The 57,671-nt window shown below is 63.1% G+C and carries 47 protein-coding genes and 1 tRNA gene; 16 read left to right on the top strand and 32 right to left on the bottom strand.

The window, feature by feature from the left end:
• Positions 1 to 53 precede the first annotated feature (53 nt).
• Positions 54 to 731, bottom strand: coding sequence for a DUF1345 domain-containing protein (locus FHW92_RS08965; protein WP_168602944.1), 678 nt, complete (start codon positions 729 to 731; stop codon positions 54 to 56).
• Positions 732 to 2,702: a M61 family metallopeptidase gene (locus FHW92_RS08960; protein ID WP_168602943.1), complete on the bottom strand. Its 1,971-nt coding sequence runs from the start codon at positions 2,700 to 2,702 to the stop codon at positions 732 to 734.
• Positions 2,703 to 2,841: 139 nt separating this feature from the next.
• Here FHW92_RS08960 and hisS point away from each other — a divergent pair, with 139 nt between their 5' ends.
• The 7 genes from hisS (at position 2,842) to FHW92_RS08925 (ending at position 11,193) form a co-directional block, all read left to right on the top strand.
• Complete coding sequence (gene hisS / locus FHW92_RS08955) at positions 2,842 to 4,080, top strand: histidine--tRNA ligase (protein ID WP_168602942.1); 1,239 nt, start codon at positions 2,842 to 2,844, stop codon at positions 4,078 to 4,080.
• Entirely contained in the window at positions 4,081 to 5,145 is a 1,065-nt protein-coding gene (prfA, locus tag FHW92_RS08950; protein ID WP_168602941.1) for a peptide chain release factor 1, read from the top strand.
• A gap of 10 nt (positions 5,146 to 5,155) precedes the next feature.
• Positions 5,156 to 5,998, top strand: a complete 843-nt coding sequence (gene prmC / locus FHW92_RS08945; protein ID WP_168602940.1) for a peptide chain release factor N(5)-glutamine methyltransferase — start codon at positions 5,156 to 5,158, stop codon at positions 5,996 to 5,998.
• A gap of 234 nt (positions 5,999 to 6,232) precedes the next feature.
• The gene (locus tag FHW92_RS08940; RefSeq protein WP_168602939.1) at positions 6,233 to 7,267 is read left to right on the top strand and encodes a DUF4167 domain-containing protein; all 1,035 of its coding nucleotides are present in this window, start codon (positions 6,233 to 6,235) and stop codon (positions 7,265 to 7,267) included.
• Between the two features lie 62 nt (positions 7,268 to 7,329).
• On the top strand, positions 7,330 to 8,970 hold the full coding sequence (gene lnt / locus FHW92_RS08935) for an apolipoprotein N-acyltransferase (RefSeq protein ID WP_168602938.1): 1,641 nt from the start codon (positions 7,330 to 7,332) through the stop codon (positions 8,968 to 8,970).
• A gap of 53 nt (positions 8,971 to 9,023) precedes the next feature.
• A complete protein-coding gene (gene metK, locus FHW92_RS08930; protein WP_168603534.1) occupies positions 9,024 to 10,238 on the top strand; it encodes a methionine adenosyltransferase in 1,215 nt (404 codons plus the stop codon).
• Positions 10,239 to 10,410: 172 nt separating this feature from the next.
• Positions 10,411 to 11,193, top strand: coding sequence for a universal stress protein (locus FHW92_RS08925; protein ID WP_168602937.1), 783 nt, complete (start codon positions 10,411 to 10,413; stop codon positions 11,191 to 11,193).
• Between the two features lie 570 nt (positions 11,194 to 11,763).
• Here FHW92_RS08925 and FHW92_RS08920 read toward each other — a convergent pair.
• Positions 11,764 to 12,867: a mechanosensitive ion channel domain-containing protein gene (locus tag FHW92_RS08920; RefSeq protein ID WP_168602936.1), complete on the bottom strand. Its 1,104-nt coding sequence runs from the start codon at positions 12,865 to 12,867 to the stop codon at positions 11,764 to 11,766.
• Positions 12,867 to 15,716, bottom strand: coding sequence for a DNA polymerase I (gene polA / locus FHW92_RS08915; protein WP_168602935.1), 2,850 nt, complete (start codon positions 15,714 to 15,716; stop codon positions 12,867 to 12,869). Before polA ends, FHW92_RS08920 begins: the two co-directional genes overlap by 1 nt.
• A gap of 259 nt (positions 15,717 to 15,975) precedes the next feature.
• On the opposite strand from polA, the gene FHW92_RS08910 reads away from it, so the two are divergent.
• On the top strand, positions 15,976 to 16,164 hold the full coding sequence (locus FHW92_RS08910; RefSeq protein ID WP_168602934.1) for a hypothetical protein: 189 nt from the start codon (positions 15,976 to 15,978) through the stop codon (positions 16,162 to 16,164).
• 176 nt (positions 16,165 to 16,340) lie between these two features.
• On the opposite strand, the gene FHW92_RS08905 is transcribed toward FHW92_RS08910, so the two are convergent.
• The 7 genes from FHW92_RS08905 to FHW92_RS08875 form a co-directional block, all read right to left on the bottom strand.
• Positions 16,341 to 17,378, bottom strand: coding sequence for a serine hydrolase (locus tag FHW92_RS08905; protein ID WP_168602933.1), 1,038 nt, complete (start codon positions 17,376 to 17,378; stop codon positions 16,341 to 16,343).
• A gap of 185 nt (positions 17,379 to 17,563) precedes the next feature.
• A complete protein-coding gene (gene groL / locus FHW92_RS08900; protein WP_168602932.1) occupies positions 17,564 to 19,201 on the bottom strand; it encodes a chaperonin GroEL in 1,638 nt (545 codons plus the stop codon).
• A gap of 44 nt (positions 19,202 to 19,245) precedes the next feature.
• Entirely contained in the window at positions 19,246 to 19,533 is a 288-nt protein-coding gene (locus FHW92_RS08895) for a co-chaperone GroES (protein ID WP_168602931.1), read from the bottom strand.
• A gap of 135 nt (positions 19,534 to 19,668) precedes the next feature.
• Positions 19,669 to 21,054, bottom strand: coding sequence for an MATE family efflux transporter (locus FHW92_RS08890; RefSeq protein ID WP_168602930.1), 1,386 nt, complete (start codon positions 21,052 to 21,054; stop codon positions 19,669 to 19,671).
• A gap of 92 nt (positions 21,055 to 21,146) precedes the next feature.
• Positions 21,147 to 22,559, bottom strand: coding sequence for an efflux transporter outer membrane subunit (locus FHW92_RS08885; protein WP_168602929.1), 1,413 nt, complete (start codon positions 22,557 to 22,559; stop codon positions 21,147 to 21,149).
• Positions 22,556 to 25,735 (bottom strand): CusA/CzcA family heavy metal efflux RND transporter, encoded by a 3,180-nt coding sequence (locus FHW92_RS08880; protein WP_168602928.1) that lies wholly within the window; start codon positions 25,733 to 25,735, stop codon positions 22,556 to 22,558. Before FHW92_RS08880 ends, FHW92_RS08885 begins: the two co-directional genes overlap by 4 nt.
• Positions 25,732 to 26,991: an efflux RND transporter periplasmic adaptor subunit gene (locus FHW92_RS08875; RefSeq protein ID WP_168602927.1), complete on the bottom strand. Its 1,260-nt coding sequence runs from the start codon at positions 26,989 to 26,991 to the stop codon at positions 25,732 to 25,734. The genes FHW92_RS08880 and FHW92_RS08875 overlap by 4 nt, the downstream gene beginning before the upstream one ends.
• A gap of 253 nt (positions 26,992 to 27,244) precedes the next feature.
• Between FHW92_RS08875 and FHW92_RS08870 the strand changes: the two genes are divergently transcribed.
• A complete protein-coding gene (locus tag FHW92_RS08870; protein WP_168602926.1) occupies positions 27,245 to 28,132 on the top strand; it encodes a TIGR00730 family Rossman fold protein in 888 nt (295 codons plus the stop codon).
• Here the strand turns inward: FHW92_RS08870 and thiD are convergent, their stop codons facing one another.
• The 3 genes from thiD to glmM form a co-directional block, all read right to left on the bottom strand.
• On the bottom strand, positions 28,133 to 28,879 hold the full coding sequence (gene thiD / locus FHW92_RS08865; RefSeq protein ID WP_168602925.1) for a bifunctional hydroxymethylpyrimidine kinase/phosphomethylpyrimidine kinase: 747 nt from the start codon (positions 28,877 to 28,879) through the stop codon (positions 28,133 to 28,135).
• Positions 28,876 to 29,100 carry a DUF1272 domain-containing protein gene (locus FHW92_RS08860; protein ID WP_168602924.1) on the bottom strand — a complete coding sequence of 75 codons (225 nt, stop codon included), beginning with the start codon at positions 29,098 to 29,100 and terminating at the stop codon, positions 28,876 to 28,878. Before FHW92_RS08860 ends, thiD begins: the two co-directional genes overlap by 4 nt.
• A gap of 217 nt (positions 29,101 to 29,317) precedes the next feature.
• A complete protein-coding gene (glmM, locus tag FHW92_RS08855; RefSeq protein WP_168602923.1) occupies positions 29,318 to 30,655 on the bottom strand; it encodes a phosphoglucosamine mutase in 1,338 nt (445 codons plus the stop codon).
• Positions 30,656 to 30,805: 150 nt separating this feature from the next.
• Between glmM and FHW92_RS08850 the strand changes: the two genes are divergently transcribed.
• The gene (locus tag FHW92_RS08850) at positions 30,806 to 32,077 is read left to right on the top strand and encodes a cation:dicarboxylase symporter family transporter (RefSeq protein WP_246870037.1); all 1,272 of its coding nucleotides are present in this window, start codon (positions 30,806 to 30,808) and stop codon (positions 32,075 to 32,077) included.
• On the opposite strand, the gene FHW92_RS08845 is transcribed toward FHW92_RS08850, so the two are convergent.
• On the bottom strand, positions 32,074 to 32,652 hold the full coding sequence (locus FHW92_RS08845) for a sigma-70 family RNA polymerase sigma factor (protein ID WP_168602922.1): 579 nt from the start codon (positions 32,650 to 32,652) through the stop codon (positions 32,074 to 32,076). The two genes, FHW92_RS08850 and FHW92_RS08845, sit on opposite strands and share 4 nt — an antisense overlap.
• The gene (locus FHW92_RS26205) at positions 32,649 to 32,903 is read right to left on the bottom strand and encodes a NepR family anti-sigma factor (protein WP_349237660.1); all 255 of its coding nucleotides are present in this window, start codon (positions 32,901 to 32,903) and stop codon (positions 32,649 to 32,651) included. Before FHW92_RS26205 ends, FHW92_RS08845 begins: the two co-directional genes overlap by 4 nt.
• A 158-nt stretch (positions 32,904 to 33,061) precedes the next feature.
• On the opposite strand from FHW92_RS26205, the gene FHW92_RS26045 reads away from it, so the two are divergent.
• Positions 33,062 to 34,741: a CHASE domain-containing protein gene (locus tag FHW92_RS26045; RefSeq protein WP_168602921.1), complete on the top strand. Its 1,680-nt coding sequence runs from the start codon at positions 33,062 to 33,064 to the stop codon at positions 34,739 to 34,741.
• Here FHW92_RS26045 and FHW92_RS08830 read toward each other — a convergent pair.
• The 8 genes from FHW92_RS08830 to FHW92_RS08795 all read right to left on the bottom strand — a co-directional run bounded on the left by FHW92_RS08830 (position 34,732) and on the right by FHW92_RS08795 (position 44,416).
• Complete coding sequence (locus FHW92_RS08830) at positions 34,732 to 35,496, bottom strand: response regulator (RefSeq protein ID WP_168602920.1); 765 nt, start codon at positions 35,494 to 35,496, stop codon at positions 34,732 to 34,734. The genes FHW92_RS26045 and FHW92_RS08830 overlap by 10 nt on opposite strands.
• A gap of 294 nt (positions 35,497 to 35,790) precedes the next feature.
• The gene (locus FHW92_RS08825) at positions 35,791 to 36,942 is read right to left on the bottom strand and encodes an N-acetyltransferase (protein WP_168602919.1); all 1,152 of its coding nucleotides are present in this window, start codon (positions 36,940 to 36,942) and stop codon (positions 35,791 to 35,793) included.
• 129 nt (positions 36,943 to 37,071) lie between these two features.
• Positions 37,072 to 37,956 (bottom strand): sterol desaturase family protein, encoded by an 885-nt coding sequence (locus FHW92_RS08820; RefSeq protein ID WP_292693104.1) that lies wholly within the window; start codon positions 37,954 to 37,956, stop codon positions 37,072 to 37,074.
• Positions 37,957 to 38,136: 180 nt separating this feature from the next.
• On the bottom strand, positions 38,137 to 39,231 hold the full coding sequence (gene lptG / locus FHW92_RS08815) for an LPS export ABC transporter permease LptG (RefSeq protein WP_168602917.1): 1,095 nt from the start codon (positions 39,229 to 39,231) through the stop codon (positions 38,137 to 38,139).
• Positions 39,228 to 40,457, bottom strand: coding sequence for an LPS export ABC transporter permease LptF (lptF, locus tag FHW92_RS08810; RefSeq protein ID WP_168602916.1), 1,230 nt, complete (start codon positions 40,455 to 40,457; stop codon positions 39,228 to 39,230). Before lptF ends, lptG begins: the two co-directional genes overlap by 4 nt.
• A gap of 197 nt (positions 40,458 to 40,654) precedes the next feature.
• On the bottom strand, positions 40,655 to 41,023 hold the full coding sequence (clpS, locus tag FHW92_RS08805) for an ATP-dependent Clp protease adapter ClpS (RefSeq protein ID WP_210428431.1): 369 nt from the start codon (positions 41,021 to 41,023) through the stop codon (positions 40,655 to 40,657).
• Positions 41,024 to 41,303: 280 nt separating this feature from the next.
• Complete coding sequence (gene phaP, locus FHW92_RS08800; RefSeq protein WP_246870036.1) at positions 41,304 to 42,260, bottom strand: phasin family protein; 957 nt, start codon at positions 42,258 to 42,260, stop codon at positions 41,304 to 41,306.
• A 311-nt stretch (positions 42,261 to 42,571) separates the two neighbouring features.
• Entirely contained in the window at positions 42,572 to 44,416 is a 1,845-nt protein-coding gene (locus FHW92_RS08795) for an alpha/beta fold hydrolase (protein ID WP_246870084.1), read from the bottom strand.
• Between the two features lie 445 nt (positions 44,417 to 44,861).
• On the opposite strand from FHW92_RS08795, the gene FHW92_RS08790 reads away from it, so the two are divergent.
• Together FHW92_RS08790 and FHW92_RS08785 are read left to right on the top strand one after the other, a co-directional pair.
• The gene (locus FHW92_RS08790; RefSeq protein WP_168602915.1) at positions 44,862 to 46,064 is read left to right on the top strand and encodes an LL-diaminopimelate aminotransferase; all 1,203 of its coding nucleotides are present in this window, start codon (positions 44,862 to 44,864) and stop codon (positions 46,062 to 46,064) included.
• Positions 46,065 to 46,340: 276 nt separating this feature from the next.
• Positions 46,341 to 46,979: a winged helix-turn-helix domain-containing protein gene (locus FHW92_RS08785; protein WP_246870035.1), complete on the top strand. Its 639-nt coding sequence runs from the start codon at positions 46,341 to 46,343 to the stop codon at positions 46,977 to 46,979.
• Between the two features lie 258 nt (positions 46,980 to 47,237).
• On the opposite strand, the gene FHW92_RS08780 is transcribed toward FHW92_RS08785, so the two are convergent.
• The 8 genes from FHW92_RS08780 to FHW92_RS08745 are packed head-to-tail and all read right to left on the bottom strand — an operon-like array spanning position 47,238 to position 54,650.
• Entirely contained in the window at positions 47,238 to 47,648 is a 411-nt protein-coding gene (locus FHW92_RS08780; protein ID WP_210428466.1) for a ketosteroid isomerase-related protein, read from the bottom strand.
• 2 nt (positions 47,649 to 47,650) lie between these two features.
• Entirely contained in the window at positions 47,651 to 47,860 is a 210-nt protein-coding gene (locus FHW92_RS08775) for a formate dehydrogenase subunit delta (RefSeq protein WP_246870034.1), read from the bottom strand.
• Positions 47,857 to 50,691, bottom strand: a complete 2,835-nt coding sequence (gene fdhF, locus FHW92_RS08770) for a formate dehydrogenase subunit alpha (RefSeq protein WP_168602913.1) — start codon at positions 50,689 to 50,691, stop codon at positions 47,857 to 47,859. The genes FHW92_RS08775 and fdhF overlap by 4 nt, the downstream gene beginning before the upstream one ends.
• A complete protein-coding gene (locus FHW92_RS08765) occupies positions 50,681 to 51,214 on the bottom strand; it encodes a molybdenum cofactor guanylyltransferase (RefSeq protein WP_168602912.1) in 534 nt (177 codons plus the stop codon). Before FHW92_RS08765 ends, fdhF begins: the two co-directional genes overlap by 11 nt.
• Entirely contained in the window at positions 51,211 to 52,722 is a 1,512-nt protein-coding gene (locus FHW92_RS08760) for an NADH-ubiquinone oxidoreductase-F iron-sulfur binding region domain-containing protein (RefSeq protein ID WP_168602911.1), read from the bottom strand. The genes FHW92_RS08765 and FHW92_RS08760 overlap by 4 nt, the downstream gene beginning before the upstream one ends.
• Positions 52,719 to 53,141, bottom strand: coding sequence for an NAD(P)H-dependent oxidoreductase subunit E (locus FHW92_RS08755; RefSeq protein ID WP_172249164.1), 423 nt, complete (start codon positions 53,139 to 53,141; stop codon positions 52,719 to 52,721). The genes FHW92_RS08760 and FHW92_RS08755 overlap by 4 nt, the downstream gene beginning before the upstream one ends.
• A complete protein-coding gene (locus tag FHW92_RS08750; protein ID WP_168602910.1) occupies positions 53,141 to 53,521 on the bottom strand; it encodes a VOC family protein in 381 nt (126 codons plus the stop codon). The genes FHW92_RS08755 and FHW92_RS08750 overlap by 1 nt, the downstream gene beginning before the upstream one ends.
• A gap of 16 nt (positions 53,522 to 53,537) precedes the next feature.
• Positions 53,538 to 54,650, bottom strand: a complete 1,113-nt coding sequence (locus FHW92_RS08745) for an S-(hydroxymethyl)glutathione dehydrogenase/class III alcohol dehydrogenase (RefSeq protein ID WP_168602909.1) — start codon at positions 54,648 to 54,650, stop codon at positions 53,538 to 53,540.
• 263 nt (positions 54,651 to 54,913) lie between these two features.
• On the opposite strand from FHW92_RS08745, the gene FHW92_RS08740 reads away from it, so the two are divergent.
• The 3 genes from FHW92_RS08740 to FHW92_RS08730 all read left to right on the top strand — a co-directional run bounded on the left by FHW92_RS08740 (position 54,914) and on the right by FHW92_RS08730 (position 57,565).
• A tRNA-Cys gene (locus FHW92_RS08740) sits at positions 54,914 to 54,987 on the top strand.
• Positions 54,988 to 55,150: 163 nt separating this feature from the next.
• Complete coding sequence (locus FHW92_RS08735; protein ID WP_168602908.1) at positions 55,151 to 56,401, top strand: integrase arm-type DNA-binding domain-containing protein; 1,251 nt, start codon at positions 55,151 to 55,153, stop codon at positions 56,399 to 56,401.
• 345 nt (positions 56,402 to 56,746) lie between these two features.
• Entirely contained in the window at positions 56,747 to 57,565 is an 819-nt protein-coding gene (locus FHW92_RS08730) for a hypothetical protein (RefSeq protein WP_168602907.1), read from the top strand.
• Positions 57,566 to 57,671 lie beyond the last annotated feature (106 nt).

Genomic DNA, 57,671 nt, shown 5'->3' with positions numbered 1-57,671 from the left:
TTGCATTGCAACAGCGGCGCGGTCTTAATACCTGCACCGAATTGGTGAAGTGATTAACTGCCTGCCGTGACGTTGATGGTAAAAGCCAGCACGACGAGATTATAGAAAAACGCCAGCGCGCCATGGACCGTGGCCACCCGGCGCAGGCGCGGGCTGGTGATTTCCACATCCGATGTGGCAAAGGCCATGCCGATCGTCAGCGCGAAATAGAAAAAGTCCCAGAAATTAGGGCAATGGGCCATAGAGCTGGATGAATTGGCAGGGTCGGGCGCGGGAAAGCGCAGCCCGCCTTCATGTTCTGCACCATAATAGACATGGGCGTAATGCAATGTGTAAATGAGGTTCAAAAATAACCATGCTATAACCAAACTGGCCAGAATGAGGATCAGCGCGGCCCCTTTGGCATAGCCTGTATCGCCCCGCGCATGGGGCAGATCGACAAAAAGCGCGGTAACGATCACCAGCATGAACATCGCGCTGATCACCAGCACGGCAAAGCGGTTGGCGTCATTCTGGCGCGCATGGAGCCGCATTTGCGCGGGCGTATTGTCGCGCGAAAGCGGCCAGAGCGAGGCGATGAACACCAGCGCCCCCAGATCGAACCCGCCCAGCACCGCCTGACCCCAGCGCAGCCCCTGGGCCCCCAGCAGCCCCGTGCCCAGCGCGAACAGGCCCAAAAACAGCGAAAAGCGCGCAGGCAGCGGCCAGCGCAAACCTGCACGCTTTTTCATTTACTTGCCCGTCAGACGCTTGGGCGCCAGCAGCAGGTCAAGCCCCGCCGGTTCCTTGCCTTCGACCGCGCGCTCCAGCCAGGGATAGCGCAACCCGTCGTGATAATTCAGCACCACGGTCGCCACCTTTTCGCCGCGCTGCGTCACCAGCGTGATGGGCTTGTCATTGCCCTTGGCGCCGGTGATCGCGGCCTTCATCGCATCCTCGCTGTAGGTCGCGCCATTGACGGCGACGATCTTGGTGCCGGTCACAAGCGAGGCCTCAAAGGCCGGGCTGTTCCACAAGGTGCTGGTGATCACGCCTTCGCGGTTCAGCACGATGCCCAGCGAATGGGCCAGGCTGAGCGCCTTGGCGGCCGCGAAACGGCCCTTGTCATAAGGGTTGGGCGTATCCTTCCACACCAGCCTGTAGCCGCCCTTTTCGATGCCCGCCAAAGGCGCGGGTTGACCGGGCTGGTTCATATGCTTGTCGAGGAAGGCGTCCCAGTCATAGGCATAGATGCCGTTCAGCGCGGCGGCCACATCCTTGAAATTATAGACCACCTCGCCCCAGTCGCCATTCTTGATGCCGAAAAACGCGCGGGCGAAATCGTCGAGGCCCTTCTTGCCCTTGGTGCCTTCGCGGATGATCTGGTCCGCCTCCAGCCACATCAGCGCGCCTTCGGTGTAATAATCCTCATTGCGGTTGATGCTGGCATAGGGCTTGGCGCGGCGGCCCGAGATGACCGGATCAAAGCCGGTGTCCTCGACGCTGCGCCAGTCGCGGCCGGGCCATTGGGTGAACATGCCCGCATTGGCGGCAATCGCGCCAAGGATGGCTTCCTTGCTCTGGATGCCCGACCGCGCGGCCAGCACATAGCCCCAGAACTGCGTCTGCCCTTCATAGACCCAGAGCAGATTGCCCTGCATCGGCTGGCGGTAATCGGGGGTCCACAGCTTGTCCGGGCGGCGGAATTTGCCGTCCCAGCTATGGGTGAATTCGTGGCTGATCACATTGCGCGCCCAGTCCAGATCCTTCCAGTCGGTCCAGGCCTTGGGCATCATCGCGTTTTCGGAAGAGCGGTGATGCTCCAGCCCGATCCCGCCCATCCGCTCGGTCAGCGCCAGCAGGAAATCATAATGGTCGAAATGCAGCGCGCCGAAATTGACCCATGCTTCCTCGACCAGCGCCCTGTAGGTGGCCAGATGTTCGGGCTTGATGTCGAGCAGTTCGCTCTTGTCGGCCACGACATTCATGAACACGCCGCGCCCAAGGTCGAAACGCTTGAAATAGGCCCCGGCAAAGATCGGCGAATCGACCAGCGCCTCATAATCGATGACATCCCATGTCACCTTGTTGCCGCTCACCTGCTTGCCGTCCAGCGCGGTGGCCACCTGCCAGCCCTCGGGGAAGGTGACGGTGGGTTTGTACTTGATCTGGCGGGTGTAATAGCCGGCGGGATAAAGGCTCATCCGGTCCCATTGCAGGTTGAGCATTTCGGGCGTCATCGTGATGCGCCCCTCGCTGCTCTGCAGGGGCGAGGTGTGGATGAATTTGGCCACCACCGCCTTGGCGCCTGCGGGCAGGTCGATGTGAAAGGCAAAGACCTCGACCGGATCGCGATGCCAGGTCAGCAGCTTGCCGTCGGCGTAGAATTTGACATCGACGAGTTGATCGATCGTGCCGCGCGGATTGTGGCCGCCCGGAACCCATTGCGGCAATTGCAGGATCAGCTCTTTCGCGCCCGGCGCCACCGGCACGGTTTGTGACACGCGGAACAGGCCGCGCGCAATGTCGGTCGCGTCAATATCCAGCGTGATCGTGCCGCCCGGATAGGGGATATCCTTGGCATCGGGCACGCCTTGCACCACGGGAATGGCCGTGGGCGCGGAACGTTCGGCCAGCGCGGGCGAGGTGAACAGGAGGGCGGCGGAAAGGCCCAGCGCCATGCGATAGGCGGTGCGGGCGTGTGCATTCATGGGTTTTGTCATGACGACTTCATGACGCGAAGCAGGGCTGCCAGCAAGGGGGCTGAACAGGATATTTACCGCATTGTCAGCAAGTCCCGTTTTCGGCCCGGATCATCATGGGGCTTCACCTTGGGCGCGCCTGCGTATAGGGGGCAAATCCATGAGCAAGCCCCAGATCGAAACGCCGCAGGCCATCCGCGGCACCCAGGACATTTTCGGCGCCGATGCCGACGCTTTCGCCTTCGTGGTGGAAACGTTCGAGCGCGTGCGCAAATTGTACCGTTTCCGCCGGGTGGAAATGCCGGTCTTTGAAAAGACCACGGTGTTTTCGCGCAGCCTTGGCGAGACGACCGATGTGGTGTCGAAGGAAATGTATTCCTTTGAGGATCGCGGTGGGGAATCGCTGACCTTGCGCCCGGAGTTCACCGCCGGTCTGGCGCGCGCCTATCTGACCAATGGCTGGAAGCAGTATGCGCCGGTCAAGCTGGCGACGCATGGTCCGCTCTTCCGCTATGAACGCCCGCAAAAGGGCCGCTATCGCCAGTTTCACCAGATCGACGCCGAGGTGATCGGCGCGGCTGAGCCCACCGCCGATGTTGAATTGCTGGTGATGGCCGATCAGTTGCTGAAGGAACTGGGGATCAGCGAGGGCGTGACCCTGACGCTCAACACGCTGGGCGATGGGGAAAGCCGCGAGGCTTGGCGCGCAGCGTTGATCGAATACTTCCGGGCGGTGAAGGGCGAACTTTCGGAAGATTCGCAGGAGCGGCTGGAAAAGAACCCGCTGCGCATCCTCGATTCCAAGGACCCGCGCGACAAGGCTTTCCTGCCGAACGCCCCGCGCATCGACGATTATCTTTCGGTGGAGGCGCAGGATTTCTTCGCCGCCGTTACGGGCGGTCTGGATGCGGCGGGCGTGGCCTGGACGCGCAATGGGGCGCTGGTGCGCGGGCTGGATTACTATCGCCACACCGCGTTTGAATTTGTGACGGACCGTCTGGGCGCGCAAGGCACGGTCCTTGGCGGCGGGCGTTATGATGGCCTGATGGAAAGCCTTGGCGGCGCGCCCACTCCGGCGGTCGGCTGGGCGGCGGGCGTTGAGCGGCTGGCGATGCTGGTGTCGGGCAGCGGGTTGATTGCCGAGGATCGCACCGATGTGACCGTGGTGGTCGAGGATGACCGTGCGATCACCGAAGGCGTGGCGATGGCCGCGAAATTGCGCCGTGGCGGCCTGTCGGCCGAACTGGTGGCTACGGGCAGCCCGCGCAAGCGTTTCGACAAGGCGGTCAAGACCAACACACGCGCCATTCTCGCGCTGGGCTGGGGCGAAGAGGGCGTGACGCAGCGTCTGCGCAATGTCGATGCCGATGCTGCGCGGATCGAGGCGCTGATCGCCTAAATGACCATCCCTTCGACTCGTCTGGCCCAGATTTCGGCGCGTTTTGCCGAGCTGGAGGCGCGTCTGGCCTCCGGCACGCTGGAGGGGGCCGATTTCGTGGCGGCGTCCCGCGATTATGCCGAGCTGGAGCCGGTGGCCCGCGCGGCATCGGAGGTGGCGACGATGCGCGGCGAGCTGGAAAGCCTTGCCGCGCTGGATGATCCGGACATGCGCGAGCTGGCCGAGGAGGAGATCGCCCGCATCCGCGCGGCGCTGCCCGAGGCCGAGCGCGCGCTGTCCATCGCCATGCTGCCGCGCGACAATGCCGACAGCCGCCCGGCCATGCTGGAAATCCGCGCCGGAACCGGGGGAGACGAGGCTGCCCTGTTCGCCGCCGACCTGTTCCGCATGTATGAACGCTATGCCGCCGAGCAGGGCTGGCGTGTCGAAATGGTCAGCGCGAACGCCAGCGAGATCGGCGGCTTCAAGGAAGTGGTTGCCCATGTCAGCGGGCAGGGCGTGTTCGCCAAGTTGAAATTCGAATCCGGCGTTCATCGGGTCCAGCGCGTGCCCGTAACGGAAAGCGGCGGGCGCATTCATACCAGCGCGGCCACGGTCGCCATCCTGCCCGAACCGGACGAGGTGGATGTGCAGATCGAGGACAAGGACCTCAAGATCGACGTCTATCGCGCGAGCGGCGCGGGCGGGCAGCATGTGAACACTACCGATTCGGCCGTGCGCATCACCCACCTGCCCACCGGCACCGTCGTCACCTGTCAGGATGCGCGCAGCCAGCACAAGAACAAGGACAAGGCGATGCAGGTCCTGCGTGCCCGCCTGTTCGAGGCCCAGCGCGACGCGGCCCAGGGCGAGGAAGCCGAGGCCCGCAAGGCCATGGTGGGCAGCGGCGACCGATCGGAACGCATCCGCACCTATAATTTCCCGCAAGGCCGCGTCACCGATCACCGGATCAACCTGACGCTCCACCGCCTGCCCGAGATCCTTGAAGGGCCGGGTCTGGGTGAACTGGTCTCGGCGCTGATCCATGAGGATCAGGCCAAAAGGCTGGCGGCGCTGGGTGAATAATCAGGCGCGAATGAGCGTTGCGCAGGCGATCCGCGCCGCTGCCGAGAGCCTGAGCGCGACCAGCGACACTGCAAGGCTGGATGCCGAGGTGCTGATGGCCCATGCGCTGGGATGCAGCCGCACCGATGTGCTGCTGCGCCATATGAGCGATGGCGCGCCCGATGGGTTCGATAGGCTGATCGCGCGGCGCGCCGCCCATGAGCCGGTTGCCCATATCACCGGTCATCAGGAATTCTGGGGGCTGCCTTTTCGCGTCACGCCCGCCACGCTGATCCCGCGCGGCGACAGTGAGACGATTGTCGAGGCGGCGCTGGAGGTCTGCGCCGCGCCTAAGCGCGTGCTGGATTGCGGCACGGGAACGGGGGCCTTGCTGCTCTCGGTCCTGCATGAACGGGCCGGGGCGCAGGGTGTGGGCATTGATGCTTCACCCGAAGCGCTGGCCGTGGCGCAGGGCAATGCCGAGGCGTTGGGGCTGGGCGCAAGGGCGCGCATGGTGCTGGCCGACTGGACACAGGCGGGCTGGGCCGATGGGCTGGGGCGGTTCGATCTCATTCTGGCCAATCCGCCCTATGTAGAAGCGGATGCCGCGCTGGACCCCAGCGTGCGCGATTACGAACCGGCCGGCGCGCTGTTTGCCGGGGCCGAGGGGCTTGATGATTATCGCGTCCTGATTCCCCAATTGCCCGAATTGCTCCATCCGGGCGGGGTGGCCGTAATTGAAATCGGCTATAAGCAGGCCGAGGCGGTTGGACAAATTGCCGCACAGGCCGGTTTTGCCGTAAAATTACGGCTTGATCTGGCCAATCGGCCCCGTGCGCTGGTGCTTTCTCAGGAAAGCCGGGGAATTTCGTAAGATTCCGCTTGGCTTTTGCGGGCGGGGCTTTTAATTGAACCAACAGGACCGCCGAGGGATGGGATCTTCCCCTCTGGCTGGTGCTACTCCAGCATCTTCGTCAGGATAAGCCGATTAAGGCTGGACCCGACGAAACAGGGCCACGCCGCGATTTCGCGGTGAGGCGTAAGACAGGACGAGGAGCACGCCGGCATAGAGGCCGAGCGGCGATCCGGGGTTAAGGAATACTCACCCTTGAACAACAATCGTGGGAATAACCGCCGCCGTGGCCGGGGCAACAACAATGGTCGGCCGCAAAATGGTGGTCAGCAGCTTAACCGCATCGACAGCCGGGCGCGGGGCAATGCGCCGCAATTGCTGGAAAAATATCGCAAGCTGGCACAGGACGCTCATCTTAATGGCGACCGTGTTCAGGCCGAATATTATCTGCAATTTGCGGATCATTACTTTCGTGTGATCGCCGATACGCGCCTGCGCCAGGAAGAATCGCGCGCGCGCCGCGATGACCGCTGGCAGGACAATGGCGATGCGGGCCGCGATGATGGCGACGATCAGGGCGATTTCGCCGTGGACAGCGATTTCCCCGCTTTCGACGCGCCGCCGGTCTATACCCGCCGCGAGCGCGAAGAGCGCAGCGAGCCGCGCGCCGAAGCGCCGCGCCGCAGCGAGGAAGCCGCTCAGGAACCCGGCGAAGAGCAGGGTGGCGAAACCGGCGAGACCGGGGCCGAGGGTGCGGGCGAATCGTCACCCAACATCTATGAGCCTGCGGAAAACCCCTTCCTGCGCGAAAATCGCAGTCCGCGCGCGCCGCGTGGCCGCCGCGAGGAACGCCGCCCTCGCCGGGACGACCGTCCGCGTGAAGAACGGGCGCCCCGCGAAGAGCGTGCGCCTCGTGAGGAACGTGCTCCCCGCGAAGAACGGGCTCCCCGCGAAGAACGGGCTCCTCGTGAAGAACGTGCTCCCCGGGAAGAGCGCGCCCCGCGCGCGCCGCGTGTGACGGCCGAAAAGGCGGCCGCGCCGGTGGATGGTTCGGGTCTGGGAGCGGCTTTGCCGCCTGCCATTTCCGCCACGCCGCGCAAGGCTCCCGAACCGAAGGCCGCCGAGGCGAAGGCTCCCGAGGTCAAGGCTCCCGAGCCTAAGCCCGCCGAACCGGTGGTGCAGGCCGCTGTCGAGGCACCGGTTGCCGTTGAGGCCGAGCCCGCTCCGGCTCCCAGGCGCCGTGCGCCCCGCCGCAAGGCCGTGGCCGCACCCAGCGAGAGCGCAGAGTAATCTGCGCCGATAATGCCAAGGCGGGGTGACGGCAAAGGCCGCCCCCGCTAAAGCATGCCGCCATGGATGACGCGGCAAAGCCTTGGCACGATAGATATTTCGGCAAATACAAGCGCAAGGCGAAGCTCTTTGCGCGGGCTTGCTGGCATTGGGGCTGGCGAGGCGCGGCTTTGGCCGCCATCGGCGCGGTCGGCGCGCTGGGTTTTCAGCCGCTCGGCCTCTGGCCGCTCACCTTGCTCAGCCTTGGCGTCCTGCTGTGGATCGCCGCGCGATTGCCCCATGCGGGCTGGGCGGCGCTGGCAGGCTGGCTGTGGGGCGTGGGCCATTTCACGCTGGGGCTGAACTGGATCGCCACGGCTTTCACCTATCAGGCCAAGATGCCGCCATGGCTGGGCGGTTTGGCGGTGTTTCTACTCTCGCTCTATCTGGCGATCTTTCCGGCGATGGCGATGGCGGGGGGCTGGTTCCTGCGCGGGCGCGCAGTATCGCGGGTGCTGGGTTTTGCCGGATGCTGGATTCTGGCCGAAGCTTTGCGCGGCTTTCTCTTTACCGGTTTTCCGTGGAATCCGCTGGGTGCGGCGCTCCTGGGCGGGGATGCGCGGCCGGGTCTGGCGCTTTTGGCGCCCTGGCTGGGCACCTATGGTCTGTCGGGGCTGGCGGTCGTCATGGCGGGCGTGGCGGCCGAGGGGCGGATGCTGTGGTTTCAGGGTGAACGCCGAGCGGGCGGGGCGATGATGGCGGGGCCATTCGCGCTGGGCCTCGCCGTCATGGTTCTCCCCGGCCCGGCAACGCCCCAGGGCCATATCGCCTATACGCTGATCCAGCCTAATATCGCGCAGGAGGATCTGGACGATCCTACCCATTTCGAGGCGCAATATGTCGCCTCGGCCAAATTGTCCGCGCCCAGAGTGGCGGGGCAGAGGCGGCTGGTGCTCTGGCCGGAATCGGGGGTGCCCGATTATGTCCGCGATGGCTACCCGGCATGGTATTATCAGTTCACCTTTGGTGGCGATCCTTGGCTGGCGCGTTGGCGTCTGGCGCGCACGATCGGGACGGGGGGGCTGCTGCTGACCGGCACGGTCGATCTGGATCTGAAAGGTGTGAACGCCACCGGGGGCCAGAATGTTATCGCCGGGATCGACGATCATGGCCGGATCGCCGCCCATTATGCCAAGGCGCATCTGGTGCCTTTCGGCGAATATCTGCCCCAGCGCCAATGGCTCAAGATGATCGGGCTGGAACGGCTGGTGCCGGGCGATTTCGATTTCCGCCCGGGGCCGGGGCCGCAAACGCTCGATCTGGGCGCGCTGGGCAAGGCGGGGATGCAGATCTGTTATGAGATCATCTTTCCCGGCGCGGTGGTCGATCGGGCGCATCGGCCCGACTATATTTTCAACCCCTCCAACGACGGCTGGTTCGGCAGTTGGGGCCCACCCCAGCATCTGGCGCAGGCCCGTTTGCGCGCGATTGAGGAAGGGTTGCCGGTGCTGCGCTCGACCACCAATGGCGTGAGCGCGGTGGTCGATGGGCATGGCGTTGTGCGCCAAAGGGCCGACCGGGGGCAGGCGGCGCGGCTTGACGGCATGGTGCCGCCCGCGCTGGCGCCCACGCTGTTTGCGCGTTGGGGCAACATGCTTTCGATTGGGATTGGATTAGTTCTTCTTATGCTGGCCACCCTTGTGTTGCGGCGCGCTCGGGGCTAGTAGGGGGTCGCATAAAGAAACCTTTATATGGCAGGATTTCCATGTCCGATACCGTGCGCAGTGATTACCTCTTCACCTCCGAAAGCGTTTCGGAAGGCCATCCCGACAAGGTGGCGGACCAGATTTCGGACGCCATCGTCGACCTGTTCCTGTCCAAGGACCCCGAGGCGCGCATCGCCTGCGAAACGCTGACCACCACGCAATTGGTGGTGCTGGCGGGCGAAATCCGTTGCAAGGGCGTGTATGAGAACGGCGCATGGGCGCCGGGCGCGCAGGCCGAAATCGAAAAGACCGTGCGCGATACGGTCAAGCGCATCGGCTATGAACAGGACGGTTTCCACTGGGAGAAGCTGGAATTCATCAACCGCCTGCATGGCCAGTCGGCGCATATCGCGCAGGGCGTGGACGCGGGCGACAACAAGGACGAGGGCGCGGGCGACCAGGGCATCATGTTCGGTTTCGCCTGCGATGAAACCCCCGACCTGATGCCGGCCACGCTCTATTACAGCCACAAGATTCTGGAACAGCTCGCCACGGACCGCCACTCGGGCGCGGCGCCTTTCCTCGAACCCGACGCCAAGAGCCAAGTCACGCTGCGCTATCACCATGGCAAGCCGGTGGCCGCGACCGCCATCGTCGTTTCGACCCAGCACAAGGCGGGCTATGACGAAGGCGCGAAGAAGGCCGAGCTGGAAGCCTATGTGAAGCAGGCCGTCGGCGCGATCCTGCCCGAAGGCTTCATCACGGGCGAGACCGTATGGCACATCAACCCCACCGGCAGCTTTGAAATCGGCGGCCCGGATGGCGACGCGGGCCTGACCGGACGCAAGATCATCGTGGACACCTATGGCGGCGCGGCCCCGCATGGTGGCGGCGCGTTCAGCGGCAAGGATCCGACCAAGGTGGACCGTTCGGCCGCCTATGTCTCGCGTTATCTGGCCAAGAATGTCGTGGCTGCGGGCCTTGCCACGCGCGTGACGATCCAGCTCTCCTACGCCATCGGCGTGGCGCGTCCGCTCTCGCTCTATGTCGACACCGCCGGCACCGGCACGGTGAGCGATGCCGCGCTCGAAGCCGCGATTGCCAAGGTGGCGGAAGAAAAGCTGGGCGGTCTGACCCCGCGCGGCATCCGTCTGGGTCTGGGCCTGAACAAGCCGATCTATGGCCCCAGCGCTGCCTATGGCCACTTTGGCCGCACCCCGGATGGCGATTTCTTCCCGTGGGAACGCGCCGATCTGGTCGATGCGCTGAAAGCCGCTCTGGCCTGAGCCTTGCGCCATTAACGATTGAAGGCGGCGGTGCATCGCGCACCGCCGCCTTTTTTCGTGGGCGCTCTATTGGATGGCGTGGCTTGACCTGAGTCATGGTAGGTTACTTTTGCAGGAGTATTGTTGCCCGCGACGGATGGGACACGGTCCATAGAAAAAAGGGAGACCGAATATGCGCTCTATTCTGGTTTATGCCGACCAAACCGAGGAAACCCCCGCAAGGCTGGAGACAGCGCTCTCGCTGGCGCGCACCACGGGCGGCCATGTCAGCGTGCTGATCGATACGCCGGTGGCCCGGTTTATGGCGATGGATGCGTTGGGCGGCGGCTATCTGGCGGCCGATGCCGTGCGCGAGGCGGTCAAGCGCGACGATGAATTCGCCGAGGAACTGGCCCAGCGGCTGCGCGGCGAGGATGTGCCTTTCGATATCCTGCGCGGCGAGGAGGAGCCGGTTGACGCGATGACCGAGGCTTCGCTGCTCTCCGATGTGATCGTGCTGTCGCGCGGGTGTGGATTCGCCGGGCAACTGGCCATGGATGGCAAGGCGCCGATTCTGGTGGTGGATCAGGATCGCCCGTTGATCACGCCGGTCAATTGCGTGGCGGTGGCCTGGGACGGTTCGCATGAGGCGGCGGTGGCGCTGCGTGGGGCTTTGCCTTTGTTGCGGCTTGCCGAATCGGTCCATGTCCTGACCGTGGGCGACAAGGCGGGCGTGTTTCCGCCGCTCGATGCGGTGCAATATCTCTCGCGCCATGGGGTGAAGGCGGAAATTGATTCGCTGACGCGTGTCGGCTCGATTGAGGAGACTTTGGCGGCGGCCGTCTCGCGTCTGCAGGCCGAGTTGCTGGTGATGGGGGCCTTTGGCCATAGCCGGTTGCGCGAATTCCTGCTGGGCGGGGTGACGCGTTATTTCCTCGACCTCAAGGATGGGCCGAGTCTGTTGTTTGCGCATTGATCGTCGGCTTGTCTGGTGGTCGCGGGCCGGGGCATGTGTGGACATGCTTCGGCCTTTGATTTGTCTCGCATACGTATTGCAAAATAATGCATCGGGATGGCAGGTTGGTAAGGCTATGATTTACAAATGGAAAATCATAACCCCTTCAAAATTGCGTTTTATGCAATAGGCCATGATGAATGTGCATTTGCTGCAAAGCACCATGATGGGCATAGAGGAGAGGCCTTTCAGGCATCCTCTCCCAAAACTTCCACGGCCCGACCGGCAACGGTTGGGCCTTTTTTTGTGCCCTGCTTTGTGCGGCGCAGCGTCGGGTTGTGCAAACCATTGCTGAGTCATGAAACGCCCGGATTTTGGCGCATCAGCATGATTGCATTATTTGCATTGAGCGTCTCGTATTTCGCACTTGCACAAAAGTGGCGTTGGGGTCATAAAGACCATGCCTTTCAGGCATCCTCTCCCAAACTTCCAAGCCCGGCTTCGGCCGGGTTTTTCTTTGCCCGCTTTGCGCGCAACCGCAGCGGAGCACGTAATTGCGCGCAGATGATTTGCGCGCAATCAGTGGCGCCATCAGGTTTCAGTACAAAGCGCGTCGGGCGCGTTAACCCGCAGCCATTCCAGCATCACCTCACGCAAGCCGCTGCGCAAAGCGCCCAGATCGGCAGGGTTGGCCGCGCTGACCAGCAATTTTAGCTCGACCGAGCCCACCCGCGATTCCGACACCACCAGATCGCCGGTGCGCCGGTCCCAGGTCTCCATCTCGTCAATCGCCGCGCGAAAGGCCTGCCGGATCGGCTCGATAGCAAAGCCGGGGCGAATCGGCAGCACCACCGATCCGGTGATCCCGCCCACGCGGGTCCAGTTCTGGAACGTGGCATCCAGAAATTTGACTGTGGGCACGATCAGCCGCCGCTCGTCGCCGGTGCGCACAACGACATAGGACAGGCGAATATCCTCGACGCGGCCCTGCTCGCCCTCGACCACGACGAAATCGCCGATGCGAATCGGTTCGGTCAGCGCGATCTGCAAACCGGCGATCAGCGATTTGAGCGCAGGCTGGGCCGCGGCGCCGACCGCCAGACCCATCAAACCGGCCGAAGCAATCAGCGTCGCGCCGATATGCCGCACTGCCGGCACCCCCAGCAGCATCAGCGCCACGGTGATGAAGATGATGACAAAGGCCATCGAGCGCGAGATCAGCGCGATTCGCGTGGTGCGGCTGCGCGCGGTCAATTCATCGCCCGAAGTGATCGCGCGGCGGGCCATCAATTCCGCGCCGGTCTTGACCAGCGCATAAAGCACCCAGCCCGTCAGCGCCGGAACGACAAAGCCCTCGATCCCGTTCCACAGCTTGGCGACCAGCTTGTTGCCGCCTGCCGCCGAAGCCATACCGCCCGCCAGAAAGGCCCAGCGGAAGGCATGGTAGAGCTGCGCGGCGGCCACTGCCTCGGCGGGATTGTCGCTGCGCCGCGCCATGCGCCGCAGGAATGCGAAACAGGCCAGATGCAGCACCAGCGCCACCGCCAGCCCGATTCCCAGCACCACGGCGGCGTGAGTCATCCGGCTGGACCAATGCATCACCTCGTCGATCGAGGGCCATTGGTCGGGATCAAGCGCATCGGCGGGCAGCGCCAGCGGCAATTTGCCCTTGGCAAGGTTGGTGATGGTGATCATCAGTGCGCCGCGCCCCAGCTGGCCCCCACGCCGATTTCCACGCCCAGCGGCACGGAAATTGCCACGGACGGCCCGGCGGCCTCCTCCATGACAGCGCGGATGACGGCTTTGGCGGCCTCGACATCGCCCTCGGGCAATTCAAACACCAGTTCGTCATGCACCTGCAGCAGCATCCGCACATGAGGCAGACCGGCGGCCGCCAGCGCGGGCTGCATCCGGGCCATGGCGCGCTTGATGATGTCGGCGCAGGTGCCCTGGATCGGCGCATTGATGGCGGCGCGCTCGCTGCCCTGCCGCTCGGCCTGATTCTTCGAATTGATGCGCGGGAACCAGCATTTGCGGCCGAACAGCGTTTCGGAATAGCCCCGCTCGCGCACGGTCGACAGCGTTTCGTGGATATAGCGCTGGATGCCGGGGAAGCGGGCGAAATAGGTGTCGATCATCGCCTGCGCCTCCTCGGAGGTGACGCCCAGACGCGGGGCAAGGCCCCAGCGCGAGATGCCGTAGAGGATGGCGAAATTGATCGTCTTGGCCCGCCCGCGCGTCTCGCGGTTGACCTCGCCGAAGAGTTCCTGCGCGGTGGCGGCATGAATGTCGGCGCCGCTGGCAAAGGCTTCCTTCAAGGCGGGCACATCGGCCATATGCGCGGCAAGGCGCAGCTCGATCTGGCTGTAGTCGGCGGCCATCAGCACATTGCCCGGCTCGGCCACAAAGCAGTCGCGGATCTGGCGGCCGATTTCGGTGCGGATCGGAATGTTCTGCAAATTCGGCTCCGTCGAGGAAAGACGGCCCGTCTGTGCCCCAACGAGGCTGTAGCTGGTGTGAACGCGGCCCGTGACCGGACTGATCGCGGCCTGCAGCGCCTCGGTATAGGTCGAGCGCAATTTGGCGAGCTGGCGCCATTCCAGCACCTTGCGCGCGATGGGCACGCCCTCGGCCTCCAGCTTTTCCAGCACCGACTGGTCGGTGGAATACTGGCCCGACTTGCCCTTCTTGCCGCCCTTCAGCCCCATCTGGTCGAACAGGATCTCGCCTAATTGCTTGGGGCTGCCGATGGTGAAGGGATTGCCCGCCAGCGCGTGGATCTCGCCCTCCAGCGCGGCAATCGCCTCGGCAAATTGCTGCGAGAGGCCCGCAAGGCGCTCGCGGTCGACCTTGATGCCGTGGCGCTCCATCTGGGCCACTACGGGCACCAGCGGGCGATCGACGCGCTCATAGATCCGGCTTGCGCCCTCGGCGGCCAGACGGGGCTTGAGCAGATGATGCAGGCGCCAAGTAACCTCGGCATCCTCGGCGGCATATTGGGTGGCGCGCTCCAGCGCGACTTCGGCAAAGCTGATCTGCTTCTTGCCGGTGCCGCAGACGTCCTTGAAGGCGATGCAGGTGTGGCCAAGGTGGCGCTGGGCCAGCTCGTCCATGCCATGCCCGCCGCCGATGCCTTCCTCGCTGCGGCCCGCGTCCATATCGAAGCTGATGACCATCGTGTCGTCGATGGGCGAAACGGTGATGCCGAAACGCGCCATGACGTTCAGGTCATATTTGATGTTTTGCCCCGCCTTCATCACCGCATCCGATTCGAGCAGCGGCTTCAACCGGCGCAGCGCTTCGTCGCGGTCGATCTGCTGGGGCTTTTCGGCAAACATATCGCTGCCGCGATGGCCCAGCGGGATATAGCAGGACTGATTCGGTCCGACCGACAGGCTGATGCCCACCAGATCGGCACCAATCGCGTCCAGCGCGCTGGTTTCCGTATCAAAGGCCACCAGCCGCGCGGCCAAGCCCGCCGCGATCCAGCGATCCAGCGCTTCAAGGCTCTGCACGCATTCAAAGGCGGCCAGGTCGATGGCGGGCATCGCGGCGCTGTCCTGACGTGCGGCGCCTGTGGCGGGCGTATTGCTGGCTGTGACGGCCTTGGGCGGATGCAGTTGGGTGGCGCGTTCCGGGCTGCCCCGGCCGCCGTCAAGGCGCTTCAAAAGGCTGGTAAAGCCATGTTCGCCCAAAAAGGCCGCGAGAGGCTCAGGAGGGATCGCGCCCAACTCAAAGGCTTCCAGAGGCAGGGGGAGGGTGCAATCCTCCTTGAGCGCCACCAGAATCCGGCTCAGGCGAGCCATTTCGGCATGTTCGATCAGATTGTCGCGCAGCTTGCTGGCTTTCATCGTCGCGGCGGCGGCCAGCGCATTATCCAGATTGCCATGTTCCTGGATCAGCTTGGTCGCCGTTTTGGGGCCAATGCCGCGAATGCCGGGCACATTGTCCACCGCATCGCCCATCAGCGCCAGCACATCGCCCACCAGATCGGGGGTCACGCCGAATTTCTCGCCGACCTCGGGGATGAAGATGCGCTGGTTCTTCATCGTGTCGAGCATATCGACTCGCGAACCATCCGGGCCTTCGCCCACCAGTTGCATCAGGTCCTTGTCCGAGGAAACGATGGTGACATCCCACCCCTGCGCCTGCGCCGCGCGGGCATAGGAGGCGATCATGTCGTCGGCCTCAAGCCCTGCTTCTTCAATAAGGGGCAGCGAAAAGGCGCGCGTGGCGTCGCGAATCAGGGGAAATTGCGGAACCAGATCCTCGGGCGCGGGCGGACGGTTCGCTTTATAGGCCGGAAAGATGTCATTACGGAAACTTTTTCCCGACTTGTCGAGAATCACGGCAAGGTGAGTCGGTCCGTCGGCCTTGTGCAGGTCCTCGGCCAGTTTCCAGAGCATCGTGGTATAGCCAAAAACCGCGCCAACCGGGGTCCCGGCCGGATTCGTCAGGGGCGGCAACCGGTGATAGGCGCGGAAAATATAGGCCGATCCATCGACCAGATAGAGATGGGGGCGGCGCGGTGTCGTGTTTTCCATGGATTATCCATAGGGCCAAGGCGGCCCCACGAAAAGGCGCAGGGGGGCCGGATTCGGGGGGGAAATAGGCCGAGCCAACCCGGTTATCCTGATGCAAATGCGATGGGATGCACAGGTAAATGCGACTAGCGCTTGCATCGAATGAACAAGCCGTTTATTTGGCGCGTGAAGTCTACTCCTGCGGTAGGCTTTCCGCACGGCGCGACCACCCCGGTGGACAGTGTCGCGCGTGGTCCACTCGCTGTTCAAGGATACTCACATGCGCAAGATCATTCTCGCCGCTGCCGTTGCTGGCGCTGCTCTGTCGCTCGCCGCTTGCTCGAAGACCGAAGAAGCCGCTACCTCGGCTGAATCGGTTGCTTCGGACGCTGCTTCGGTTGCTGACTCGGCCGCTTCGGTTGCTGACTCGGCTGCTTCGGAAGCTGCTTCGGCTGCTTCGTCGAACTAATTCTTCTGCGCGAAAGCGCGAAGTTTTAGAGGTCAGGGCGCGTGGGATATGTCCCGCGCGCCTTTTCCTTTGCCCGCGCGGCGCTTTGACAAAATGGGGCGCAGAGACGCAAGGCATGAAAAAGGCGCCGGACGAGTGATCGTCGGCGCCTTTTTCATGCCTTGAGAGGAAATGGTTTAGCGCGACCCGCCGATCATGGCCAGATCGGCGGCCGGTTCCGCCTGATAGCCGTCATAGATCGCGCGGGTGATGCTGGCGATGCGCTGATCGCGGCCGGGCTTGCCGCCCTGGCCGGTAACATAGATCGCCACGGCAATCGTGCGCCCATCGCTGCTGCGGATCAGGCCCACATCGCTCGACGTGTTCGACAGCGTGCCGGTCTTGTGGCCCACCATGGCATCGCCGGGCAGGGCCGCGCGCATCCGGTGAATGCCCGTACGGCAACGCGCCATCGCGCCCAGCAGCACTTCGCGGCTCTGCGCGCTCAGCCACTGGCCCTGATAAAGACCCGCCAGCAGCACGGCCATCGCCTGAGGCGTGGTCGAATCGCGCAGATCGATCTTGCGGGCGGGATCAACCTCGCCGTCATCGCGCACCATTGTGGCGATGTCGCGGTCGAGCCGGATGCCGTTGATGCCATTGCGGCGCAGCCAGCGCGTCACCACCTGCGGCCCGCCCATCGCGGCCAGAAGCGCATCGGTGGCGTGATTGTCGCTGCGGGTAATGGCCAGTTCGATCAATTGTTCGGCCGAAAGCATCGCGCCGGGACGCACCGGGGCCACGGCGGTCGAGAATCGCGCCGAAGGCACCGGCATCATCAACGGGAATCGGTCGGACAGCTTGTAGCGCCCCTGATCCACCCCTTCGAGGAAAGTTGCGACCACGGCGATCTTGCCGGTGCTGGCCAGCGGGAAGGGCTGATCGCCCATCACCGAGACGCCGCGCCCGGAGGAAAGGTCCACCGCCGCCACGCCGATCCGGCCTTGTGAAGCGCCCGCCAATTGGGCCAGACGCGCTTCGAAACCATTGATGCCGGTGGGGTTTTGCCGGGGCAGCAGGACCGCAGGCTGGGGCGGGCGCGTGACGCCGCTGCTGAACACGCGGTCGAAAGCCTGTTCCAGACCATCGACATCGCCTTTAGCCAGCACAGGGGGAGCGGCAATTGCCACGGTGAGCGCCAAAGCGCCGAGAATCGCGTTCTGAGCTTTTAGCATGTTCTGGAAATAGGCCCGTCTAAGCTAATTTCCGGTAAACTCCAATTCCCACTCCTTGTCATCCCACCTGTCGATGAAGCGCCCCGTGTCTGCGATGGGATCAGGGAACCTCCGTAAACATAAGGAAAAACCCGGAGAGATTGCTCCCTCCGGGTTTCCCATTTTGCCTTGGATAATGCTTGGACTTAGAAGTCCATGCCACCCATGCCGCCGCCCGGCATCGCGGGCATGGCAGGCTTGTCTTCAGGCTTTTCCACGATACCGGCTTCGGTCGTGATCAGCAGGCCAGCCACCGACGAAGCGTTCTGCAGCGCGGTGCGGACAACCTTAGTCGGGTCGATCACGCCTGCGGCCAGCAGGTTTTCGTAGGTTTCGGTCGCGGCGTTGAAGCCCAGCGTTTCGTCGGCCTGATCCAGCAGCTTGCCGGCCACTAGGACGCCATCGACGCCGGCGTTTTCAGCGATCTGCTTGATCGGAGCGGTGATCGCCTTGCGGACGATGTCGATGCCGCGGGTCTGGTCTTCGTTCGCGCCCTTCAGGCCTTCGAGAGCCTTGGTGGCATAGAGCAGAGCCGTGCCACCGCCGGGGACGATGCCTTCTTCGACAGCAGCGCGCGTGGCGTGCAGGGCGTCGTCAACGCGATCCTTGCGTTCCTTGACTTCCACTTCGGTCGAACCGCCGACCTTGATGACGGCCACGCCGCCGGCCAGCTTGGCCAGACGTTCCTGCAGCTTTTCGCGGTCGTAGTCGCTGGTGGTGACTTCGATCTGCGCCTTGATCTGCTCAACGCGGCCCTTGATGTCGTCGGCCGAACCCAGACCGTCGACGATCGTGGTGTTGTCCTTGTCGATCGTGACCTTCTTGGCCTGACCCAGCATGCCGAGCGTGACGGTTTCGAGCTTGATGCCCAGATCTTCCGAGATCATTTCACCGGCGGTCAGCGTCGCGATATCGCCCAGCATGGCCTTGCGGCGGTCGCCGAAGCCGGGAGCCTTGACGGCAGCGATCTTGAGACCACCGCGCAGCTTGTTGACCACGAGGGTGGCCAGCGCTTCGCCTTCGATGTCCTCGGCGATGATGAGCAGCGGACGGCCCGACTGCACCACGGCTTCGAGGATCGGCAGCAGCGACTGCAGCGACGAAAGCTTCTTTTCGTGGATCAGGATATAGGGATTATCCAGTTCCACGGTCATCTTTTCGGGGTTGGTCACGAAGTAGGGCGACAGGTAGCCGCGGTCGAACTGCATGCCTTCGACGACATCGAGTTCGAATTCGAGGCCCTTGGCTTCCTCGACGGTGATCACGCCTTCCTTGCCGACCTTTTCCATCGCTTCGGCGATCTTCTGGCCGACTTCAGTGTCGCCATTGGCCGAAATGATGCCGACCTGAGCGATCTGGGCCGAATCGGCCACCGGCTTCGAGCGACCGGCCAGATCGGCGACCACAGCAGCAGCGGCGGTGTCGATGCCGCGCTTCAAATCCATCGGGTTGATCCCGGCGGCAACGGCCTTGAGGCCTTCGCGCACGATGGCCTGAGCCAGAACCGTGGCGGTGGTGGTGCCGTCACCGGCCTTGTCATTGGCCTTGCTGGCCACTTCGCGCAGCATCTGCGCGCCCAGGTTTTCGAACTTGTCCTTCAGTTCGATTTCCTTGGCGACCGAAACACCGTCCTTGGTGATGCGGGGAGCGCCGAAGCTCTTTTCGATGACGACGTTGCGGCCCTTGGGGCCCAGCGTCACCTTGACGGCGTCGGCAAGCGTGTCCACGCCCTTGAGAATGCGTTCGCGAACGTCGCGACCAAATTTCACGTCCTTGGCGGCCATGATATAATCCTTTGAAATGGGGTTGTTAAAAGATGCGTATCAACTCAGCCGATGATGCCGAGGATATCGCTTTCCTTCATGATCAGCAGGTCTTCGCCCGCGACCTTGACTTCGGTGCCCGACCACTTGCCGAACAGCACGCGGTCGCCCGCCTTGACTTCCAGCGGGGTCACAACGCCGGCTTCGTTGCGGGCGCCCGAGCCCACCGAAACGATGATGCCTTCAGCAGGCTTTTCCTTGGCGCTGTCGGGGATGATGATGCCACCGGCGGTCTTTTCTTCGGCTTCGACGCGGCGGACCAGCACGCGGTCGTGCAGAGGACGGAACGACATGGGAGTGTTACCTCTCTCAAGTTGAAAATGCTTCTTGGCACTCCCACCCTGAGAGTGCCAACGCTCCGGATATGGGTGCGGGGTCAGAGGGCGTCAAGGCACCCTTGGACAAAAAAATTCAGGACCCAAAAAATTTCAGGCCCGCGTCTGGACCAGCCCCAGCGCCTCGCGCCGGTTCCAGCGCCACAGCAGCATCACTGCCACCACGGCAAGGCCGGTGGCAAGCCCGATCCACACGCCAAACCCCCGCAGCCCCGTGCCCAGACCCAGCATCACCGAAACCCCAAATCCCGGCACCCAATAGCCCAGCAGGGCAATCGCCATCGGCACCTTGGTGTCCTGCAGCCCGCGCAGCGCCCCCGCCAGAATGACCTGCGTGGCATCGACCAACTGAAACGCGGCGGCCACCACCAGATAGCGCACCGCCAGCGCCACCATCACCGCGCGCTCGGCCGCATTCACGTCAATATAGGCCGAGAGCAGCAGGCGCGGGGCAATCACCATCAGCGAGGAGGAGAACAGCGCGATGCACAGGCCAATCTGCAGCGAGGCCCAGCCCGCGCGCCCCATCGCCGCCCGGTCGCCCGCGCCGTAATGGTATCCCACGCGGATGGTCGCGGCCTGACCGATGCCCATCGGGATCTGGAACGTGAAGGCGGCAATCTGCAAGGCCACCGTATGCGCGGCCAGCTCCGCCTCACCAATGCGGCCCATCAGGAAAGCGGCGGCGCCAAACAGACCCGCCTCGGCCAGCACCTGAAAGAAGATCGGCGCACCGATCGCCACGATCTCGCGCAGGCGCTGCCAATCGGGGCGCCAGAGATGGCCGAACAGATAATGCCGCCGCAGCCGCCGATTGGCGAAAATCGTCCCCGTATAGGCCAGCGCCGTCACGCAGCCCGTAATGACGCTGGACAGCGCCGACCCTTGCAGGCCCAGCGCGGGCATGCCCCAATGGCCGAACACCAGCGCATAATTGCCCGCCGCATTGACCGCGATGGCCAGCGCTGTGATGAAAGTGGCAAACACCGGCCGCCCCAGCGCCGAGACCACCGAGCGCAGCACATTGGCGATCAGCATCGGCACCATCGCCCATTTCAGCACATGCAGGAACCCGCCTGACAGATCGGCCACTTCGCGCGCCTGTCCGGTCAGCAGCAGGATCTCGCGCCCGAAACTGCATAGCACCATGGCCAGCGCGCCCGTACCCACCGCCAGCCACAGGCCCATCCGCGTCGATCGCCGCACCGAACGCACCGCATGATTGCGCGCGCCCAGTTCCGCCGCCACCAGCGCCGAGACCGCGCCCGTCAGGCCCGACAGGCTCCACGCCAGCAGGCCGAACAGGCTGACCGAGAGGGAAGAGGCAGCCAGCGGGGTCTGGCCCAGCCGCGCCACAAAGATCACGTCAATGGCATAAACCGCCATTTGCAATAGGTTGGCCGCCGCCAATGGCACCGCCAGTCGCAGCGTGGCCAGCGCTTCGCCGCGCCAAAGTCCCGTGTTCGCCCCCGTCGTCATAAGGCGCGGACATAGGCGCGCTTTGTTGCGGGACAAAGCCATTTCGTGTTGCTGAAAAGAAAAGGGGCGCCTTGGCCGGGCGCCCCTTCGTATTATTTCTGGCCGGTTCCGCCGCCCAGCGATTGGTAGAGCGCCACCGTATCGACCAGCCGCGCCGCGCGGGCCTGCACCCATGTGCTGCGCGCCTCGGCCCGGGCGGCCAGAACCGGCAGCAGGGTGAAGGTGCCGACCGCGCCCAGTTCATATTGGCGGCGGGTAAAGTTCAGACTGTCGGCCGAGGCGCGGTTGCCCCGGTCGGCGGCGGCCAGCGCATCGCCATCGGTCTTGATTGCGGTCAGCGCGTTCGAGACATCGGCAAAGGCCTGAAGCGCGGTCGAGCGATACTGCGCCTGCGCGGCCTCCAGCGCGGCCTTGGCTGCGTGGCTTTGGTGCAGCAGCGATCCGGCATGGAAGATCGGCGCCGACACCCCGCCCAGCAGCGTCCAGAACGGATTGCCGGTTGCGAACATGTCGGCAAATGTGTTGGCCGTGCCGCCATATTGCGCGCTGAGCGTAAAGGAGGGCAGACGGGCGGCCACGGCGGCCTTGGCATCGGCCGAGGCGCCTTCCATGATCGCGGCGGCGCTGCGCACATCGGGGCGATGGGCGACCACCTGCGCGGGCAGGCTCAAGGGCAATTGCGCGGGCAGGGTCAGTTCATCCATGCGCGGCACGGGCGGCAAAGGCGAACCCGGCGCCACGCCGATCAGCACGGCGATCTGGGCCTCCTGCGCCTTGCGCGCGCGCTCCAGCCCCGGCAATTGCCCCTCGATCGCGGCCAGCGCGGTTTCCTGCGCCGCGACGTCCGAAGCCCCCACCGCGCCGATCTTCTGGCGCAGCTTGATCAGCGCCAGCACATCGCGATAGGCGGTGACGGCATCGCGGGTCGCGTCGATCTCCTCGCCCAGCGCGGCATATTGGATCGCCGACTGCACCAGATTGGCCACAACCATCGAGCGCGCCGCATCGGCCCTTGCCGCCTGCGCCCGCGCCGCTGCCTGCGCCGAGCGCACCCGCGCCCGCCCGCCGCCGAACACATCGGGCGACCAGGACAGGCTGACCTGCGCGGTGTGGAGGGTATAGAGCAACACATTCTGATCAGCCAGAACCGGTGCGATCGTGTTGCTGGTCCGCGCGCGACTCGCCTGATAGCCCGCATCGACCTGGGGCAGCAGCCCGCCTACCGAGGCGCGCGCCAGTTCCTGCGCCTGACGCAGGGTGGCGTCGGCCGCGGCAATGTCGGGATTGGCGCTCAGGCTGCGTTCGACCAACGCATTGAGCGCGTCATTGCCGAATTCGCGCCACCATTGCGCGGGGACCGGGGCCCCCACGGCAATGGCCTGCGCCGGGCCGCCCTCGGGCGCCACCGGGGCGCTCAGCACCGAGGCGGGCGCGTTGCCCGCCGGCGTCGGAGGCAAAGGCAGTGCGGGAACCGTTGCGGCCAGCAAAAGGGCGGTCATGCTCATGCCGTTTCTCCCTCATGATGATGGGGCAGATCGCGCTCATCCTTGCCATGGGCCACGGCGAACTTGTTGGGCACATGCTTGGAATAGCGCCCGATCAGCAGCGGCAGCACCAGCAGGATCAGCACCGGGGCCAGCGTCATGCCGCCCACGACCACCAGCGCCAGCGGCTTTTGCACCTGCGAACCGATGCCCGTGGCAACGGCGGCAGGCAGCAGGCCGATGGCCGCCACCAGACAGGTCATCACCACCGGACGCAGCGAATTCTTCGTGGTGGTCTGCAAGGCTTCCTCGCGGCTTTGCCCTTCATTGAGCGCGGTGTTGAAATTGTTGACCACCAAAATCCCGTCCATCACCGCAATGCCGAACAGCGCGACAAAGCCGATGGCGGCCGAAATCGAGAAGGAGGTTCCCGTCAACACCAGAGCCAGAACACCCCCGATGATCGCCATCGGGATGGACGAGAGCGCGAGGCAGGCGTCGCGCAGATTGCCGAAATTGGCAAACAGCAGCGCGAAGATGATCAGCAGGCTGATCGGCACGACGATTTCCAGACGCGCCACGGCATTCTTCAGGTTCGACATTTCGCCCGCCCATTCCAGACTATAGCCCGGCGGCAGGGTGATCTTCTGGGCGATGCGGGCCTGCGCCTCGGCCACGGCGCTGCCCAGGTCGCGGTCGCGCACGCTGAACTTGATCGGGACATAGCGGGTCTGGTGCTCGCGATAGATGAAGCTGGCACCCGAAACGAGGCGGATGCTGGCCACCTCGGACAGGGGAACCTGCGTCACGCCGCCGCTGGCATTGGGCGTGGCCACGGTGATGTGGCTGATCGTGTCGATGCTGTCGCGCTGTTCGGGGCGGAAACGCACGATGATCGGGAAGTGCCGGTCGGTGTGCGGTTCGTACAATTCGCCCGGCGAGGAGCCCCCCACAGCGGCCGCCACGGTCTGGTTGATGTCATCGGGGGTCAGGCCATAGCGGCCCGCCTTTTCGCGGTCGACATCGATGCGCACCGTGGGCTGGCCCAGCGACTGGAACACGCCGAGGTCGGCAATGCCCTGAACCTTGGCCATCTCATCCTTGATCTGGTTGGCGATCTTTTGCAGCGTTTCCAGATCGGGGCCGAACAGCTTGACCGAATTGGCGCCCTTCACCCCGCTGGCCGCCTCGGCCACGTTATCCTCGATGATTTGCGAGAAGGAGAAATCGACGCCGGGGAAATGCTCGGCCAGATCCTTGCTCATTTGTGCAACGAGCTTGTCCTTGTCCATGCCCGAAGGCCATTCCTTCTGCGGCTTCAGCGGCACAAAGAATTCGGCGTTGAAGAAGCCCGTCGGGTCGGTGCCGTCATCGGGGCGACCCTGCGTTGAAAGCACATTCTGCGTTTCGGGATAGGAGGCGATGCGGCGGCGGATCGCATTGGTGGTGGGCAGGCCCGCCTCCAGCGAGATCGATGTCGGCAATTCGCCGCGGATGAACAGGTTGCCTTCTTCGAGATGCGGCAGGAATTCGACGCCCAGCGAGCGCACCCCCACCATCGCCGCGCCAAACAGCAGCAATCCGCCGCCGATCGTCACCACCGGATTGGCCAGCGCAAAGCTGGAGGCCGGTTCGTACACCCGGCGCAGGCGCTGGACGATGAAGGTTTCCACCTCGGACAATTTATCCGGCAGCAGCAGCGCCGACATCACCGGCGCCACCGTGAACGTGGCGATCAACCCGCCCGCGATGGCATAGGCATAGGTCTTGGCCATCGGGCCGAAAATATGGCCTTCCACGCCCGTCAGGGTGAAGAGCGGCAGGAAGGAGGCGATGATGATCGCGGCGGCAAAGAAAATGCCCCGGCTGACCTCGCTGCTGGCATGAAGGATCGAGCCAAGGCGGCTGGCGAAGGAGAAATGCCCTTCGCCCCGTTCCACATGCTCGGATCGTTCGACCATATGGCGGAAGATATTTTCTACCATGATGACCGTGGCGTCCACCACAAGGCCGAAGTCGAGCGCGCCCACCGAAAGCAGGTTGGCGCTCTCGCCCTGAAGCGTCAGGATCAGCACCGCAAAGGCCAGCGCGAAGGGAATGGTGGTGGCCACGATGATCGCGCTGCGCAGATTGCCCAGCAGGCCCCATTGCAGCGCAAAGATCAGCAGGATGCCGACCACCAGATTTTCCATCACGGTATGCGTGGTGACATCGATCAGCTTCGACCGGTCATAATTCGACACCAGCGTCACGCCCGGAGGCAGGATGCCGCCCGAATTGATCTTTTCGACCTCTTCCTTGACCGCGTTGATCGTGGGCATGGATTGCGAACCGCGACGCATCAGCACGATGCCCTCGACGATATCGTCCTCATTGCCAAGGCCCGCCACGCCAAAGCGCGGCTGGTTGCCGACCTGAACGCTGGCGACATCGCGGATATAGACCGGCACGCCCGCATTGTTGGTGACCAGCGTGTTCTCGATCTGGCTGGGCGACTGGATCAGCGCCACGCCGCGCACAATGGCGGCCTGCGGACCAAAGTTGATCGTCTGGCCGCCGACATTGCTGTCGCCCTTGCCCAGCGCCGCGATCACGGCGGCAACGCTGGTCTGATGCGCGGTCAGCTTGGCCGAATCGACCACCACCTCATAGGCGCGCTCCTTACCGCCCCAGCCGGTGACGTCGATCACGCCCGGAATGGCCTTGAAGCGGCGTTCCAGAATCCAGTTCTGGAGCGTTTTCAGATCCATCACCGAATAGCCCTTGGGCGCCTTGATGCGATAGCGATAGATTTCGCCGATCGGGCTGGTGGGCGAAAGTTCGGGCGAGACGCCGCCGGGCAGGGGGCCAAGCTGCGACAGGCGGTTGATCACCTGCTGCTGGGCCTGTTCAAAGGTGAAATCGTAGGTGAACTGCACCTTCACGTCGGACAGGCCGAACAGGCTGATGGTGCGGATCGCCGTCATATGCGGCAGGCCCGCCAGCTGCACCTCGATGGGAATCGTGACGCCGCGCTCCATCTCCTCGGCGCTGGAGCCGGGGGACTGGGTGATGATTTCCACCATCGGCGGAACCGGGTCGGGATAGGCCTCGATGTTCAGGTTGTAAAAGGCAATGCCACCGGCCGCCAGCATCCCTGCCAGCAGCCCCATGACCAGCATGCGCGAACGCAGCGCAAAACGGACAAGACTGTTCACGCGCCGAATCCCGCTTCGTTCACAAAGATCGCGCCGGTGGTGACGACCTTTTCGCCGCCCTTGAGACCAGAGGTCACATCGACCCGGCCATTATGGCTTTCGCCCAGCGTGACATCGATACAGCGGAAACGGTTGGGCGAAATCTGGATCCACACGCGGGCAGTGTCATTTTCGCGGATCACGGCCTGTGCGGGCACCGACATCACCGGGCGGCCGTTGATGGGGGCGGCGTCCTGATGGCGGATGGTGAAATTGGCGAACATCTGCGGCTTGAGCGCCCCGTCCGGATTGGCGATCGTCGCGCGCACCGGCAGGCGGTGGCTTTGCGGATCAAGCGCGCTGGCGATATTGTCGACCACGGCCTGAAACACGCGGCCGGGGAAGGCCGAGACGGTCACGTCCACCCGGTCGCCCATATGCACATGGGGCGCGTCGCTTTCGGCCAGTTGCGCCACCAGCCACACCTGGCCCGGATTGGCGATCGTCAGCACCGGCGTGGTGCCGCCCACCTGAACGAACTGGCCCGGGCTGACGGCGCGGTTGACGATGACCCCGCCGATGGGCGCGCGGAATGTGGTTTCGGGGTGATAGCCGTTGACCTCATGCGCGCCTTCGAGGCGGGCGATTTCGCCCTGGCTCTTACCATAGATTTCCAGCTTGTCGCGCGCGGCGCCCAGCGTGGCCTCGGCGCTGCGCAGCGCGGCCTGGGCGGCGACGGCATCGTTACGAGCCTGTTCATAATCACGCAGCGCGCCACCGGCGGTGCGATAGATCTGTTCCTGGCGCTTGAGGTTTTCCTCGGCCAGCTTGGCTGCGGCAAAAGCGCTCGAGCGGGCGGCGGCCGCGCCGAACAGCGCGTTGCGCGCGTCCACCACGTCGCTGGTGCGCAAGGTCAGCAGAGGCTGGCCCTGAACCACCGTGGCGCCCTGCTGAACCATCACCTGCGTGACTTGCCCCGAATAGGGCAGGAAAATCGGCGTGGCATGGGTTTCATCCACCGCGATCATACCGGTGGCGGCGGTCTGCAGCCAGCCGTCGCCCCCGCCCACGGCCTCGACCTTGAGCGTGGCCATTTGCGATGGCGACATTTCGACAATGCCTTCGGGCAGGGGCGCAGGCGCCACCGGCTCCTTATACGTGAAATGGCGATAGGCCAGCACCAGAAGCGCAACCGCCCCCACTGCCAGCACCGCCTTGAGCAAAAGGCCAAGCTGATTCTTGACCGTAAGCGTGCCAACCGCTTGATTATCCGTCACTTTTATTCCTCGCCTGCATCGTGCCGCCAATCCCTATCAGCCCCTAGCACGCCCAGCTCTTCGAGTTTGCTCCAAGCACGGGGGGCGCTGAATTGAATATGAACGGATATAAAATTTTTATATAAATACAAGGGTAGCCCCTAAGGGTGTCCCCGGAGTGCTTGCTTACCGCCTGATTCCCAAGGCTCTCTCGGTCATTGCCCATTCACTCTTTTGCGCTAAAAAGGTCAATTGGAACGTATAAGAGCAAAATATGACTGAAGAAGAAAAACGTCTGTCCCGTCGTTTTTATAAGGCCGAGCAGGAAGCCGGCTTTGTCGAAAAACACGAAACCCGCACCGCCCAGACGCAGAGCGCCAGCTACAAGCTGGCTTTTCGCGACACTGAATTTTTGCTGCGCGAGGAATTGCGCCCGGTTCGCTTTCAGCTCGAACTGCTGAAAACCGAAATGCTGCTCGACGAGGCGGGCATCGGCTCGACGTTGGTATGCTATGGCTCGGCGCGTATTCCCGCCCCGGAAAAGGTGGAAGAGCGCCTCGCGGCCGCCAACACACCCGAGGAAAAGGCGATTGCCGAGCGGCTGGTTGCCAATGCCCGCTATTATGACGAGGCGCGCAAACTGGCCCGCATCGCCAGTCAATGTGCGATTGTCGAAAAGGGTATGCGCCAATTCGTGATCTGTTCGGGCGGCGGCCCCTCGATCATGGAGGCGGCCAATCGCGGCGCATCCGAGGTCGGGGCCGAGACCATCGGGCTCAATATCGTGCTGCCCCATGAACAGGCGCCCAATCCCTATGTCACGCCGCGTCTGGCGTTCCAGTTCCACTATTTCGCCCTGCGCAAGATGCATTTCCTGCTGCGCGCGCGGGCGGTGGCGGTGTTTCCGGGCGGGTTCGGCACATTCGATGAATTTTTCGAACTGCTCACCCTGATCCAGACCGGCAAGATGAAGCCGATCCCCATCCTGCTGTTCGGCGCCGAATTCTGGAACCGGGTGGTCAATTTCGAGGCTCTGGTCGAGGAAGGCGTGGTCAACCGGCGCGATCTGGAACTGTTCACGCCGGTCGAAACCGCCGAGGATGCGTGGGAACACATCACGGGCTATTACGGGATCGACTGTTTCCCCAAATTTGCCGAATGATCAGAGCCTGACCGCTTGATGTCCAAGGGGCCCATGGCCCGCGCCGAAACCCGGCGCGGCCAGCAGGGCGGCATGGACGAAATCGCCCGCGCGTTTGACGGCCTCGGGCAATGCCATGCCTTGTCCCAGCCCGGTGGCGATCGCGCTGGCCAGAGTGCAGCCGGTGCCATGGGTGTGGCGCGTGTCGATGCGCTCGCTGGTGAAAATGTGCTCGCCATGGGGGGAGATCAGGCGGTTTTCGATCACCGCTCCCTCGCCATGACCGCCTTTTATCAGCAAGGCTTGCGTCTTGGCCCTTATCACTGCCTCACCGCCCAGCGCCTCCAGTTCGGGCAGGTTGGGCGTGGTGAGCGCCGCCAGCGCCATCATCCGGTCAAACGCCGCCACGGTATCCGCATCGGCCAGGAGGCCCCCGCTGGTCGCCACCATCACCGGATCGAACACCACGGGCGCGGCAATCCTCTCCAGCCGGTCGGCCACGATATGCGTAATCGCCGCGCTGCCCAGCATACCGATCTTGACCGCATCGACGCCGATGTCATCAAGGCAGGCGTTGATTTGCGCCGCCACCATTTCGGGCGAAAGCGGTTCGACCGCAAAGACGCCCCGCGTGTTCTGGGCGGTTATCGCGGTGATCGCGCTCATGCCATAGCCGCCCAGCATGGTGATGGTTTTCAGATCCGCCTGAAGCCCAGCGCCCCCGCTGCAATCCGATCCGGCAATCGTCAGAATCCGGGCAGGCGTCATCCCTTGTAATGCCGCACCGTCGAGGGCGGGTTCTTGGCATGGTGCTTCTTCGCGCGGGTGGGGCGGTCCATCAGTTCGCCGTCGCAATTGGGGCAAAGATCGTCCAGTTCCTCGCTGCATTCCGCGCAAAACGTGCATTCAAACGAGCAGATAAAGGCGCCGGGGGCCTCGGCGGGCAGGTCTTGACCGCATTTTTCGCAATCGGGGCGCATTTCGAGCATGAGGGTTTTTCCAAGAAAAGATGAAATGCGAGGGTCTAGACCCTCGCGCTCCCATTACTGTCATTGTTGCGTCACAGGTTCAACCACAGCGCAACTCTGCCGCGCCGCAGGCTTTAATAAACCGCTACGCAGATGCGCTCCTCGGCAGGCCATGCGCCACCCCATAACGGGATTGCAAAGGGATCGAGTCCCTTTGCCCGCCGGAGGCAAACTTACGTTAAACCGCCGCCTTTACCGCATCGCAAATGGCATCCACCACCTGCTCGACCTCGGCCGCATCATCGCCCTCGGCCATCACGCGGATAACAGGTTCAGTGCCCGAAGGCCGGATCACCAGCCGCCCGCGCCCGGCAAGCTGCGCCTCGGCGTCCGCGATCACCTTTTTCACGCTGTCCGCCTCCAGCGGCTTGCCGCCCGAGAAGCGCATGTTTTTCAGCAATTGCGGCACGGGGTCGAACAGGTGGAGCAATTCGCTCGCCTTCTTGCCCGATTGCACCAGCGCGACCAGCACCTGAAGCGCGGCCACGGTGCCATCGCCGGTCGTGCCATGGTCGAGCATGATCATATGGCCCGACTGTTCGCCGCCGACATTGAATCCGCCTTCCTTCATGCGCTCCAGCACATAGCGGTCGCCCACCTTGGTGCGTTCGAGGTTCAGTCCTTGCGCGTTCAGGTAACGCTCCAGCCCAAGGTTCGACATCACCGTGGCCACTACGCCCCCGCCGCGCAATTCGCCGCGCTGGTGCAATTGCGTGCCGATCAGCGCCATCAACTGGTCGCCATCGACCGTCTGGCCCATTTCATCGACCACGATCAGCCGGTCGGCATCGCCGTCCAGTGCAATGCCGATGTCCGCGCCCGAGGCGACCACGGTTTCCTTGATCAGATCAAGGTGGGTAGAGCCGCATTTGTCGTTGATATTCTTGCCGTTGGGCGTGACGCCCACCGCAATCACCTCCGCGCCCAATTCCCAGACCGCCGAAGGGGCCACCTGATAGGCCGCGCCATTGGCGCAATCGACCACGATCTTCAGCCCATCAAGGCGGATGTTATGCGGCACCGAACCCTTGACCGCGTGGATATAGCGCCCGCGCGCGTCCTCGATGCGCCGCGCCCGCCCGATCTGGGGGCTGTCGGCCAGAGGCAGCGCCTGACCCAGCATCGATTCGATGGCCAGCTCATCCTCGTCCGAGAGCTTGAACCCATCGGGGCCGAACAGCTTGATGCCATTGTCCTCGTAGGGGTTATGGCTGGCCGAGATCATCACACCCACGTCCGCGCGCAATTCGCGCGTCAACAGCGCCACGGCGGGCGTCGGCATCGGGCCGAGCAGCACCACATCCATGCCCACGCTGGTGAACCCGGCCACCATCGCGTTTTCCAGCATATAGCCCGAAAGCCGCGTATCCTTGCCGATCACGACGCGATGGCGATGCTTGCCGCGCAGGAAATGCGTGCCCGCGGCCTGACCCACCTTCATCGCGATTTCGGCGGTCATCACCCCGGCATTGGTCCGTCCGCGAATGCCATCGGTGCCGAAAAACTGTCGTCCCATTCGTTTGCCCTCAAACCGATCCGTCTTTTTGCGCATCGCTCATGCTGTTCCGGGCATGGCACGCGCAGCTTGCCTTGCTATGTGACGCGGCGAAGTTAATGTCACGCAAACAATGGTAAGGCGGGCAATGGTAAACCACAGGGGCATTCGTTGACGGATCAGGTTGAGCAGGCGGAAAAGGGCGGTTTCAACCTGCCGGAGATCCGGGTGGCCTCGCTGGGCGCGTTGGTGGCGCTGGGGGCGGGGCTGGTGTGCGGGCTGGTGCTGTCACGCTTTCCTGCGGCCTTGCCGGTGGTGCGGGTGATCGAACCGCTTGGCACCTTGTGGCTCAAGGGTTTGCAGATGACGATCCTGCCGCTGGTGGTGGCGTTGCTGGTGCTGGGTCTGGTACAGACGGCGGCGGCGGCGCGGGCGGGGGCCATGGCGCGGCGGGCGATCTTCTGGATCCTGGGCTTCTATCTGGTCAGCGGCGCGGTGGCCGTGGTGGTCATGCCGCTGTGGCTGGACATGTGGCCGATCCCTGGCGCGGCGGCGGGCGCTCTTGCGGGCAGCACGGCGCAAAGTGCAGGGCCGGTGCCGGGTCTGTCGGAATTTCTGCTGGCGGTGCTGCCCTCCAATATCGCGACGGCGGCGGCGGGGGGAGAGATGCTGCCGGTGGTGGTGTTCTTTGCCATTTTCGCGCTGGCCATGGGCAAATTGCCCGAAGGGCCGCGCCGCCACATGATCGGCTTCTTTGAGGCGTTGGCGGGCATTATGATGGTGATGATCGGCTGGGTTTTGTCGATTGCGCCCATCGGCGTGTTTGCGCTGGCGCTGGGGTTGGCGGTGAAGACCGGGACGGCGGCGCTGGGGGCGCTGGCGCATTATGTCACGCTGGTGGCGGGGATTGGCGGCTTGGTGCTGCTGGCCGCGCCGGTGATTGCGGTGGTGGCGGGGCGGTTGGCGCTGGGGCAATATTTGCGCTCGATGCTGCCGGTGTCGGTGGTGGCGGCCTCGACGCAAAGCTCGCTGGCCAGCCTGCCCGCGATGCTGTCGGCCTGTTCGCGCCTTGGCATTCGTTCGTCCAGCGCGGAATTCAGCCTGCCTTTGTGTGTGGCGCTGTTCCGCGCCACGGGGCCGGCGATGAATCTGGCGGTGGTGGTCTATGTCGCGCATCTGACCGGGACGCCGCTGGGCGTTTCGGCGATGCTGGCGGGGATCGCGGTGGCGGCGTTGACGGAACTTGGTACGCCATCGCTGCCCGGATCGATCAGCTTTGTGCTGTCCATCGGCCCGGTGGCGATTGCCATGGGCGTGCCGGTAGGACCGCTGGCGCTGTTGGTGGCGGTCGAGATGTTGCCCGATCTGATGCGCACGCTGGGCAATGTGTTCATGGATGTGGCCGTGACCAGCAGCGTGGACAGGGCCGGGCGTCAGGATTAATCCTTGGGCGTAATCCGGTCGAGTTCGGCCATCAGCGCCTGGCTGCTCTCGCTGGCATTGCCGCGCGTGGGGATGCGGCCTTCCTCGATCATCGCGGTCAATTGCGCGCGGCCTCGGCCCACCCGGCTCTTGATCGTGCCCACTGCGCAGCCGCAGATCGCAGCCGCTTCCTCATAGGAAAAGCCGCCCGCGCCCACCAGCAGCAGCGCTTCGCGTCTTTCAGCGGGCAGTTCCATCAAGGCCCGTGACAGATCGGCCAGATGCAGCGGCGCTTCCTGCCCCGCGGGCGAGGTCAGGATACGGTCGGCGACGGTTTCGTCATAGTCGGCGCGAAAGCGGTTGCGCCGCATTTCGGTAAACCATGCATTGCGCAGGATCGTGAAGGTCCAGGCCCGGATCGAGGTGCCCGGCACAAAGCGGTCGCGCGCGGCCCATGCGCGCAGCAGCGTGTCCTGCACCAGATCGTCGGCCAGATCGGGCCGCCCGCAAAGCCCGCGCGCAAAGGCGCGCAGATGCGGCACGACCTGCGTCAGCTCTCGCTTGAAATCCGGCGGCTGGGCTTCGACCTTGCTCATTCGGCGTCGCGGTCGAGCCGGGACAGCAGATCGGACAGGAAATCGGGCAGCGGCTCTTCGACCACCTGTTGATACATGTCGCGCAAGGGAGCAGCCCACGGCGGCGCCTCGTCCATGCCGCCGTCCTTGCGTTCGGTATTTCCGGTTTCATGCCCGGCCTCGGGTTTCGCCCCCATCTCGCCCGGAACGGGCGATCCGGCAACAATATCGCCCGATAAATCAGCACTGCGTGGCTTTTGCTCGCGATTCACATCAATCTGCCCAATTTGAGCGCCCCCGCCCAATCCGCCAATCCCGCATAAACTTGCAGGGACGGGAACGAAGCTTGCCCAGCTTGGTTCCCACGCGCAACCGTTTGTTGCATGATGGCGTTGCAAAGTGGCACAATTGGCGGGGTAAGGGGCGCGTTTTGGATCGCATTATTGCAGACAAGGTAGGCGCGCAGGGGTGGTATGAACGCATGCCGCGCGCCCTGCCGATAGCGGGTTTTGCGCTGGCGATGCTGGCCAGCCTGGTTTACGCCTATACCACCGAACGCACCGAATACCGCCAGCGTCAGCAGCAGGCCCGCGCTGCGGCCAGCGTGGTGGGCGCTTCGCTGGGGCGGCGGGTCAATGCGCATACCGCCTATCTGCGCGCGGCGGCCCTGTTGCTGGAAAAGCGCCGGGGTATGACGCAGGCCGAATTCATCGCCCTGTCGCAGGAATTGTCGGGCGACGAAGAATATCGCGGCTCCGAAGGTATCAGTTGGGCCGAGGCGATTACCCCCGCTCAGATCCCCGCCTTTGAAGCCGCGCGCCGCGCCGAAGGGATGGCGAATTACACCGTCCATCCCGCCCCGGCGCCGGGCGCGCGGATGCTCACGCCCGTCACCTATCTGGGCGACCCCACGCCGCGCCGCCGCCTGTCCTATGGCTATGACATGTATTCCGAAATCCAGCGTCGCACCGCGATCGACCGGGCCGAGCGCGAGAAACGGCCCATCGCCACCGGGCCGATCCGGCTGGCCATGGATCGCGGGCGGCCCGCATGGCCTGGGTTCCTCATCTATATGCCGCTGTTCGACAAAGCGACGGGGCGGATGCGCGGCGTTCTGGGCGCGCCTTTCAATGCCCAGGTCTTTTTGCAATCGGTGATCGAGCTGGAGCCGGTGACGGATTTTTCCGTTTCGCTCTATGACGGCGCTGTGCGGCCCGATCGTCTGCTGGCGCAGGTGGGGCCGCCGGGGGGCAGCGACGGACCGGTACAGGTTCCGGTGATGGTGGCCCATCGCCCGATGGTGCTGGTGGTCAGCGCCCCGGCCGCGCCCGGCCTGTCCAAGGTGGCGATCATCACGCTGGCGCTGGGTTCGGTGGTGGCGGGGCTGCTGGGGGGCATGGCCTGGCTGGTCGCGCGGCAGGCCTCCGAGGATCGCGCCTCGCTGGCATGGCTGCGCGAACAGGCCTCGATCCGGGGGGTGTTGAGCCGCGAATTGAACCACCGGGTCAAGAACACGCTGGCCAATGTGCTCTCGATCATCGCCCTGACCCGGCGGCGGGGCAGCGATCCGACTTCGCCCGCGCTCAATGAATTTGCCGATGCGCTGGAAGGGCGCATCCGCGCGCTCTCGGCCACGCATGATCTGCTGATTGCCAGCAATTGGGGCACGACACCCTTGCGCGGCGTGGTCGAGGCGGAACTGGCCCCCTATGCGCGGGGGGACACCGTGCTGCTCGAAGGGCCCGATGTCGAACTGGCGCCCAATGATGCGCTTTCGCTGGGGCTGGCGATGCATGAACTGGCCACCAATGCCAGCAAATATGGGGCGCTCTCGGTGGAGGGCGCGCGGGTGTCGATCCGCTGGGCGCTGTTCGGCACGGACCGGGTGCGGGTGCGCTGGGCGGAAAGCGGCGGGCCGCCTGTGCCCGAAGCGCGCCCGCGCGGCTTTGGCACCGAGCTGATCGAGCGAATCCTCGCCCACGAATTGGGCGAGCGGTTCGAGCTGGTCTTTGCCCGCAACGGGGTGCGCTGCGAGATGCTGCTGCCCTTGCGCCCGCCCGCCATGTTCAAGATGCGGGCCAAACGGGCGGAAGGCGCCGATCAGCTCTGACGGAAAAACAGCGCCTGCGCCATGGCGGCCTGCACGGAATCCTCGCGGAAGGGCTTGGTGATCAGCCAGGTCGGCTCCGGCCCGTCGCCGGTCAGCAGCCTTTCGGGAAAGGCGGTGATGAAGATCACCGGCACATCGGCCACCGCCAGCAGATCGGCCACCGCATCCAGCCCGGATGACCCGTCGGCCAGTTGAATATCGGCCAGCACCAGACCGGGCACGCCCTTTGCCATCAGTTTTTGCGCCTGCGCGCGCGTGGCGGCGGTGCCGAAAATGCTGTGGCCCATGCTGGTGACCAGCGTTTCGAGCTGCATCGCGATCAGCGGCTCATCCTCGATCACCAGCACGCTGGTGGCGCTGTCGCGGGCGATATCGGCCACTGCGCCGCGCGCCAGATCGGCGGTCTCCTCCACTGACAGGTCGAGAATATGGGCGGCCTGCGTGGTGTTGAAATCCTCGACCGTGGTGAGCAGCAGCGCCTGACGGGCCAGCGGGGCGATCCGGCCAAGCCGCAGATCGGCGGGCGCGCGCGACGTGGAGGAGCGGGGCGTTTCCTGCGCGGCGAACAGGTCGGAGAAGGCGCGATAAAGCGGCAGGCGTCCCCCGCTCAACCGCGCGCGCAATTCCGGTTCGGCCAGCGCCATTTCCAGCAGGCGGCGCACCAGACCATCGCCGGCTTGCTGATCCCCGGTCAGCGCGCGGGCATAGCGCCGCAGAAAGGGCAAATGCGATGCGATTTCAGTTCCCAAAGGCATATTGACCCTCAACCAGCGGCAGGCGCCCGCCTTTTCCGATACATAGAGCGGATCGGACGGCCTTGCACCTTAGCAATTGCGATCATTTGCGCCATGACGAAAATAATTTTCAAAAATACGGGAACCAAATTTTGAGACCTGCGTTTCCCCTATGTCACCGTTGCAGACCCCCCTCCCGTCCTAGCGCGGCGGTGACGCGATCCCGTGAAGGCCCTTGCTCCCCCCAGAGCAAGGGCCTTCTAATTTATGGGTGGGGAAAAGGGGCGGGCCAAGGCAGCAACCCCCAAAGACCTCTCACAGATCCTTTTGATAGATCTGATATTCCTTGTTCACGGTGGAATGGATTTCACGCGCGATCGAATTCATCCCCTGATTGTCATCAAGGATCCAGCCGATTTCGCCCCGGCTGGCGCCATAATTGGCCACCGAATTGCGGCGGATATATTCGATCATCATAAAGGCGAGCTGGCTGGCCATGCGGCTCGATTGCAGCCGCTTGCGCACGCCCATCAAGGGCACGCGCATCGTGCGCACGCGCGGGCGCCAGATCCACAGCAACAGGCGAATCCAGCCCAGCGGCGAGGGCTTGGGCCCGATCTTCTTCAACACTTCATTCATATCGGGCAGGGTCATCATGAAGGCGACCGGTTCGCCATCATATTCGGCAATCTGCACCAGATCGGATTTAACCAGCGGCTTCAGCTTCTTGCCCGTATAGGCCACTTCGCTGTCGGTGATTGGAACAAAGCCCCAATTGTCGCTCCACGCATCATTCAGGATGTCGAGGATGATCGCGGCTTCCTTGTCGAATTCCTTCAGATTGACGCCGCGAATGTTGATGCGCGGGTTCTTCTCGCCCGATTTGACGATGCGCTGGATCAGCGGCGGGAATTCCTGCGTGATGTCCAGTTCATAGGTGTTGAGCATCTTGGCGGGCGTGTATCCGGCCGCCTCGATCCAGGGCTGGAACTTGGCGTTCTGGTGGCCCATCATCACCGTGGGCGGATGGTCGTGGCCCTTGACCAGCAGGCCCGGCTCTTCCCACACCGACAGGTTCATCGGCGCCAGCACCCGGTGCATGCCCTTGACCCGCAGCCAGTCCTCGGCGCTGGCGATCAGGATATGGGCGATTTCCTGCGTCTCGGCCTCCAGCGCGCCCCAATTGCCGGTGCCCGGGCCCATGCCCTGTTCGACGGGCATGCCGGTGGCCTGATGGTCGACGATTGCGGCAATGCGGCCCACGATCCGCCCGCCGCGCCGCGCCAGCAGCAATTGGCAATCGGCATGTTCATGGAAAGGATTGCCGCCGGGCGTCACCTTCTCGATTTCTTCCATCCGCAATTGCGGCACGAAATTGGGATCGCCCGCATTGGCCACATAGACATAATCCACCCATTGCGCGCGCTCGGCCTTGGAATTGGCGGGCGTGATGGTGATGGCGGTCATGTGGCGGTTCTCCCTGTGGCTTGTGGCGCGGCTATGGCGGCGATGTGTAGCGGGGCGCGCCGGGAATAAAAGAAAAATGCGAGGGCGGTCAGGCCCTCGCATCATGAACTTTGTATCAGGGCCGGTGTTTCAGGCTTCGGTGTCCATGCCCACCGCTTCGGCGGCGTGGGCCAGGATCTGTTCCTCGGTCGGCGCCTTGGCCTCGGCGGCCAGTTTCTTGGCATTGGCGATGGCGCGGCGACGGGGATGGTCGCTGGCGATGCCGCCCGACAGATCCTTCACCCAGGGGTATTTCTTGGCCACTTCCTCGGTATAGCCAAGGTTGAACACGGTGGGGCTGCGGCCCGGGCGATCCTTCTTTTCGTAATAGGTGCCCAGCACGTGATCCCAGAAATAATTGGTGATCCCGAAATTGCCGTCCTCATCCACATAGTGGTGCTCATTGTGGCGCTGCTTCATGTGCTGCACCCACTTCCACTTCGGCTTGAAGGCCAGATGCTGGATGCAGTGCATGAATTCATAATAGCAGGTGGTCAGGATGCCGATCGAAAAGGCCAGCGCCGCGCCGCCGATCCGCGCGCCTTCCGGAGCGATCAGCGCGCCCACCGGGGCCGTGGCGATAAAGATTGTCGGCACGGTGGTGTGCAGCGCGCCAAACAGCACCTCCAGATGGTTGGGGTCCTGATGGTGGTCATAGTGGATGCGCTTCCATGTACCCGCCAGCCATTTGAACTTATACGGCCATTGCCCGTGCAGGATATATTGATGCAGCAGATGCCAGACCAGCGGATAGACCGCCGCCGCCGCCGCCACAATGGCCAGCGCGCGCCACAGGCCCGTGGGGTTCCATGCAAACACGGCAAAGCCCGCCACGGCCAGCGCCATATAGGCGATGATCGTGTAATGCTGGAAATAGGCGAACACTAGATCGCGCAAATTCATGCGGTCGAGATAGTGCGAGCGCTTCCAGAAGGGCAGCTTGGCTTCGTCCAGTGCGGCGTTGTTGGTGGCCACGTGATCGGTTCCTCGAAAGTCTTGGCGCATATTTAAAGGTCGGAGGCGGACGGGGCAAGGCCCCCTGTATCTAGGGGAAGCAGGGCGCGCTCGTCTCTTGCGCGCCCTAGACCATGCAATTGGGGCATAAACGGGGCAAAGCGGGGGGTGGGGCGTTTTATGCCAACGCGTTTGACCGGCCTATTCCTCGGTCCGCACCAATACGGTTTCGCCCACCAGCAGGAACAGCACAAAGGGCGCCCATGCCGCCACCAGCGGCGGATAACCGCCAAAATTGCCGACCGCGAGGCTGAGATTGTCGACCACGAAATAGGTAAAGCCCAGCGCCATGCCCAGAATGGCGCGGATGAACAATTGCCCCGAACGCGCCAGACCAAAGGCGGCCACCGAACCCAGCAGCGGCATCAGCAGCGCCGACAAAGGCCCTGAAATCTTGTGCCACCATTTGCTTTCCAGATCCGAGGTCCGCCGTCCGCCCGCGCGCAGCGCTTCGATCGTGCGGTGCAATTGGAACAGGTTCATGCGGTCGGCGTCCGCCTGCGTGATGTCGATCTGGGCCGGGGTGATGCCCTTGGCCACCACCATCGGGCCGGGGCGGGTCAGCGCGGCGCTGGCCACATCGAAGCTCTCCGGCTTTTCCAGACGCCAGCCCGGAGCGGCATAGGTGGCCAGCGGGGCAATCACGCGGCGGGTAATCAGGCCCTGCGGATTGCGTTCATACCATGTGACCCCGTGCAGGCGAATCGCCTTGCCGCTGCCGTTCATCGTGTCGGCGCCGATGATATTGTTGCCATCGGCCAGATAGAGGTTGGTGCGCTCGGCCGGTTCGTCGGGAATTTCGCCGAACTGCACATTCTGCCACGCCTTGAGATCGGCAGTGACGCGGGTGACGACCATCTCGTTGAAGGCAAAGCTGACGCCCGAAACAACCAGCGCGGTGGCCAGCATCGGCGCGAGGATCTGATGCGCGGAAAGCCCTGCGGCGCGCATCGCGATCACCTCGCTGTTCTGGTTCAGCGGAAAGAAGGTGAACAGTGTGGCCAGCAGCACCGAATAGGGCAGGAAACGCGCCACCAATTGGGGGCTGCGCAGAGTGACATAATGCCAGATCTGGGCCTGGCCATTGCCGGGATGGGCCAGAATATTGCCGCTTTCCGACAGCAGATCGAGCACCTGCAGCACCAGCACCAGCATCACCAGCACGCCCAGAATGCGCGTGATGAACAGGCGCGACAAATAGAGCGTGAGCGTGCGCGAGGGGAACAGGTCCATCATGCCTCGGCCTTACCCTTTTGTGCGCCACCTTTTTGTGCGGCCGTGCGGTCCAGCATCCGGGTGATCGACTTGCCCAGCGTGGCGGCAAAGCGTTCGAGCGCGCCGATGGGCTGTCCGCCCGGAACATAGGCCAGCGTGTAATACATCCAGCCGATCATCGCGGCAAAGACGGCAAACGGCACCCATAACGCGATGGCTGGATCAATCCGCCCCAGTTCGGCCACCGATTGCCCATATTCATTGACCTTGTGATAGGCCACAACCATCACGATCGAGACAAACACCCCCAGCGAAGAACTCGAACGCTTGGGCGGCACCGCCAGCGCGACCGCCAGCAAAGGCAGCATCAGGATCATCACCACCTCGACCAGACGATAGTTGAGGCTGGCCTTGACCACGGTCTTGTCATGCTCGCTGCTGCCCTTGTCCCAGCCGATTTTCAGCAGTTCGGGCAGCACATATTCGCGCTCGCGCCCACCGCGCTTGCGGAATTTTTCAAGAGCGGGCAGATCGATGGGCAAGTCATGTGTGCTGAAGCTGAGCACGCGCGGGGTAAGGCCCTTGGGGCTTTGCACGATCTGGCCATCGGTCAGGCGCAGGATCACGGTGTCGAGATTGCCCTGAAGCGCGAGGAAGCGGCCCCGGCGGGCGCTGATCGAAAGGACTTCGCCATTGGCCTCGGTGACGCGCGCGAAAATGCCCAGCAATTCGTGGCCATCCTCGCGGCTCTGCTCGATGCGCAGGCTCATCCGGTCTTTCAGCGTGTTGAATTCGCCTACCTTGATCGAGGCGCCCAGCGCCCCGGTGCGCAGTTCGAAATCGAGCTGCTCATAATAGTAGCGCGCCATTGGCTGAACATAGCCGACGATGATCAGATTGATCGCGGCCATCAGCAACGCCATCATAAAAGGCACCCGCAGCAGGCGCGTATAAGACAGCCCCACCGCGCGCATCACGTCCAGTTCGCTCGACATGGCCAGTTTGCGGAACGCCAGCAGCACCCCCAGCATCAGGCCCAGAGGGATCGCCAGACTGGCATATTCGGGCATCAGGTTGGCTAGCATCTTGAACACCACGCTGACCGGTCCGCCCTCGGTGGAGACGAATTCGAACAGGCGCAGCATCTTGTCCACCATCAGCAGCGAGGCCGCGATGACGAACACCGCCAGCATCGGCATCAGCACAAGCCGGAAGATGTAGCGGTCGGCCGCCGTAAAGAATTTCATGCGCGCCCCGCGACGGCGGCCTGGCGATGGAGGGTCGGGCGGGATTTCACGCGATGGGGGCTCTCTTCACACAGCGGGCCGGACGGGCCGACGCGCAGGCACGCCAACCCGGACTTTGCGGTTCAGTTAAGCGGGGCAGCGTCGCGGCGCAAGGGGGAGTGAGGCCGCCCGCCGCAAATCGGCTCCGGCCTGTGTCTTCAGGCCTTTTCCAGAGTGCATTGCAGCGGGTGCTGGTTTTGCCTTGCGCAATCCATCACCTGATTCACCTTTGTCTCGGCGATCTCATACGGAAAGATGCCGCAGACGCCCACGCCGCGCTGATGCACATGCAGCATCACGCGGGTGGCCTGTTCAAGATCCATGTTGAAAAAGCGCTTGAGCACCATGACGACGAATTCCATCGGGGTGTAATCGTCATTCAGCATCAAGACTTTGAACTGGCTTGGCTTTTTGGGGCGGGCGCGGGTGCGCGTGGCAAGGCCGATCTGTCCCTGACCGCCGCGATCGCCATCCTCACCGGCAAAGACCGGCCGCGCATCGCCGCCGTCGTCATGTGCCGCATCCATGCATGAGGCCGCCAAGCCACATGTGGCCGAGTTAGGGGAACGGGAGAGAATCATCCGGCCCAAATACCGCGAATCAGGGGGGCAGGACAAGCGCTTCTATGCGCAGTCCCTTGCATCCTCCGACTTAAATCTATGTCGGCATGACGGATGCTGCCGCATTATCTGGCCGGGCGCAAATGGAAATCGCCCCGGCAGGCGGCAAAAAGCCCGGCATCCGGTGAGAGGGCGGATGGCCGGGCTTTGCAGGCAAGGGCGGCAGGGGCCGCCCCGCATCAATGGATCAGGCAGCCGCCTTGATCTTTTCCACGGCCAGCGTCACGCGGGTCGAGATCGGCTGAGCCGCTTCATTGGCCAGCTTGACCAGCGCTTCGGAATGCTTCGAAGCGGCGGCAACGGCGTCGTCAAAGTGCTTCTTGGCCAGATCGTTCTGCAGCTTGAGGAAGTCGGTCGGGCTCTTGGCAGCGGCCAGTTCCTTGACTTCGGCGGTCAGCGTTTCAAAACCGGCGCGGCCTTCCGACACATAGGCCGAGGTCAGTTCCTGCAGGCCGGCGGCCAGGATCTTGCTCGATTCGACCAGAGCTTCGACGTTGCCCTTGGCGAATTCGCTGTAATCGCCAAACACCGAATTGCCCTTTTCATAGGCGGCCTTGGCCTTTTCCTGGAATTCGGAAAAAGCGGTCTGGAAGGGGGCGGCGAAATCGAAGCTGGGGAACGTGGACATGGCAAACTCCTTGGCGAAGACATTGGGCCAGCGCGGCGGCTGGGCGGCATTTTCGGTCGACAGCGGGGCTTGGGCGCTCACCTCCACGGTGGGGGCTTCAACCTCGGAAAGAGAGGTGGGGGATACGGGTTCGGCCTTGGTCGCGGCCTTGCGTGGGGCAGGCTTGCGGACGGGCTTGGCCACCGGTGCTTCGGCCTCGACGGGCGCAACCGGCGCCTCGATCTTGACCTCGGGTTCGGAGGCAGGGGTTTCTTCGATGGGCGCTTCGACAGCGGCCGCTTCGATAACCGGCTCGGGGGTGGCCTCAACCGGCGCTTCCTCGGCAGCGGGCGCTTCTTCGACCGGCGCGGCCGTTTCGGCTGCGGGCGTCATTTCGACCTCCGGCTCAACGGCGGGGGTTTCGATGGCGGGCGATTCCTCAACAGCGGTTTGCGGAATGATCGACGGTGCGGCGCGCTTGACAAAGGGCGCGCGCGTGGTGCGAATGGTAGCCTTGGTAGTGGGCTTCTTGCTCATTGGACCTGCTTCCCGTTCAACCGACTGTTGAATTGGTGCATAATCCCAGTGCTTCCGATGCGATCGGGCCTGCCGAGATCCTCACCTTTGTTGCGATGCACAATGACGATTCGGCCGCGTGAAGTCAAGTGATTTTTGTGCGGCGCAGCATATGATTCCCCCGGATCGGAGAGGATTTCGCTGCTGATTGGTGAAAATCAAACAAATAGGGCGTTTTCGTAATAGGTTTGCGGCGCGAAAAGCTCATCAGGCTCGCGGGCGAAAATTCAGCATTTCGCACTTGCAGCATAAAAGAGCGTTTGCAGATCCTCCTATCGCGCCCTCACATATTCGCCTGGGGCATCGCCCAGAACCTTGTCGCCTCGTCCACCCGGAACGCGCTTGCCCTTGGCGGGCACCTGTTCGGGCGCCCGTTCCTGCAACCAGCCCAGCCAGTGATTCCACCAGCTGCCGGGCGTTTCCTTCGCCTGTGCGACAAAAGCGGCCAGATTTTCGACCGGTTCGTCATTGGTCCAGAACTGGTACTTTTGGGCCGCAGGCGGATTGACCACACCCGCAATATGCCCTGATCCGGCCAGCACAAACACATGCGGGCTGTTCTTCAACTGCCCGCTCAAACGCCACACGCTTTCGGGCGGGGCGATATGATCCTCGCGCCCGGCCTGAATATAGGCGGGCGTGGTGATGCGCGACAGGTCGATGGGCGTGCCGCAACCGCTCAGCGCGTCGGGTTGAACCAACAGATTGTCGCGATAGAGATCGCGCAAATAGGATTGATGCCAGCCTGCGGGCAGATTCGTGCTGTCGCCATTCCAGAACAGCAGGTCAAAGGCGGAATAATCCTCGCCCAGCAGGTAATTGCGCGTCACATAGCTCCAGATCAGATCCTGCGAACGCAGCAGATTGAAGGTCGCGGCCAGATAGCGCCCGTCGATCACCCCGTTCTGCGCCAGCGCGCCGATCGCGGCCAGTTGCTGATCGTCGATAAAGGTCTTGAGCTCGCCCGCCTTTTCAAAATCGACCTGCGCGGTAAAGAAGGTCGCGCTGGCCACCTTCTCCGCCTCGCCCCGCCGCGCCAGCACCGCCAGTGTAGCCGCCAGCGTCGTGCCCGCCACGCAATAGCCGATGGTGTGAACCGAGGGCACCTTCAGCCGCTCGCGCACCACGTCGATGGCCTCGATCTGGGCGCCGATATAATCGTCCCATGTCACCGCGCCCCAATCCATGTCGGGGTCATTGGGATCGGCCGATTTCCAGCTGACCAGAAACACCGTGATGCCCTGATCCACCGCCCATTTGACGAAGCTCTTCTTCGCGTTGAGATCAAGGATGTAGAACCGGTTGATCCAGGGCGGAAAGATCAGCAGCGGCGTTGCCATCACCTTCTCGGTGCTGGGCGAATATTGGATCAATTCGTAAAACGGGGTGCGGTGCACGACCTTGCCGGGCGTGGCGGCGATATTCTCGCCCACCTTGAAGGCGTCGCGATTGGTGTGGCTCAACTGCCCGCGCTTCATATCCTCGAGCAGATGCTCCAGCCCCTTGACCAGACTTTCGCCGCGCGTCTCAATCGCCTTTTCCATCACCAGCGGATTGGTCAGCGCGAAATGGTCGGGGCTGAGCGCCTCGATCATCGTGCGGGTATAGAAACGCAATTGCTCCTTGCGGGCATCGTCCAGCCCTTCGACCGAATCGGCCATCGCCGTGATCTGTTCGGCCATCAACAGATAGGTCTGATGCACCAGCGCGAAATAGGGCGTCTCGCGCCATGCCGCATCGGCAAATCGGCGGTCGCTGCGGGGCAGGGGGGCATTCTGCGCCTCGCCCTTCACGGCATGCAGCCCCCATTGCGCCAGCACGCCTTCCCACAGCTTCATTCCGTCAGAGAGCAGCTTTTGCTGGGTTTCGGGCCGCACCAGCGGGATCTGTCGGCCCCATTGCGCCAGCATCTCGTTCATCGCGGGCGAGAGCGAGGCGAGGCCGTTCAGTTCGGCCTTGAACAGATCGCCCGAGAGCAGGCCCGACATCGCCTTGCCCGCCTGCTGGGTCTGAAACTCCATCCATTTGGCCTGCATCCGCGCGGCCACATCGGCCCATTGCGCGGCATCCTCGCCGTTCACCACCGGGCCCCCTTCGGCCAATCCGGCATCCATCATGGCGCCGGCCTGTTCCATCACATCGGGAATCGCGGTCTTGGGGTTCAGCCATTGATCCATCGTCTGGCTGGCCACCTCGAAGGGGAGCATCATCAAGCTCGACAGCGGATCGATGGTGGGGGCCTTGGTGCCGGTGCCTTCGATACTGTCGGTTGTGGTGCTCATGCGCTTGTTCTCCCGCTCGCCTTACGCCTCAGGTATCAGCATGATACGACTGTGTGCCTGCGGCAAGCATTTGATGACCCGGCATGGCGTAAAATTGATGACGCCTTTTCCAGATTCATCCTTCACGCAAATTTTTTGCATCCTGCTCTCGCGTTTCGGGGCAAAAAGGCGCATGGGAGCGGCCTCCCCCGCGTGGTGGCGCCGCTTGGGCGCCTGCACTTCGCCATGGTGGCGTACGTGCGATGCGTGATCCGTGGGGAGGTAATACAGGAAAGGTCCAATGTCCGAAGAATTCTACCGCATGAAGCGACTGCCGCCCTATGTCATCGCCGAAGTCAATGCGATGCGGGCCGCAGCACGAGCTAGCGGGCAGGACATCATCGACCTTGGCATGGGCAATCCCGATCTGCCCCCGCCGCCCCATGTGATCGAAAAACTGTGCGAAGTGGCGCAAAAGCCCAGCGCGCACGGCTATTCCGCATCCAAGGGCATTCCCGGCATCCGCCGCGCGCAGGCCAATTACTATGGCCGCCGGTTCAACGTGGATCTCGATCCCGAAACCGAAGTGGTGATGACGATGGGGTCGAAGGAAGGGCTGGCCAGCCTGGCGACCGCGATCACCGCGCCCGGTGATGTCGTGCTGGCGCCGAACCCCTCCTATCCGATCCACACATTCGGCTTTATCATTGCGGGCGCCACGATCCGCTCTGTGCCCACCACGCCGGATGAGCGTTATTGGGATTCGCTGGATCGCGCGATGAAATATTCGGTGCCGCGTCCCTCGGTGCTGATTGTCAATTATCCCAGCAACCCCACCGCCGAAACGGTCGATCTGGCGTTCTATGAGCGGCTGGTGGCATGGGCGAAGGAAAACAAGGTGTGGATCCTGTCCGACCTTGCCTATTCCGAGCTCTATTTCGACGGCAATCCGACGCGCTCGATCCTCGAAGTGCCGGGCGCCAAGGATGTCGCGGTGGAATTCACCAGCATGTCCAAAACCTTCAGCATGGCCGGCTGGCGCGTCGGCTTTGCGGTAGGCAACAAGCAATTGATCGCGGCGCTCACGCGGGTGAAGTCGTATCTCGACTATGGCGCGTTCACGCCGATTCAGGCGGCGGCTTGCGCTGCTTTGAACGGTCCGCAGGATATCGTCGAACAGAACCGGCTGCTTTATCAAAAGCGCCGCGATGTGATGGTGGAAAGCTTTGGCCGCGCCGGTTGGGATATTCCCAGCCCCAAGGCATCGATGTTCGCATGGGCGCCTTTGCCGCCCGCGCTGGCGCATCTGGGCAGCCTTGAGTTCTCCAAGCAGTTGCTCACCCATGCCGAGGTCGCCGTGGCGCCGGGCGTTGGCTATGGCGAGGATGGCGAGGGCTTTGTCCGCATTGCGATGGTCGAAAACGAGCAGCGCCTGCGTCAGGCCGCGCGCAATGTGAAGCGCTATCTGACCAGCATGGGCGTCAATGTGCCTGCGGGCAAATAAGCGTCAAATTTTTAAGTTTTTGGAATTAGCATAGCGCCCGGTACAGAGATGTGCCGGGCGCTTTTGTTTAACCCTTTCTTTGCGATAGCGACTGCAAATAAAGGTAATATCCCTAAACCAGCGTTAACTTTTTGGCATTACCAATGCCTCAGCTATTGTGCCCACTGTTCCCGCTGCTGAATTTTTTCTGTTAGGGGATACGCAGTGCGGTGTTTTCACTGGCTGGCCGGACGTTCTATTTTTGGTGACGTCGATCTGCGGATCTCCGGCTGGCGGATGCAGTCGGATAGCATCAATTCGCTCGAAGCCATCCGTGATCTGACGCCCGACACCCCGATTCTGATCGATCATGAAACGGTGGATGCCGGTGTGTGGCGCTGGCTCAATGGTCCGCGCGGGGTGCGACTGCGGCGCTGGGCGCTGGTGGTGGGCATGAGCGACGGGCAGGAGCGGGCGCGTCTGTTGCGCCGGGGCTTTGGCGATATTTGCGATTTGGGCATCGGCCTGCCCGAATTGCACGCGCGGGCCTTGCGCATCACCCAGCAGGCCGAGGCGCTGGTGCGCTGGCGCCAGCATGGGCCGCTGCGGCTCGACCTGATCGAGCGCGACGCCTTTGTCGGCGACAAGTCGGTCGGGCTGCATCCGCGCGAATTTGCGGTTCTTTGGCGGTTAATGGATTCGCCGGGCGAGACGGTGGGTAAGCGCGAATTGCTGCGCGATGTCTGGAACCTGTCTTTCGTGCCGGAAACCAACAGCGTGGCGGTTCATACGAGTCGCTTGCGGTCCAAACTGGCCTTAGCGGGCCTGCCGGGGTGGATTCAGACCGCGCCGGGCGGTGGATACCAACTGGTTGGCAGTTCTGATGAGGAACAAAAAATTTCAGATAATATCCAAATAGGCGTATCATTAGCGTAAATTCCCTTTTTGGATTTCTATTTCAATTATTCTAACCAATAAGGGGATTATTGCAATTCTCGCCTTGCCGAATGGGGCGGTCGGGCCTACTTAGAACCTGCCTTTCAGGCATCCTCTCCCAAACTTCCACGACCCGGCTTTGGCCGGGTCTTTTTTTGCCTATTCGATGCATCCCGCTATCCAATATGGCTAATCCGCAGCAAAACGCCCCGCAACCGATCGGCGCGGGGCGTTAAGAAACGGCATGGGAAGGGGGGGCTATCCCCCGACTTGGCGCATCCAGTCGGCCAGATTGTAATAGACACTGACGCGCGCGATCAGCCCGTCGCGGAACGTGAAAAACGCCCCCGCAGGCAGCACATAGGTCTGCCCCTTCGCTTCGGGCAATCCCTTATCCGTGGCCAGATAGGCACCATGCACGGTAAACTCCGAGGCCCCGCGCTCGCCATGGCCATCGGCCATCAACACGATATCCTCCAGCCTTTCGCGATAGCAGCGGTCCATATGGGCCAGAAAGGCGCGGAAAGCCTCCTTGCCGATCTGGCGCGCGCCCTGATTGATGTCATGCGCGATATCCTCGGTCAGGCAGGCGAGCATCGCTTCATTGTCCCCTGCATTGAACGCGGCATAATAGCGCCCCAGCAGGGCCAGCGCTTCATTCTGGCTCATCATCAGGCCTTTGCGGTCACGATGCCCACCGCCGCGCGGGCGATTTCGGATAATTGCGCATGATCGGCCGCCGCAATCCCGGCCTTCATGCGCGGGTCCCAAAAGTCGATGATATGCTGGGCGGTTTCCCGGATCGCCACCTCGCGCCCTTGCGCGGCAAGGTTGGCGGCGATCTGGTTGGCCATTTTGATGAGGTGATCGGTCGTATTCATTCGGCTGCCTCGATCCTGCGCGCCTGCTGGGCCTGGGCTTCATAGTCGCGCTGCCACGCGGTCGGCCCGTTCGAAGGCATGACCTGCACCGCCGTGACCTTATATTCCGGGCAATTGGTGGCCCAGTCCGAGTTCTCGGTGGTCACCACATTGGCCTGCGTGTCGGGGTGGTGGAAGGTGGTGTAAACCACGCCGGGCGCCACGCGATCGGTCACCAGCGCGCGCAAGGTCGTTTCCCCCGCCCGGCTTGCCAGCTTCACCCAGTCGCCACTGGACAGGCCCCGGTTTTCCGCATCCGTCGGATGGATTTCCAGCACATCCTCGGCATGCCACACGGAATTGGCCGTCCGCCGCGTCTGCGCGCCCACATTATACTGGCTGAGAATCCGCCCAGTGGTCAGCAGCAGCGGATAGCGCGGCCCGGTGCGCTCGTCGGTGGGGATATATTCCGTCACCACAAACTTGCCCTTGCCGCGCACAAAGCCATCGACATGCATGATCGGGCTGCCATCGGGGTGCGCCTCGTTGACCGGCCATTGCAGCGAACCTTCGGCATCCAGCCGCGCATGGGACACTCCGGCAAACGAAGGGGTCAGGCGGGCGATCTCATCCATGATCTGGCCCGCATCGCTGTAATCCCAATCCAGATCCATCGCCCGGGCCAGCAATTGCGTGACCTGCCAATCCTCATAGCCATTGGCCGGGTCCATCACCCGCCGCACCATCTGGATGCGCCGCTCGGCATTGGTGAAAGTGCCGGTCTTCTCAAGGAAAGTGCTGCCCGGCAGGAAGACATGGGCGTAATTGGCGGTTTCGTTGAGGAAAAGGTCATGCACGATCACGCAGTCCATCGCCGCAAGCCCTGCGGCAACATGATGCGTGTTGGGGTCGGATTGCAGGATATCCTCGCCCTGAATATAGATCGCGCGGAACGAACCGTCGACCGCCGCATCCAGCATATTGGGAATGCGCAGGCCCGGCTCCGCATCCAGCGCCACGCCCCATTCCGCTTCGAACTGCGCCCGCGTGTCGCCATCGGAAATATGGCGATAACCGGTCAATTCATGCGGGAACGAACCCATGTCGCAGGCGCCCTGCACATTGTTCTGCCCGCGCAGAGGGTTCACCCCCACGCCGCGCCGACCGACATTGCCCGTCGCCATCGCCAGATTGGCAATCGCCATGACGGTGGAGGAACCCTGCGAATGTTCGGTCACGCCAAGGCCGTAATAGATCGCGCCGTTACCGCCTGTGGCAAATAGCCGCGCCGCCGCCCGCAATTCTTCGGCTGGAACCCGCGTCACCGGTTCCAGTGTTTCGGGCGAATGGCGCGCGTCCGACACAAACCGCGCCCAATCCTGATATTCATCCCAGTCGCAACGCTCGCGGACGAAAGCCTCATCGGCCAGCCCTTCGGTCACGATCACATGGGCGACCGCCGTCAGCACCGCGACATTGGTGCCCGGTTGCAGCGCCAGATGATGCGCGGCCTCGATATGCGGGCTGCGCACCATGTCGATCCGGCGCGGGTCGATCACGATCAGCTTGGCCCCTTGGCGCAAACGCTTCTTCATGCGACTGGCAAACACCGGATGCCCATCGGTGGGGTTCGCACCTATGATGAGGATGACGTCGCTGTCCTCCACGCTGTCGAAATCCTGCGTCCCCGCGCTGGTGCCAAAGGTGGTCTTCAACCCATAGCCGGTGGGCGAATGGCACACCCGCGCGCAAGTATCGACATTGTTCGAGCCAAACCCGCCGCGCACCAGTTTTTGGACAAGGAAGGCTTCCTCATTGGTGCAGCGACTCGACGTGATCCCGCCCAGCGCCCGCGCGCCATATTGCGCCTTGATCGCCTTCAAACGCGTGGCGGTAAAGCTGATCGCCTCCTCCCACGACACTTCGCGCCATGGCTGGGTAATGCTCTCGCGGATCATCGGGCGCGTGATGCGGTCTGCATGGTTGGCATAGCCCCATGCAAAACGACCCTTGACGCAGCTATGCCCGCGATTGGCCTTGCCATCCTTCCACGGCACCATGCGCACCAATTGGTCGCCGCGCATTTCCGCCCGGAAGGTGCAGCCCACCCCGCAATAGGCGCAGGTCGTCACCACGGCGCGTTCGGGCTTACCGATTTCCGCCACCGATTTTTCATTCAGCGCCGCCGTCGGGCAGGCCTGAACGCAGGCTCCGCAGGAGACGCATTCGCTGGAAAGGAAATCATCCGCAGCCGCGCCTGCGGAAACGGCCGAATCAAACCCGCGCCCCTCGATGGTCAGCGCAAAGGTGCCCTGCACCTCCTCACAGGCGCGGACGCAGCGCGAGCAGACGATGCACTTGCTGGCATCAAACGCGAAATAGGGGTTGGACAGGTCAGGCGCCTGACCCAGATGGTTTTCGCCTGCATAGCCATAGCGCACATCGCGCAGGCCCACTTGCGCTGCGGTATCCTGCAATTCGCAATCATTGTTCGCGCTGCAGGTCAGGCAGTCGAGTGGGTGGTCGGAGATATAAAGCTCCATCACCCCGCGCCGGATTTTTTCCAGCCTCGGCGTCTGGGTTTTCACCACCATGGCCGCCGCCACCGGCGTGGTGCAACTGGCAGGCAATCCCCGCGCGCCCTCGATCTCGACCAGACACATCCGGCACGAACCAAACGCCTCGACATTGTCTGTGGCGCAGAGTTTGGGGATCGCCCCGCCAATCTCGGCGGCGGCCCGCATCACGCTGGTGCCGGCAGGCACGGTGACGGCGCGGCCGTCGATGGTCAGTGTTACCGGAGCACCATCGCGCGCCGGGGTGCCGAAATCGGGTTGCATTTCATAGGCCATGGATTGCCTCCTCGCATTGGGCGAGATCGTCGGGGGAATTGATATTGGCGGGCGGGCGATGCAGCGTGACGCCCCTCGCGCCTGTCGCCTCGACCAGCGCGCGCAGCGAATGTTTGCCGTCACCGCGCAGGATCGCCTCGACCGCATCGGCGGCATGGGCGGGCCACAGGCCGATCACGGGCTGGCTCTCGACATAGGCGGGCGAGGGGAAGAGTTGCCCCAGCAGCCGGTCATCCAGCCCCACCGCATCGACCGAGATGCACAGCACATCGGTAAAACCATTGTCACGCGCATGGCGCAGCGCGGCGGCCAATCCGCCCAGCGGCCCCATGCCCGGCGCGGGCCAGTCGGGGATGCAGGGGGCGGGGGCCTCCTCGCGGCCAACCACCACCACCGCGCTGCATTGGCGGCCCAGCAGGGCAACCGCGCGCGCGATCAGCGTTTGCCCGTCGAGGACGGCCAGCGCTTTGTCGCTGCCGAAACGGGTGGAGCGGCCACCGGCAAGAACCGCGCCCAGAATCACTGGAAATCCTCCGGCCAATGGCGCAACGCCGAGAGCACCGGATAGGGCGTGAACCCGCCCAGCGCGCAGAGCGAGCCGAATTTCATCGTCTCGCAAAGCTCTTCCAGCAGGGCTATGTCCTGATCGGCGGTGCGGGCCACTTTGGGCGCATTATGCATCTGCGGCAGCGCGCCCACGGGATCGAGCACCTTGGCCCCGACGCGGATGCGGTCGAGGAGTTCAACCCCGCGCGTCGATCCGATCCGGCATGGCGTGCATTTGCCGCAGCTTTCCACCGCGCAGAATTCCATGGCGAAACGGGCGAGGCGGCCCATGTCGGCGCTGTCGTCCACCACCACCACGCCGCCATGGCCGATCAGCGCATCGGCGCGGGCATAGGCTTCATAATCGAACGGCAGATCGAATTGCGCAGGAGGGATATAGGCGCCCAAAGGCCCGCCCACCTGCACCGCCTTGACCGGGCGGCCGGAGGCCGTGCCGCCGCCAATCGTGTAAACCAGATCATGCAGCGAAATGCCGAAGGCCGTCTCATACAGCCCGCCATGCTTGATATTGCCCGCCAATTGGATCGGCTTGGTGCCAAGGCTGCGGTCCACGCCAAGGGCCGCATATTCCGCCGCTCCGCCTTCGGATAGGATATGCGGGATGGCCGCGATGGTCAGCACATTGTTGACCACCGTGGGGCAGCCGAACAGGCCTTCAAGCGCGGGCAGGGGCGGCTTGGCGCGCACCACGCCGCGCTTGCCCTCGATGGAATTGAGCAGCGAAGTTTCCTCGCCGCAGACATAGGCGCCTGCGCCTTCGCGGACTTCCATGTGGAGCGGAGCGATGATGGCGGCGGCAAGGTCAATGGCGGCGCGCAGCTTGGCGATCGCATGGGGATATTCGCTGCGGGTGTAGATATAGGCGGTTTGCGCGCCGACGGCATGGGCGCAGATGGCCAGACCCTCGATAAGCTGGAAGGGATCACCCTCCATCAGCATCCGGTCGGCAAAGGTGCCGGAATCGCCTTCGTCAGCGTTGCAGACGACATATTTGCGCCCGCCCGGCGCCTTGGCCACGGTGTTCCACTTGATCCCCGCCGGAAAACCCGCCCCGCCGCGACCGCGCAGGCCGGATTGCGTGACTTCGGCAATCACCGCCTCGCCGGACATGGCCTGCGCGCGGCGCAGGCCCGACCAGCCGCCGGTGGCCTCGTAATCCTCAAGGCTCAGGGGCCGGGTCTTACCCGCGCGGGCAAAGGTCAGGCGCTGCTGGGGCTTGATGAAGGGATGGTCGGCAATCGGGCCGATATTGAGCGCGCTGGTCCCATCAAGGATCGCGGACACATCATCGACCGTCGCCGGGCCATAGCCGATGCCATCCACCTCAACCAAGGGTTCGAGCCAGTGCATACCCCAGCTCGATACGCGCTCGACCGTCGCGCCCGCCGCCTCAAAACCCGAGGCCAGTGCATCAGCCCCCAGCGCGAGGGCGAGCGAATCATCGGAAATGCGGACGATCATCATGCCGCCTCCACCAGCCGCACCAGCGAAGCCGCATCCAGCCGCGCATGGAGCGTATCCCCAATCCTTGCCGCAGGGCCAACGCTGCACAGGCCAAGGCAATAAACGGGCGAGATCCGCACCCGGTTCCCGGCGGCGGCCTCCGCGGCCTCGATCAACGCCTCAACCCCGCGCGCCTGACAGGCCTCGGCCCGGCAGAGCTGCACACAGGGGCGCGGGTCGGCTTCCTCGGTAAAGTCGTGATAGAAACTCACCACCCCATGCACCTCGGCGCGGGACAGGTTGAGCGCCTGCGCGATGGCCTGCTGCGTGTCGGGCGAAACGCAGCCAAAGGCCCGCTGCACATCGTGCAAAATCGGCAACAGCGGGCCTTCGGTCCCGGCATGCCGAGCGAGGATCTCTTGCAGGCGCTCGTTGGTCATTATGCCTTATCCAGGTCTACAAAGGCGCAGATCTTGTTGCCATCAAGGTCGCGCAGATAGGCGCCATACAGGTTGCGGCCCGGCATGGGGCGCGGTCCGGGCGCGCCTTCACAGGTGCCGCCATTGGCCAGGCCCGCCGCGTGCCAAGCCTCGACCATATCGGTGCTGGTCGCGGCAAAGCCGATAGTGCCGCCATTGGCATAGCTGACCGGCTGGCCATTGGCGGGCAGGGTGAAGCCGAAAGCGCCGCCATTATGCTGATAAAAGGCGCCCTTGCCGGTGTCGAAACCGGGCGTGCCGCCCAGCGCGCCGAACAGCGCATCGTAAAAGACCTTGGTTTTGGCCGGATCGCTGCAACCGACCATGATATGGGTAAACATCATTCTTTCTCCCGAATTAGAATACGACGACGCTGCGGATCGACTTGCCCTCATGCATCAGGTCAAAGGCGGTGTTGATCTCTTCAAGGCCCATGACATGGGTGATCATGGGATCGATCTCGATCTTGCCGGTCATGTACATGTCGACGATCTTGGGCACATCGGTGCGGCCCTTGGCCCCGCCGAATGCCGTGCCGCGCCAGTTGCGGCCCGTGACAAGCTGGAACGGACGCGTGCTGATTTCCTTGCCCGCCTCGGCCACGCCGATGATGATGCTGGTGCCCCAGCCGCGGTGGCAGGCCTCAAGGGCGGTGCGCATCACCTCGGTGTTGCCGGTGGCGTCAAAGGTGTAATCGGCGCCGCCGTCGGTCATCAGCACGATCTTGGCCACGATATCCTCGCGGCTCATGCCGCGCGTGTTGAGGAAGTCGGTCATGCCAAAGCGGCGGCCCCATTCCTCGCGGTCAGGGTTGAGATCGACGCCGATGATCTTGTTGGCGCCGGCCAGACGCGCGCCCTGAATGACGTTGAGGCCGATGCCGCCGAGGCCGAACACCACCACATTGTCGCCCACCTGCACCTTGGCGGTGTTGATGACCGCGCCCACGCCCGTGGTCACGCCGCAGCCGATGTAGCACGAGGACTGGAACGGCGCGTCCTCGCGGATCTTGGCCACCGCGATTTCGGGCAGGACCGTGAAGTTCGAGAAGGTCGAGCAGCCCATGTAGTGGAAGATCGGCTGACCCTTGTACGAAAAGCGCGTGGTGCCGTCGGGCATCAATCCCTTGCCCTGCGTCGCGCGGATCGCGGTGCACAGGTTTGTCTTGCCCGACAGGCAGCTTTTGCACTGGCGGCATTCGGGGGTGTAGAGCGGGATCACATGGTCGCCGGGGACCACGCTGGTCACGCCCGGCCCCACCTCGCGCACGATCCCTGCGCCTTCATGGCCCAGAATCGAGGGGAAGATGCCTTCGGAATCAAAACCATCGAGCGTGTAGGCGTCGGTGTGGCAAATGCCCGTTGCCATGATCTCCACCAGAACCTCACCGGCCTTGGGGCCTTCGAGATCGACTTCGACGATTTCGAGCGGGGTTTTGGGCGCAAAAGCAACGGCGGCGCGGGTCTTCATCTGTATGCTCTCCTGAATAGGCCGATGAGTCCCCGACCTTTTTGTTTGCCTTACATACAAACCGGACGGGGGCGGCGTCAACGCCCCAATGGCATCAAGGCGCTGGAAAGATAATTGTGGTCCCCCAAAAGGCCAATGGCAAGGAGGCAATCGGCGAGGCGGCAGGCCCAAAGGGGCAGGCGGCCCATCCGCAAAAGATTTGCACGAATCGCTGTTGCCATCCGCGCCCGCCTCGTCTACTGGCAGCGCCTCACCGCATGGATGGCCCGATGGCGGAGTGGTGACGCAGCGGACTGCAAATCCGTGCACGCCGGTTCGATTCCGGCTCGGGCCTCCAATTTTGCCTCTCAGGACGTCTGAGAAGGTCTCGTAAATGGCTGTTTTCTGCCATTTTTGTCTGGTATTATGCCCCGCGTGATGTCGAGGCATTTCACTAAATCTCACCCATGTGATGGATGAAGTGATGGTAGGCTCCGACATGCCGATACGGAGATACCATCATGACGGACGGGAAGCGGCAGAAATCCGGGCTTACAGCGGCATGGGTGTCGCGCGCAAAGCCCAAAGATAAGCCATACAAGCTGAGTGACCGCGATGGTTTATACCTGCTGGTTGAGCCCGCAGGTGGTCGCGTATGGCGCATGAATTACCGCATTTACGGCAAGCAGAAAACTATAACTTTTGGACGTTGGCCCGAGCTCCTGCTGGGCGAAGCGCGCGAGCGCTTGCTTGATGCGCGCCGGCTGTTGGCCAAAGGTGTTGATCCTGTAGAGCAGGCCAAGCTGGACAAGATTGCGCGAACACTCGCAGCTGCTCATACCTTTGAAGCGGTGGCTGCGGAATGGCTTGAGAAAATCATTGCCGAGGGCGCAGCGGCGATGACGGTTAAAAAAGCCCGGTGGCTGTTGGCGAAGCTTTATCCCGCCATAGGTCGCCGTCCGATCCGAGAAATTACGGCCCATGAACTGCTTCTGGCATTGAAGAAAATCGAAGCGACCAAGCGTTACGATACCGCCAATCGAGCGCGCACCGCTGCGAGTCAGATTTTCCGATATGCCATCGCCACGGCGCGCACTGAGCGAGATATTGCCTCAGATCTGCGCGGGGCCTTGGCGACGCCTAAAACAACTCACCGTGCGGCAATCACTACCCCGATGGAGGCAGGAGCCTTGCTGCGGTCCATTGATGATTACGATGGGCATCCCCTTACCGGGACTGCTTTGCGGCTGCTGGCTCACGTCTTCGTGCGGCCCGGAGAATTGCGTTGGGCTGAATTCAGTGAGTTTGATCTGGAGAGGCGGGTATGGACGATCCCGGGTCATAAGATGAAAATGCGTCGCCCGCATGCTGTCCCATTGTCCCGGCAGGTGATTGCCATACTGGCAGAGATCGAGCACGATTCGGGCTATAGTCCTTTCCTGTTTCCCTCCCTTCGTGCGCTTGATCGGCCCATGTCCGACAACACAATCAACGCGGCTTTGCGCCGGCTGGGCTATGCCAAGGATCAGATGACGGGCCATGGATTTCGCGCAATGGCGGCAACGCTGCTCAATGAAATGGGGTGTTGGAATCCCGATGCGATAGAGCGTCAGTTAGCCCATGCCGATGGCAATTCAATCCGGCGCGCCTATGCTCGCGGGCAGTATTGGGAAGAGCGTGTAAGGATGATGCAGCATTGGTCCGATTATCTCGACCAATTGCGCGCCGGCGCAAAGATATTGCGGCCGCAGTTTGGGCACAGCGGATCGTAGGCTTAGGGGGCATCGAATGTGGCTCATCTCGCGAGTGGATGTCGCCGGTTGAGGGGCGGCCCTGACAGTCTCCTATACGCGAGCAAAGGCAGCTTGCTGTCCTACATTCCTGTTGCCACCTCGCAGTTCGGAACGGCCGGGATAGTGTGGGAGGGTCCCCAAGCAGCCGGTGGTTCATGGGTTGGATTGGTACTCGTCTCTATGCTACGCAGGCTGCATCAGAACTACGACATGCGTACGGGCAGCAAGGGAGTATGCTCTCACGCGACGTTTTCTTCTGAATTAAAAATATACACGTTCATTTTAGCCATGGGCGGTTCAGGTTGACGCAACGATCGGTAATTCATGCTTGAGGAAACATCCGTCAAAGCAACTCTCGAACTCAAAATTAATTTTGAGAATGGAGCGGACGCAGCCCAATCAGGTGCAGTTTTAAGCCGTTTGGCTGGTGCTTACTCAGGTCATTGCAACCGTTTAGGTGTAAAAGGTGCACGGCTGGTTGTACGCAAGATCGAGATTGCCAGCCTTTGGGCCTTGCTTGAGGGCGTCGTTGAGCTCAGCAAAGGTGTCAGGACGCTCTATGAAAACCGCGCTCTGTTGGAGAGCTTTGTACTGCAGCTCGGAGGTGTCGTAATGGCCATTCATAATGGCCACCCAAATATTGTACCGAGTCACATGCGCTCCCTGGTCAGGGCACTGATAGGGGCGATGCAGAAGGGCAACGCGACCAAGACAACGATCAAGGTGACAGGCGCCGACGGGGCTTTATTCGAAATTGAGTCCGCTGAGGCGGCGCTTCTGGAGAAGGCGCTGAAGGTCGGGAAAGCTGCGGTTCTTGATCAAAAGGCGCTCCAAACTCCAGAGTGGAATGAGATCTTTCATGCAGCGAACCTCCCGCTCAAAATTCCTGTGATCTACCGACAAACTGATGCGCTGACATATGATCGCGCGTGGCCTCATCTGCAGGGTACTCTCGTGTTTGCTCTCGGCAGTTGGTACGTCCGCGCCGCCACATTGGGTGGCATAATGCTCCCCGCTGAGATTGCGGGGGTTGCGGAGCCTCTGGATCCCAAAGGCACCTATCTGGTTTCGGGAGCGCAGAGCCCGACGGAGGGGGCGCCGCGGGGATTTATTGTTCAAAGCATACACCGCCGCCTGAGCTGACGCGGGACAAGTGAGGTGGTCCCGCCTTCCTGGACAGGTTTGCGGCTAAGTTAAGCTCACCTGGTTTTTGTTATGCCGCCTGTTTGGTCATCGGATCATGGGGGGC

Source organism: Novosphingobium sp. SG707 (assembly GCF_012275515.1).
In the GTDB taxonomy this organism is placed as follows: Bacteria; Pseudomonadota; Alphaproteobacteria; order Sphingomonadales; family Sphingomonadaceae; genus Novosphingobium.
This window is presented reverse-complemented; position numbering and strand designations above follow the sequence as displayed.

Excerpts from the sequence above, each read along its gene's own strand:
- FHW92_RS08965 (WP_168602944.1), bottom strand. The coding sequence starts at position 731 with ATGAAAAAGCGTGCAGGTTTGCGCTGGCCGCTGCCTGCGCGCTTTTCG.
- FHW92_RS08960 (WP_168602943.1), bottom strand. The coding sequence starts at position 2,702 with ATGACAAAACCCATGAATGCACACGCCCGCACCGCCTATCGCATGGCG.
- hisS (WP_168602942.1), top strand. The coding sequence starts at position 2,842 with ATGAGCAAGCCCCAGATCGAAACGCCGCAGGCCATCCGCGGCACCCAG.
- prfA (WP_168602941.1), top strand. The coding sequence starts at position 4,081 with ATGACCATCCCTTCGACTCGTCTGGCCCAGATTTCGGCGCGTTTTGCC.
- prmC (WP_168602940.1), top strand. The coding sequence starts at position 5,156 with ATGAGCGTTGCGCAGGCGATCCGCGCCGCTGCCGAGAGCCTGAGCGCG.
- lnt (WP_168602938.1), top strand. The coding sequence starts at position 7,330 with ATGGATGACGCGGCAAAGCCTTGGCACGATAGATATTTCGGCAAATAC.
- FHW92_RS08925 (WP_168602937.1), top strand. The coding sequence starts at position 10,411 with ATGCGCTCTATTCTGGTTTATGCCGACCAAACCGAGGAAACCCCCGCA.
- FHW92_RS08920 (WP_168602936.1), bottom strand. The coding sequence starts at position 12,867 with ATGATCACCATCACCAACCTTGCCAAGGGCAAATTGCCGCTGGCGCTG.
- polA (WP_168602935.1), bottom strand. The coding sequence starts at position 15,716 with ATGGAAAACACGACACCGCGCCGCCCCCATCTCTATCTGGTCGATGGA.
- FHW92_RS08910 (WP_168602934.1), top strand. The coding sequence starts at position 15,976 with ATGCGCAAGATCATTCTCGCCGCTGCCGTTGCTGGCGCTGCTCTGTCG.
- FHW92_RS08905 (WP_168602933.1), bottom strand. The coding sequence starts at position 17,378 with ATGCTAAAAGCTCAGAACGCGATTCTCGGCGCTTTGGCGCTCACCGTG.
- groL (WP_168602932.1), bottom strand. The coding sequence starts at position 19,201 with ATGGCCGCCAAGGACGTGAAATTTGGTCGCGACGTTCGCGAACGCATT.
- FHW92_RS08895 (WP_168602931.1), bottom strand. The coding sequence starts at position 19,533 with ATGTCGTTCCGTCCTCTGCACGACCGCGTGCTGGTCCGCCGCGTCGAA.
- FHW92_RS08890 (WP_168602930.1), bottom strand. The coding sequence starts at position 21,054 with ATGACGACGGGGGCGAACACGGGACTTTGGCGCGGCGAAGCGCTGGCC.
- FHW92_RS08885 (WP_168602929.1), bottom strand. The coding sequence starts at position 22,559 with ATGAGCATGACCGCCCTTTTGCTGGCCGCAACGGTTCCCGCACTGCCT.
- FHW92_RS08870 (WP_168602926.1), top strand. The coding sequence starts at position 27,245 with ATGACTGAAGAAGAAAAACGTCTGTCCCGTCGTTTTTATAAGGCCGAG.
- thiD (WP_168602925.1), bottom strand. The coding sequence starts at position 28,879 with ATGACGCCTGCCCGGATTCTGACGATTGCCGGATCGGATTGCAGCGGG.
- FHW92_RS08860 (WP_168602924.1), bottom strand. The coding sequence starts at position 29,100 with ATGCTCGAAATGCGCCCCGATTGCGAAAAATGCGGTCAAGACCTGCCC.
- glmM (WP_168602923.1), bottom strand. The coding sequence starts at position 30,655 with ATGGGACGACAGTTTTTCGGCACCGATGGCATTCGCGGACGGACCAAT.
- FHW92_RS08845 (WP_168602922.1), bottom strand. The coding sequence starts at position 32,652 with ATGAGCAAGGTCGAAGCCCAGCCGCCGGATTTCAAGCGAGAGCTGACG.
- FHW92_RS08830 (WP_168602920.1), bottom strand. The coding sequence starts at position 35,496 with ATGCCTTTGGGAACTGAAATCGCATCGCATTTGCCCTTTCTGCGGCGC.
- FHW92_RS08825 (WP_168602919.1), bottom strand. The coding sequence starts at position 36,942 with ATGACCGCCATCACCATCACGCCCGCCAATTCCAAGGCCGAGCGCGCG.
- lptG (WP_168602917.1), bottom strand. The coding sequence starts at position 39,231 with ATGATGGACCTGTTCCCCTCGCGCACGCTCACGCTCTATTTGTCGCGC.
- lptF (WP_168602916.1), bottom strand. The coding sequence starts at position 40,457 with ATGAAATTCTTTACGGCGGCCGACCGCTACATCTTCCGGCTTGTGCTG.
- clpS (WP_210428431.1), bottom strand. The coding sequence starts at position 41,023 with ATGGATGCGGCACATGACGACGGCGGCGATGCGCGGCCGGTCTTTGCC.
- phaP (WP_246870036.1), bottom strand. The coding sequence starts at position 42,260 with ATGAGCAAGAAGCCCACTACCAAGGCTACCATTCGCACCACGCGCGCG.
- FHW92_RS08795 (WP_246870084.1), bottom strand. The coding sequence starts at position 44,416 with ATGATGGATGCCGGATTGGCCGAAGGGGGCCCGGTGGTGAACGGCGAG.
- FHW92_RS08790 (WP_168602915.1), top strand. The coding sequence starts at position 44,862 with ATGTCCGAAGAATTCTACCGCATGAAGCGACTGCCGCCCTATGTCATC.
- FHW92_RS08785 (WP_246870035.1), top strand. The coding sequence starts at position 46,341 with ATGCAGTCGGATAGCATCAATTCGCTCGAAGCCATCCGTGATCTGACG.
- FHW92_RS08780 (WP_210428466.1), bottom strand. The coding sequence starts at position 47,648 with ATGAGCCAGAATGAAGCGCTGGCCCTGCTGGGGCGCTATTATGCCGCG.
- FHW92_RS08775 (WP_246870034.1), bottom strand. The coding sequence starts at position 47,860 with ATGAATACGACCGATCACCTCATCAAAATGGCCAACCAGATCGCCGCC.
- fdhF (WP_168602913.1), bottom strand. The coding sequence starts at position 50,691 with ATGGCCTATGAAATGCAACCCGATTTCGGCACCCCGGCGCGCGATGGT.
- FHW92_RS08760 (WP_168602911.1), bottom strand. The coding sequence starts at position 52,722 with ATGATGATCGTCCGCATTTCCGATGATTCGCTCGCCCTCGCGCTGGGG.
- FHW92_RS08755 (WP_172249164.1), bottom strand. The coding sequence starts at position 53,141 with ATGACCAACGAGCGCCTGCAAGAGATCCTCGCTCGGCATGCCGGGACC.
- FHW92_RS08750 (WP_168602910.1), bottom strand. The coding sequence starts at position 53,521 with ATGTTTACCCATATCATGGTCGGTTGCAGCGATCCGGCCAAAACCAAG.
- FHW92_RS08745 (WP_168602909.1), bottom strand. The coding sequence starts at position 54,650 with ATGAAGACCCGCGCCGCCGTTGCTTTTGCGCCCAAAACCCCGCTCGAA.
- FHW92_RS08735 (WP_168602908.1), top strand. The coding sequence starts at position 55,151 with ATGACGGACGGGAAGCGGCAGAAATCCGGGCTTACAGCGGCATGGGTG.
- FHW92_RS08730 (WP_168602907.1), top strand. The coding sequence starts at position 56,747 with ATGCTTGAGGAAACATCCGTCAAAGCAACTCTCGAACTCAAAATTAAT.